47 protein-coding genes and 1 tRNA gene (2 of these 48 running past the window's edge) are annotated in these 57,671 nt (G+C 70.3%); 20 read left to right on the forward strand and 28 right to left on the reverse strand.

Features of this window, described 5'->3' with window-relative positions; genetic code table 11:
• From F603_RS0108610 to F603_RS0108630, 5 genes are all read left to right on the forward strand, one after another.
• Nucleotides 1-2,146, forward strand: the 3' portion of a protein-coding gene (locus F603_RS0108610) for a DUF6571 family protein (protein ID WP_019545605.1). The gene continues 104 nt to the left of window position 1, outside the view; the window shows 2,146 of its 2,250 coding nt (coding positions 105-2,250); its start codon lies off the left edge, out of view; the stop codon is at nt 2,144-2,146.
• Between the two features lie 4 nt (nt 2,147-2,150).
• Complete coding sequence (locus tag F603_RS0108615; RefSeq protein WP_245600728.1) at nt 2,151-3,206, forward strand: hypothetical protein; 1,056 nt, start codon at nt 2,151-2,153, stop codon at nt 3,204-3,206.
• Between the two features lie 612 nt (nt 3,207-3,818).
• Nucleotides 3,819-4,445 carry a hypothetical protein gene (locus F603_RS0108620; protein WP_019545607.1) on the forward strand — a complete coding sequence of 209 codons (627 nt, stop codon included), beginning with the start codon at nt 3,819-3,821 and terminating at the stop codon, nt 4,443-4,445.
• Nucleotides 4,446-4,617: 172 nt separating this feature from the next.
• Nucleotides 4,618-5,124 carry a MerR family transcriptional regulator gene (locus F603_RS0108625; RefSeq protein ID WP_019545608.1) on the forward strand — a complete coding sequence of 169 codons (507 nt, stop codon included), beginning with the start codon at nt 4,618-4,620 and terminating at the stop codon, nt 5,122-5,124.
• Nucleotides 5,084-6,121: an NAD(P)-dependent alcohol dehydrogenase gene (locus F603_RS0108630; RefSeq protein ID WP_019545609.1), complete on the forward strand. Its 1,038-nt coding sequence runs from the start codon at nt 5,084-5,086 to the stop codon at nt 6,119-6,121. The genes F603_RS0108625 and F603_RS0108630 overlap by 41 nt, the downstream gene beginning before the upstream one ends.
• Before the next feature lie 73 nt (nt 6,122-6,194).
• Here F603_RS0108630 and F603_RS0108635 read toward each other — a convergent pair whose 3' ends face one another.
• The 8 genes from F603_RS0108635 to F603_RS0108670 all read right to left on the reverse strand — a co-directional run bounded on the left by F603_RS0108635 (nt 6,195) and on the right by F603_RS0108670 (nt 13,125).
• On the reverse strand, nt 6,195-6,524 hold the full coding sequence (locus F603_RS0108635; protein ID WP_016907167.1) for a metal-sulfur cluster assembly factor: 330 nt from the start codon (nt 6,522-6,524) through the stop codon (nt 6,195-6,197).
• A gap of 73 nt (nt 6,525-6,597) precedes the next feature.
• Nucleotides 6,598-7,053, reverse strand: a complete 456-nt coding sequence (sufU, locus tag F603_RS0108640) for a Fe-S cluster assembly sulfur transfer protein SufU (protein WP_019545610.1) — start codon at nt 7,051-7,053, stop codon at nt 6,598-6,600.
• A 19-nt stretch (nt 7,054-7,072) separates the two neighbouring features.
• Nucleotides 7,073-8,329, reverse strand: a complete 1,257-nt coding sequence (locus F603_RS0108645; protein WP_019545611.1) for a cysteine desulfurase — start codon at nt 8,327-8,329, stop codon at nt 7,073-7,075.
• Nucleotides 8,330-8,405: 76 nt separating this feature from the next.
• Nucleotides 8,406-9,170 carry a Fe-S cluster assembly ATPase SufC gene (gene sufC, locus F603_RS0108650; RefSeq protein WP_019545612.1) on the reverse strand — a complete coding sequence of 255 codons (765 nt, stop codon included), beginning with the start codon at nt 9,168-9,170 and terminating at the stop codon, nt 8,406-8,408.
• Between the two features lie 6 nt (nt 9,171-9,176).
• Nucleotides 9,177-9,509, reverse strand: coding sequence for a non-heme iron oxygenase ferredoxin subunit (locus tag F603_RS0108655; protein WP_019545613.1), 333 nt, complete (start codon nt 9,507-9,509; stop codon nt 9,177-9,179).
• On the reverse strand, nt 9,506-10,684 hold the full coding sequence (gene sufD / locus F603_RS0108660) for a Fe-S cluster assembly protein SufD (protein ID WP_019545614.1): 1,179 nt from the start codon (nt 10,682-10,684) through the stop codon (nt 9,506-9,508). The genes F603_RS0108655 and sufD overlap by 4 nt, the downstream gene beginning before the upstream one ends.
• Before the next feature lie 108 nt (nt 10,685-10,792).
• Nucleotides 10,793-12,214 (reverse strand): Fe-S cluster assembly protein SufB, encoded by a 1,422-nt coding sequence (gene sufB, locus F603_RS0108665; protein ID WP_019545615.1) that lies wholly within the window; start codon nt 12,212-12,214, stop codon nt 10,793-10,795.
• Nucleotides 12,211-13,125 carry a helix-turn-helix transcriptional regulator gene (locus F603_RS0108670; RefSeq protein WP_019545616.1) on the reverse strand — a complete coding sequence of 305 codons (915 nt, stop codon included), beginning with the start codon at nt 13,123-13,125 and terminating at the stop codon, nt 12,211-12,213. The genes sufB and F603_RS0108670 overlap by 4 nt, the downstream gene beginning before the upstream one ends.
• A 183-nt stretch (nt 13,126-13,308) precedes the next feature.
• Here F603_RS0108670 and F603_RS0108675 point away from each other — a divergent pair, with 183 nt between their 5' ends.
• The 4 genes from F603_RS0108675 to F603_RS0108690 all read left to right on the forward strand — a co-directional run bounded on the left by F603_RS0108675 (nt 13,309) and on the right by F603_RS0108690 (nt 16,585).
• Nucleotides 13,309-14,247, forward strand: a complete 939-nt coding sequence (locus tag F603_RS0108675) for an ABC transporter ATP-binding protein (RefSeq protein ID WP_019545617.1) — start codon at nt 13,309-13,311, stop codon at nt 14,245-14,247.
• A complete protein-coding gene (locus F603_RS0108680) occupies nt 14,244-15,023 on the forward strand; it encodes an ABC transporter permease (RefSeq protein ID WP_019545618.1) in 780 nt (259 codons plus the stop codon). The genes F603_RS0108675 and F603_RS0108680 overlap by 4 nt, the downstream gene beginning before the upstream one ends.
• Before the next feature lie 115 nt (nt 15,024-15,138).
• On the forward strand, nt 15,139-16,152 hold the full coding sequence (locus tag F603_RS31875; RefSeq protein ID WP_019545619.1) for a COX15/CtaA family protein: 1,014 nt from the start codon (nt 15,139-15,141) through the stop codon (nt 16,150-16,152).
• A 118-nt stretch (nt 16,153-16,270) separates the two neighbouring features.
• On the forward strand, nt 16,271-16,585 hold the full coding sequence (locus F603_RS0108690; protein WP_019545620.1) for a hypothetical protein: 315 nt from the start codon (nt 16,271-16,273) through the stop codon (nt 16,583-16,585).
• Nucleotides 16,586-16,669: 84 nt separating this feature from the next.
• On the opposite strand, the gene F603_RS0108695 is transcribed toward F603_RS0108690, so the two are convergent.
• Nucleotides 16,670-17,611 (reverse strand): heme o synthase, encoded by a 942-nt coding sequence (locus F603_RS0108695; RefSeq protein ID WP_026328248.1) that lies wholly within the window; start codon nt 17,609-17,611, stop codon nt 16,670-16,672.
• Nucleotides 17,612-18,040: 429 nt separating this feature from the next.
• Here F603_RS0108695 and F603_RS0108700 point away from each other — a divergent pair.
• The 6 genes from F603_RS0108700 to pgl all read left to right on the forward strand — a co-directional run bounded on the left by F603_RS0108700 (nt 18,041) and on the right by pgl (nt 25,147).
• Nucleotides 18,041-18,114: transfer RNA gene (locus tag F603_RS0108700), tRNA-Met, on the forward strand.
• Between the two features lie 353 nt (nt 18,115-18,467).
• Nucleotides 18,468-20,558: a transketolase gene (gene tkt / locus F603_RS0108705; RefSeq protein WP_019545622.1), complete on the forward strand. Its 2,091-nt coding sequence runs from the start codon at nt 18,468-18,470 to the stop codon at nt 20,556-20,558.
• 86 nt (nt 20,559-20,644) lie between these two features.
• A complete protein-coding gene (tal, locus tag F603_RS0108710) occupies nt 20,645-21,763 on the forward strand; it encodes a transaldolase (RefSeq protein WP_019545623.1) in 1,119 nt (372 codons plus the stop codon).
• 5 nt (nt 21,764-21,768) lie between these two features.
• Nucleotides 21,769-23,295, forward strand: a complete 1,527-nt coding sequence (gene zwf, locus F603_RS0108715; protein WP_019545624.1) for a glucose-6-phosphate dehydrogenase — start codon at nt 21,769-21,771, stop codon at nt 23,293-23,295.
• On the forward strand, nt 23,292-24,398 hold the full coding sequence (gene opcA / locus F603_RS0108720) for a glucose-6-phosphate dehydrogenase assembly protein OpcA (RefSeq protein WP_019545625.1): 1,107 nt from the start codon (nt 23,292-23,294) through the stop codon (nt 24,396-24,398). The genes zwf and opcA overlap by 4 nt, the downstream gene beginning before the upstream one ends.
• The gene (pgl, locus tag F603_RS0108725; protein ID WP_019545626.1) at nt 24,395-25,147 is read left to right on the forward strand and encodes a 6-phosphogluconolactonase; all 753 of its coding nucleotides are present in this window, start codon (nt 24,395-24,397) and stop codon (nt 25,145-25,147) included. Before opcA ends, pgl begins: the two co-directional genes overlap by 4 nt.
• Nucleotides 25,148-25,212: 65 nt before the next feature.
• On the opposite strand, the gene F603_RS0108730 is transcribed toward pgl, so the two are convergent.
• The 13 genes from F603_RS0108730 to F603_RS0108790 form a co-directional block, all read right to left on the reverse strand.
• A complete protein-coding gene (locus F603_RS0108730) occupies nt 25,213-28,326 on the reverse strand; it encodes an NACHT domain-containing protein (protein WP_019545627.1) in 3,114 nt (1,037 codons plus the stop codon).
• 243 nt (nt 28,327-28,569) lie between these two features.
• Complete coding sequence (gene pgi, locus F603_RS0108735; protein WP_019545628.1) at nt 28,570-30,219, reverse strand: glucose-6-phosphate isomerase; 1,650 nt, start codon at nt 30,217-30,219, stop codon at nt 28,570-28,572.
• Nucleotides 30,220-30,418: 199 nt separating this feature from the next.
• Complete coding sequence (locus F603_RS0108740) at nt 30,419-30,754, reverse strand: RNA polymerase-binding protein RbpA (protein ID WP_078495632.1); 336 nt, start codon at nt 30,752-30,754, stop codon at nt 30,419-30,421.
• A gap of 166 nt (nt 30,755-30,920) precedes the next feature.
• Nucleotides 30,921-31,157, reverse strand: coding sequence for a preprotein translocase subunit SecG (secG, locus tag F603_RS0108745; protein WP_026328249.1), 237 nt, complete (start codon nt 31,155-31,157; stop codon nt 30,921-30,923).
• Nucleotides 31,158-31,308: 151 nt separating this feature from the next.
• Complete coding sequence (tpiA, locus tag F603_RS0108750; RefSeq protein ID WP_026328250.1) at nt 31,309-32,085, reverse strand: triose-phosphate isomerase; 777 nt, start codon at nt 32,083-32,085, stop codon at nt 31,309-31,311.
• Nucleotides 32,086-32,135: 50 nt separating this feature from the next.
• The gene (locus tag F603_RS0108755) at nt 32,136-33,344 is read right to left on the reverse strand and encodes a phosphoglycerate kinase (RefSeq protein WP_019545631.1); all 1,209 of its coding nucleotides are present in this window, start codon (nt 33,342-33,344) and stop codon (nt 32,136-32,138) included.
• Nucleotides 33,345-33,529: 185 nt separating this feature from the next.
• Nucleotides 33,530-34,534: a type I glyceraldehyde-3-phosphate dehydrogenase gene (gene gap / locus F603_RS0108760; protein ID WP_019545632.1), complete on the reverse strand. Its 1,005-nt coding sequence runs from the start codon at nt 34,532-34,534 to the stop codon at nt 33,530-33,532.
• Nucleotides 34,535-34,733: 199 nt separating this feature from the next.
• Nucleotides 34,734-35,711: a DNA-binding protein WhiA gene (gene whiA / locus F603_RS0108765; protein ID WP_016907142.1), complete on the reverse strand. Its 978-nt coding sequence runs from the start codon at nt 35,709-35,711 to the stop codon at nt 34,734-34,736.
• A complete protein-coding gene (locus tag F603_RS0108770) occupies nt 35,702-36,724 on the reverse strand; it encodes a gluconeogenesis factor YvcK family protein (RefSeq protein WP_019545633.1) in 1,023 nt (340 codons plus the stop codon). Before F603_RS0108770 ends, whiA begins: the two co-directional genes overlap by 10 nt.
• 35 nt (nt 36,725-36,759) lie before the next feature.
• Entirely contained in the window at nt 36,760-37,770 is a 1,011-nt protein-coding gene (gene rapZ, locus F603_RS0108775) for an RNase adapter RapZ (protein ID WP_425426959.1), read from the reverse strand.
• Nucleotides 37,767-40,022, reverse strand: coding sequence for an excinuclease ABC subunit UvrC (gene uvrC, locus F603_RS0108780; protein WP_019545635.1), 2,256 nt, complete (start codon nt 40,020-40,022; stop codon nt 37,767-37,769). The genes rapZ and uvrC overlap by 4 nt, the downstream gene beginning before the upstream one ends.
• A 100-nt stretch (nt 40,023-40,122) precedes the next feature.
• Nucleotides 40,123-40,779 carry an MBL fold metallo-hydrolase gene (locus F603_RS0108785; protein WP_019545636.1) on the reverse strand — a complete coding sequence of 219 codons (657 nt, stop codon included), beginning with the start codon at nt 40,777-40,779 and terminating at the stop codon, nt 40,123-40,125.
• 31 nt (nt 40,780-40,810) lie between these two features.
• Nucleotides 40,811-41,509, reverse strand: a complete 699-nt coding sequence (locus F603_RS0108790; protein WP_019545637.1) for a maleylpyruvate isomerase family mycothiol-dependent enzyme — start codon at nt 41,507-41,509, stop codon at nt 40,811-40,813.
• A gap of 216 nt (nt 41,510-41,725) precedes the next feature.
• On the opposite strand from F603_RS0108790, the gene uvrA reads away from it, so the two are divergent.
• Nucleotides 41,726-44,689, forward strand: coding sequence for an excinuclease ABC subunit UvrA (uvrA, locus tag F603_RS0108795; protein ID WP_019545638.1), 2,964 nt, complete (start codon nt 41,726-41,728; stop codon nt 44,687-44,689).
• Nucleotides 44,690-44,745: 56 nt separating this feature from the next.
• Nucleotides 44,746-45,210, forward strand: coding sequence for a Rieske (2Fe-2S) protein (locus F603_RS0108800; protein WP_469817368.1), 465 nt, complete (start codon nt 44,746-44,748; stop codon nt 45,208-45,210).
• 56 nt (nt 45,211-45,266) lie between these two features.
• Here F603_RS0108800 and F603_RS0108805 read toward each other — a convergent pair whose 3' ends face one another.
• Nucleotides 45,267-46,628 carry an MFS transporter gene (locus tag F603_RS0108805; protein ID WP_019545640.1) on the reverse strand — a complete coding sequence of 454 codons (1,362 nt, stop codon included), beginning with the start codon at nt 46,626-46,628 and terminating at the stop codon, nt 45,267-45,269.
• A 588-nt stretch (nt 46,629-47,216) separates the two neighbouring features.
• Here F603_RS0108805 and F603_RS0108810 point away from each other — a divergent pair.
• On the forward strand, nt 47,217-50,471 hold the full coding sequence (locus F603_RS0108810; RefSeq protein ID WP_019545641.1) for a phosphodiester glycosidase family protein: 3,255 nt from the start codon (nt 47,217-47,219) through the stop codon (nt 50,469-50,471).
• Nucleotides 50,472-50,539: 68 nt separating this feature from the next.
• Here F603_RS0108810 and F603_RS0108815 read toward each other — a convergent pair whose 3' ends face one another.
• From F603_RS0108815 to uvrB, 3 genes are all read right to left on the reverse strand, one after another.
• On the reverse strand, nt 50,540-51,520 hold the full coding sequence (locus F603_RS0108815) for a TerC family protein (RefSeq protein WP_019545642.1): 981 nt from the start codon (nt 51,518-51,520) through the stop codon (nt 50,540-50,542).
• Nucleotides 51,521-51,941: 421 nt separating this feature from the next.
• A complete protein-coding gene (locus tag F603_RS0108820; RefSeq protein WP_019545643.1) occupies nt 51,942-52,517 on the reverse strand; it encodes a TerD family protein in 576 nt (191 codons plus the stop codon).
• 211 nt (nt 52,518-52,728) lie between these two features.
• Entirely contained in the window at nt 52,729-54,879 is a 2,151-nt protein-coding gene (gene uvrB, locus F603_RS0108825) for an excinuclease ABC subunit UvrB (protein ID WP_026328254.1), read from the reverse strand.
• Nucleotides 54,880-55,082: 203 nt separating this feature from the next.
• On the opposite strand from uvrB, the gene F603_RS0108830 reads away from it, so the two are divergent.
• The gene (locus tag F603_RS0108830) at nt 55,083-55,952 is read left to right on the forward strand and encodes a glycerophosphodiester phosphodiesterase (protein ID WP_019545645.1); all 870 of its coding nucleotides are present in this window, start codon (nt 55,083-55,085) and stop codon (nt 55,950-55,952) included.
• 129 nt (nt 55,953-56,081) lie between these two features.
• Nucleotides 56,082-56,666: a methylated-DNA--[protein]-cysteine S-methyltransferase gene (locus F603_RS0108835; protein WP_245600729.1), complete on the forward strand. Its 585-nt coding sequence runs from the start codon at nt 56,082-56,084 to the stop codon at nt 56,664-56,666.
• 31 nt (nt 56,667-56,697) lie between these two features.
• On the opposite strand, the gene F603_RS0108840 is transcribed toward F603_RS0108835, so the two are convergent.
• Nucleotides 56,698-57,447: a PIG-L deacetylase family protein gene (locus F603_RS0108840; protein WP_019545647.1), complete on the reverse strand. Its 750-nt coding sequence runs from the start codon at nt 57,445-57,447 to the stop codon at nt 56,698-56,700.
• A gap of 35 nt (nt 57,448-57,482) precedes the next feature.
• Nucleotides 57,483-57,671, reverse strand: the end of a protein-coding gene (locus tag F603_RS0108845) for an MHYT domain-containing protein (protein WP_019545648.1). It continues 627 nt past the right edge of the window; 189 of the gene's 816 nt are visible here — the last part of the coding sequence; its start codon lies off the right edge, out of view; the stop codon is at nt 57,483-57,485.

Below are 57,671 nucleotides of genomic sequence, written 5' to 3' on the forward strand. Positions count from 1 at the left end.
CTACCGCAAGGACGTCCACGGGATCTCCGTCGGCCCCACGTGGACGGGCTTCAGCGCGCTGGCGGGGAACCAGCACTTCAACGACACACTCGAGCAGTTCCAGTTCGCGCAGACCGAGGCGAAGGCGATGGCCGAACTGCTGAGGAAGGCCGCCTCGCAGTTCCACGACCTGCGCGAGGAGCTCAAGGACGTCAAGGCGGAAGCGGAGAAGGACGACATGCTCGTCTCTGACCACGGCGTCGTCAGGTTCGACACCACGTCGCTCTCCGAGGGCGCGAAGATGGCGCTCCACCACGACCCCACCTACCAGGAGAGCGTCCGCGACAAGGAGCGCACCTGGCAGCGCCGCATCGACGCCGCGGTGAAGAAGGTGACCGACGCGGACGGGGGCGTCGAGACGGCCCTGGAAGAGGCCTCCAAAAGGGACCTGTTGGCAGGCGGCGGCTTCAACGGCGAGGCACAGGGCAACATCGAGAAGTACGAGGCGAAGAACACCGCGGAGATCGCCACGCGGATCAACAACGGCGAGGCCACCCCGGCGGACATCCGCGAGGCCCAGCGCGCCTTCCGCGACAACGCGGGCGACAAGGCGTTCAGCCAGACCCTCCTCAACTCCCTCGGCCCCGACGGCATGGTCAAGTTCACCAACAAACTCAGCGACCTCTCCCACTCCGGCGACAAGGGCGACCGCAAGGACTACGCGGGCCTCCAGAAAGGCCTCGCCAACACCCTCGCCACCGCCACGAAGAACACCGACTCGGACTTCTACAAGAACTGGCGCAAGAAGATGCGCAAGGCGGGGACGAAGCAGTTCGACCTCGACGTCGCAGGGGACAAGATCCAGGTCGGCACGGGGCACGGCCAGCAGGCGCGCGGCTACCAGAGCCTCGCGACGCTCATGAAGCAGGGCGACGGGTACTCGGAGGACTTCCTCCGAGACATGGCCGACGACATCCGCAAGGCGGAGGACAAGAGCCAGGGCGGCGACCCGGATATCTGGGACCTGCGCGGCGACTTCAGCGGCAAGGAGGACGGCTGGTTCGCCAACGACCCGCTCGACGGCGTGCTGGAGGTCATGTCCAAGGACCCCGACACCGCGACGCACTACCTCGACCCCGGAGCCGACCGCGGCAACGACAACCTGGAGTACCTGCTCAACGACCGCGACTGGAACCAGGTCGACAACTCCACGTGGACAGGCAACGTCGAGCACACCGCCTCCGACACCCACGACGGCGACGTACGCAAGGGGTTCGGCCTCGCTCTGGAGGCGGGGGCGACGGGGAACGAACCGGCCACTGCCAACCCGGAGATGGGCCGTCACACCGAAGCCCAGGCCCGCATCATGCACGACGCCATCAACGTGCTGGACTACGGGGATCCGGACGGTCGGCAGGGCGAGGACAGCAAGGCCGACGCGGACAACGTCCTCAAGAGCGAGGAGTACGCCAACCTCAGGGGCCCCCTCACGCGTGCGCTGTCGGACTACTCTCCCGACACGGTCGACATCCTCGCCGGAGACGGCCCGGGCGGTCGCACGGGTGAGGAGGGGGCGCTCGGAGACGGAAAGGACTCCCAGATCCAGAACAGCAGGAGCAGCGTGCTCCGCGTGATGCGAGGCCTGTCCGAGGACGATGAGAACTTCTTCCACCTGCACGAATCGCAGCAACGCTACATGGCCGAGCAGATGGGCGGCGTCGACCCCAACGACCACGAGGAGATGAAGAACCAGGCGGCCAAAATCGGCGAGGTGAACGGCGCGGTCAACGCGGTCGGCGGGGACGTCGACCTCGGCGAACGGGACGACAAAGTGGGCGACGCCACCGACAAGCGGGTCTACGGCTACCACGTGGTCGGCAGCGCGGTCACCGGCATACCCGTGGTGGGCGACATCGCTCAACGTACCGTCGATGCCACAGCCAACGAATGGCTGAAGGGGGTCACGGCTGAGGAGGGCCTGCTGGCGAGGGACCGGATCAGTTCGGGCAACGACGCCGCAATGGACCACCTGGACAAGTTCTTCAACAACTGGGTCGACAAGTCGGGCCATGACGACGTCTCCGCCTCCACGCTCCAGCGTGAGGCGGGCCAGAGCTACACCAGCGGGCGTGAGAGCGCTTACGACGCGTTGCGAGAACGAAAGTGATGACATGTCAGTGAGGACCAGAACTCGTCGCCCCGTTGTGATGATTCTCGGCGGCGTGGTCGCCCTCGCGTTGCTCGCCGGAGCGATCTGGGCCTGGGCGAACACCGACGTCTTCGGCAAGGAAACGTTCTGCGGAAAGGTGCTCGAGGCGGGCGAGGTCGACTCGATCCTCTCCGGATCCGGCAGACTCTCGGACAACTCCACGGAGCACGACGAGCCCTACGGCTTCACGTGCGAGGTGGAGCGCGCGCAGAAGATCGGCGGTGGACCACCCGCCGTGCTCAGCACGGAACTGGCCCTCCAGCCCGCCGACTTCGCCCTCAGCTCCCGCCGTGTCTGGGACGGGCACGCCTCCTACTCCTACTTCACAGGCGAGCGTGCGGGTGCGGTGTCGCACGAGCGTGGGTGGCTGCTCCTCCCCCAGGAGTGCCTCGGCACCGTTCCGAACTCCGTCCGCGGCGACCCGCTGTGGAGCGTCCAGGTGGAGGTCGAGAACGCGCGGCCCGGCAAGTCCGACCTGGCTGCCGTTCTCCTGCGGATCGCCAACCACGTGACCACGAAGATGGGTTGCGACACCACGGACCGATGGCGTTCCGCCCCGATCGATCTCCGGGAACCCACCGGAGCCGAAACCCGGCCGGACGACGCCCAGCTCTGCGGCAACAGCCTCACGGCACCCGGCGCCCTGCCGGAAGGCCGCCTCAGCTCTCCCGAGCGGGAGCGGTACACGGCGACCGGCTCCACCACGGGCGCCTGCGAACTCGCCTTCCCCGGCAGGGAAGACCGCCGCCTGACGTTCACCTGGAGCGCAGACTCGATGCTCGTCCACGGAGCCTCGTTGGAAGGTGTCGGCCGGAACACGTCCAAGGCGACCGATCGGGTCCTCGTCCCCTGCGGCGACGAGGAGATCTACGCCCACGTCCACTCCTCCGACGCGTACGGAGCGGCACTCGAAGACGCCACGTCCACGCAGAGCGAAGCCACCGTGATGCGCGGCTGGCTGCGCTCCTACGCCAAGGCGCTGGCCTCGGAGCATGGGTGCCCCTCGTCAGGGGAGTAGGAGCGGGCGGTTCGTGGCCTCGTCGCCCACCGCGCCGAGTCGTGGGGCAGGGAACTCGGGCAGGCGTGCACCCCGGCCCGCAATGCCTGCTCGTAGCAGCGCAGTTCGCAGAGCAACACGTCCATGGGAGCGAGGAGCACGGTGAGACCGCGTAGGCCCCGGAGTTGGAAGGCCCCCGGCATCCTGGCCGGCATCTGCGTCGCCCTCCTTACAGGAGGAGCACTCCACGTCTGGTGGAACACGAATCTCTTCGGCCCGGAGGAATACTGCGACGGCATCGTCTCCGCGGAGGCAGTCCATAGTGCGCTGGACGGACCAGGCCGGGTGGCCACCGAGCGCGTCAATGCGGACCGAGGAAAATATCCGGAATTCCGATGCGAGTTGAGCCGGACCAGTCGACTCACCGGGACGGACGACACGGAGGTCGTCTTCCGGACGAAGGCAGAACAGGGAGACTTCCCTTTCCAAAGTGCGAGATGGCCACAGCCCGCAACGATGTCCTCCCTGCCGGGCTCGACCACGGGCGCAGTTGGCACAGAGCGCCTCTGGGTGATGCTCCCCGAAGCCTGCTGGGGACGGATCGAACGAGACGGCAGGGCGTCAAACAGTCACGTGCCCACAGTCCAGGCGCAGGTCTTCGGCGGCTCCGTCGACCGTGCGGGCATGGCCCAAGTCCTCGTCGAAGCCACCCAGGAGGTCACCAAGACAGGTAATTGCTCCGGGGGTAGCACTGCCGAAGTTGAGGACATATCGGAAGCCCCTGCAACGCATCGATCGATCCCAGCAGAGCTGTGTCGCCTCGAGGACTTCTCGCTCCCCCAGCGCAATATCCGGCTCGCCGGCATGAAGACGGACACGGAAAGGACGATCCACAACAGTCAGTACTGGGCTTGCGACCTCCACCTCGCTCCCACGCGAGGCGACGGACGCTCTGGCAGCCACCTCACCTTCGCCGCCACGGACAACAGAACGATGACGCACGCGATCGCCACCAAACGTGAAGCGTTCACAAGACTCCCGCAGGGCAAGGGATACGACACGACAAGCGGCGTTCTGCTCCACTGCAAAAACGGCGACGTCTACCTGGGTCACACATGGGGGCCCACCATCGAGCGCACCCTCCACAACAAGCTGGGAATCCACCGTCTCCCAGCGGAGCGCGAGATGCTCCAACGCTTCATCGACGCCGCAGCCCCGAAGTACTCATGCCCGAGCGTCTCCCTGCCAAAGCTGTCCTGACGGACAGCACAGTCGCCGAGCATCCGTCGACAACGGCGGTGAGCCGAGACAGCCGCCGCAGTTACGGCGGAAAGCCATGCCGGATCCCTGCCGCGGCACGAGCACTTCCCCAACACCTCCCGCCCCGGCAGAAGTTGCCCTGGAGCCCACTCCACCTCCTACCGTCTCCGTCATGGCTGACTCCCCCGAGACCGGCACGGTAGGCATCGGAGCAGTGTCGGAGCAGACGGGTCTGAGCGTCGACACCCTGCGGTGGTACGAGCGCGAGGGCCTCCTCCCGCTCGTGGAGCGGGACCCGCGCGGGCGGCGCCGGTATCGGCCCGCGGCGGTCCGGTTCGTCCGTCTCGTGCAGGCGCTTCGGCGTACCGGAATGCCGGTGGACGACGTCCGGGCTTTTGTGCAGATGGGCCACGGGGCGGAGTGGCACGACAGGCGCACGGCGCTCCTGGAGGAGCACGCCGCGGCGATCGAGGCCCAGATAGCCCGGCTGCGCGGGGACTTGAGCGTGGTGCGGGAGAAGATCGCCCACCACCGCGACCTGTCGCGCAGGGGCCTCGACTGCGAGGACGAGATGGGCGCCCGGCGCACCCCGGCAGGGGACACCGCAGCGCCGAGGACCACGGAAGACAGGACGGAACATGCGCAGAGCCAGCGGATGGGCGACCCACTCCCCCGGTGAGGCCGTCGCCCGGTACGACTTCGAGCGGCGGGACCTGCGGAGCACGGACCTGGCGGTCGACGTCCGCTACTGCGGCGTCTGCGCGTCGGACCTCACCGCCGTCCGCACGCGTCACCCGGACTCCCCGCCGCTCGTACCGGGGCACGAGATCGTCGGCACGGTGCGCGCGGTCGGCGAGGGCGTTGCCCGGTTCGCGGTCGGCGACGAGGTGGCGGTGGGCAACATCGCCGACTCCTGCCGCGCCTGTCCCGCCTGCCGAGCAGGCCGGGAGAACTGGTGCCACGAAGGGGTGGTCCTCACCTACGGCGGCATCGACCCGGTCGACGGTTCACTCGGCCAGGGCGGCTTCTCCTCCGAGTACGTCGTCGACGAGCACTTCGCCTACCCGCTCCCCGCGGAGCTCGATCCCGCGGGCACGGCCCCGCTGATGTGCGCGGGGGTCACCACCTACGTGCCGCTGCGGCGCTGGGGCGCGGGCCCGGGGCGGAAGGTCGGCATCGTCGGCATGGGCGGCCTCGGGCACCTGGCACTCCAGCTCGCCCACACAATGGGCGCCGAGGTGGTGCAGTTCACGACCTCGCCCGGCAAGGCGGCCGAAGCGCGCCGCCTCGGCGCCGGGGAGGTGGTCCTCTCCGGGGACGAGCGGCAGATGGCTGCGCAGGCGGGTCGGTTCGACCTCGTCCTCGACACGGTCGGCGTACCGCACGCGCTGGAGCCCTACCTCCGCTCGCTGGCGGTCGACGGGACGCTCTGCCTCGTCGGCGTCCCGGAAGAGGACCTCCGCGTCCCGCCCCTCGGTCTGATCTCCGGCGCCAAGACCCTCGCGGGCGCGGGCAGCGGCGGGACGGGCGAGACGCAGGAGATGCTCGACTTCTGCGCCGCGCACGGCATCGCCGCCGAGACCGAGGTCCTGCCGTCCCACGAGGTGAACACCGCCCTGGACCGGCTGGAGCGCAACGACGTCCGCTACCGCTTCGTCCTCGACATGGCCGCCTGAACGCGGGGCGCACCGCAACGACGTCGGGCCCCGCCCCGCCGGTGACGGCAGGACGGGGCCCGGAGGCGCCGGCTCAGACGTTGAACCCGAGCGCCCTGAGCTGATCGCGGCCGTCGTCGGTGATCTTGTCGGGGCCCCACGGCGGCATCCAGACCCAGTTGATCCGGAACTCCTTGACGATGCCCTCGGTGGCGGCACGCGCCTGGTCCTCGATGACGTCGGTGAGCGGGCAGGCCGCCGAGGTGAGCGTCATGTCGATGGTGGCGACGTTGTCGTCGTCGATGTGGATGCCGTAGACCAGGCCGAGGTTGACGACGTCGATGCCGAGCTCGGGGTCGACGACGTCCATCATGGCCTCGCGGACCTCGTCCTCACTCGCTGGCTTGGTGGTGGTCTCGGTCATGCCGGGTGTCCTTCTCTCGGGTCCGGTTGCGTTGCGTCCGGGGCTGCTGCGCCCGACGGTACGGTGTCCGCGGTCACTTGGCCGGCTCCGTGCCCAGCGCCTGCGCCGTCGCGTCCTTCCACGCCATCCAGCTCAGCAAGGCGCACTTGACGCGCGCCGGGTACTTCGAGACGCCGGCGAACGCCACCGCGTCCTCCAGCACGTCCTCCATCGCGTCGTCGGGTTCGAGCTGGCCCTTGGACTGCATCAGTTCGAGGAAGGTCTCCTGAATCTGCTGCGCGTCCGCCAGCTCCTTGCCGACGAGGAGGTCGTTGAGGACCGAGGCGCTCGCCTGGCTGATCGAGCACCCCTGCCCCTCGTACGAGATGTCGGCGACCGTGCCGCCCTCGTACCTCACCCGCAGGGTGATCTCGTCACCGCAGGTCGGGTTGACATGATGCACCTCCGCGTCGCCTTCGCGGAGGCCGCGGCCGTGCGGGTTCTTGTAGTGGTCCAGGATGACTTCCTGGTACATCGAGTCGAGCTTCACGAGTCCGTCCCAGCGCCGCCTAGCCGAAGAAATTCCGTACGTGCACCAACCCGTCGGCGAGGGCGTCGACCTCCGCCGGCGTGGAGTACAGATAGAACGACGCACGCGTGGTCGCAGGAATTCCGTAGCGCAGGCAGACCGGCCGGGCGCAGTGGTGGCCGACGCGGACGGCGATGCCCTGCTCGTCGAGGACCTGCCCGACGTCGTGCGGGTGGATGTCACCGAGCGTGAACGAGATGGTGGCGCCCCGCTCCTCGGCCGTGGTGGGGCCGATGATCCGCAGCTCGGGGATCTCCTTCAGACGTGCCACCGCGTACTCGGTGAGCGCGTGCTCGTGGTCCTGGACGCGGTCCATCCCGATCGACGAGAGATAGTCCACGGCCGCACCGAGGCCGACCGCCTCCGCGATCGGGGGCGTGCCCGCCTCGAATTTGTGCGGTGCCGGCGCGTACGTCGACGCGTGCATGGTGACCGTCTCGATCATCTCGCCGCCGCCGAGGAACGGCGGCAGGTCGTCGAGGAGCTCCTGCCTGCCCCACAGGACGCCGATGCCGGTGGGACCGCACATCTTGTGCCCCGTGAAGGCGACGAAGTCGGCCTGGAGCGCCTGGACGTCGAGCGGCATGTGCGGTGCCGCCTGGGAGGCGTCGACCACCACGAGGGCGCCGACCTCCTGGGCACGCCGCACGATCGCCTCGATCGGGTTGAAGGTGCCCATGATGTTCGAGACGAGCGTGAAGGAGACCACCTTGGTGCGCTCCGTGATCACCTCGTCGACGGCGGAGAGGTCGAGGCGGCCGTCGTCCGTGAGCCCGAACCACTTCAGCTCCGCACCCGTGCGCTGGGCGAGCAACTGCCACGGGACGATGTTGGAGTGGTGCTCCATCTCCGTGATGACGATCTCGGTACCGGCCTCCACCCGGTAGGGCTCGTCGGCCCAACCGAGCATGTTCGCCACGAGGTTGAGGGACTCGGAGGCGTTCTTCGTGAAGACCACCTCGTCCCTGCACGGCGCGTTGACGAACGCGGCGACCTTGTCCCTGGCGCCCTCGTAGAGCGCCGTGGCCTCCTCGGCGAGCACGTGCACACCGCGGTGGACGTTGGCGTTGTGCCGCTCGTAGTACTCGTGCAGCGCGTCGAGGACCTGGCGCGGCTTCTGGGAGGTCGCCGCGTTGTCCAGGTAGACGAGGGCATCGCCGTCGTGGACCGTGCGGTCCAGGATGGGGAAGTCCTTACGGATCGCCTCGGTGTCGAGGAGCCCGGGGATCTGTGTCACGCGACTGCGCCTCCCTTCGTCGCGCGGTGCGACCGCGCTGCGGTGAGCGGGCCGCGCCGGCCCGCCGATGAGCCTCTCATGCGGCCGCGCCGCCCTTCACGTACTGCTCGTACCCCTCTTCCTCCAGCTTGTCCGCGAGCTCCGCGCCGCCGGACTCGGCGATGCGGCCCTTCGCGAAGACGTGGACGAAGTCGGGCTTGATGTAGCGGAGGATGCGCGTGTAGTGGGTGATCAGCAGGGTGCCGACGTCGCCGCCCTCGCGGACGCGGTTGACGCCCTCGGAGACGACCCGGAGCGCGTCGACGTCGAGGCCCGAGTCGGTCTCGTCGAGGATGGCGATCTGCGGCTTCAGCAGCTCCAGTTGGAGGATCTCGTGGCGCTTCTTCTCACCGCCGGAGAAACCCTCGTTCACCGACCGCTCGGCGAAGGCCGGGTCGATGGAGAGCCGCTCCATGGCCTCCTTGACCTCCTTCACCCAGGTACGGAGCTTCGGCGCCTCGCCGCGGATGGCCGTCGCCGAGGTGCGCAGGAAGTTGGAGACGGAGACGCCCGGCACCTCGACCGGGTACTGCATGGCGAGGAAGACGCCGGCGCGGGCGCGCTCGTCGACGGTCATCTCCAGCACGTCCTCCCCGTCGAGGGTGACGGTGCCGCCGGTGACGGTGTACTTCGGGTGGCCGGCGAGGGAGTAGGCGAGCGTCGACTTGCCGGAGCCGTTCGGCCCCATGATCGCGTGCGTCTCGCCCTGCCTCACGGTCAGGTCGACGCCGCGGAGGATCTCCTCCGGGCCACTCTCGGCCTCCACGGAGACGTGCAGGTCGTTGATCTCAAGCGTTGCCATGGGGTTTCAGGACTCCTGGGTGACGGAGACGAGCACAGCCGCTTCGGGGCCGTCTCCTTCGATCTTTACGGGGTATACGGGTACGGGGCGGGAAGCAGGCGGTCCGGACGGCTTGCCGGTGCGCAGGTCGAACCGGGAGCCGTGGAGCCAGCATTCGATCTGGCAGTCCTCCACCTCGCCCTCGGAGAGCGAGACGTTGGCGTGCGTGCAGATGTCGTTGACGGCGAAGACCTGGCCCTCGGTGCGCACGACGGAGACCTGCACACCGGAGACCTCCACCCGCTGCGGGATGTCCTCCTCCAGCTCGCCGAGGGCTGCGACGCGCACGAACCCGCTCATGCGACGGATTCCAGCTCTTCGTCGATCTTCGCGATGAGCCGCTCCTCGAGGTCGGGGAGGCCGATCTGCTGGACGAGTTCGGCGAAGAACCCGCGGACCACCAGGCGCCGGGCCTCGACCTGCGGGATGCCGCGGGCCATGAGGTAGAAGAGCTGCTCGTCGTCGAAGCGGCCGGTCGCCGAGGCGTGTCCGGCGCCGACGATCTCGCCCGTCTCGATCTCCAGGTTCGGGACCGAGTCGACCCGGGCACCGTCGGTGAGGACGAGGTTCCGGTTGAGCTCGTAGGTGTCGGTACCGGTGGCCTCCGCGCGGATCAGCACATCCCCGATCCAGACCGCGTGCGCCTCTTCGCCCTGGAGCGCGCCCTTGTAGACCACGTTGCTGCGGCAGTTGGGCTGGTTGTGGTCGACGAGGAGTCGGTGCTCCTGGTGCTGCGCGTTGTCGGTGAAGTAGAGCCCGTAGAACTCCGCCTCGCCGCCCGGGCCCGCGTACGTGACGCGGGGGTTGAGCCGCACGACGTCGCCGCCGAAGGTGACGACCACCGACTTGAAGGTGGCGTCGCGGCCGACGACCGCGTTGTGCTGCGAGGTGTGCACCGCGGTGTCGTCCCAGTCCTGGACGGAGACGAAGGTGACCTTCGCGCCGTCCCCGACGAGGAAGTCCACGTTGGCGGCGCGGACCGCGTCCCCCGCGTGGTCGATGACGACGACCACCTCGGCGAACTCGCCGATGTCGAAGACGGTGTGGCCGTAGGTGACGCCGCCTTCGCCGTGAAGGTTGATCCGCACCGGCTCGCCGAGCACGGCCTCCTTCGGCACGGTGACGACGGTCGCCTTCTCGAAGGCGGAGTACGCCTGCGCCGAGACCCGGTCCACCGGCTTGCCCGCACGGCCGACGCGCGAGTCCTCCCGCGGGACCGACTCGACCGTGACGCCCTCGGGCGCCTCGATCTCGCTCTTCAGCGTCCCGGTGGGGTCGGCCGAGCCGTCGTGCAGTCCCTTGAGCCGCTCCAGCGGCGTGAACCGCCACTCCTCCTCGCGGCCGTGCGGAACGGGGAACTCCGCCACGTCGAACGAGGGGGGTGCGCTCATCCTGGTGGCGGTGGTGGACTCAGCTGCCACCGCGATCGATCCGGTGGTGTTGGAACCGACCGGAATACTCTGAGCCTCAGCCATGGCTGTCGTCTTGCTCTCTCTCTGCCTGGGTGGTCGCCCGCGGCGCGCGGGACCGGAATCCGGTCTCCGCGCGCCCGCGTTCGGGGGTCTGCTGGGCGGCGTCGAACGTCAGCCGACGGCGCCCTCCATCTGCAGCTCGATCAGCCGGTTGAGCTCCAGCGCGTACTCCATGGGCAGCTCCTTGGCGATCGGCTCGACGAAGCCGCGCACGATCATCGCCATCGCCTCGTCCTCGGTGAGACCGCGGCTCATCAGGTAGAAGAGCTGGTCGTCGCTGACCTTGGAGACGGTCGCCTCGTGGCCCATCGTGACGTCGTCCTCGCGGACGTCGACGTACGGGTAGGTGTCGGAACGGGAGACCGTGTCGACCAGGAGGGCATCGCAGAGCACGTTCGACTTGGAGCCCTCGGCGCCCTCGGCGATCTCGATGAGGCCGCGGTAGGAGGTGCGGCCGCCGCTGCGCGCAACGGACTTGGAGACGATGTTCGACGAGGTGCGCGGCGCCATGTGGACCATCTTGGCCCCGGCGTCCTGGTGCTGGTCCTCGCCGGCGAAGGCGACCGAGAGCGTCTCGCCCTTGGCGTGCTCGCCCATGAGGTAGACGGCCGGGTACTTCATCGTCACCTTGGAGCCGAGGTTGCCGTCGACCCACTCCATCGTCGCGCCCTCGTAGGCGACCGCGCGCTTGGTGACGAGGTTGTAGACGTTGTTCGACCAGTTCTGGATCGTCGTGTAGCGGCAGCGGCCGCCCTTCTTGACGATGATCTCCACGACCGCCGAGTGCAGGGAGTCCGAGTTGTAGATCGGCGCGGTGCAGCCCTCGACGTAGTGCACGTATGCGTTCTCGTCGACGATGATGAGCGTCCGCTCGAACTGGCCCATGTTCTCGGTGTTGATCCGGAAGTACGCCTGGAGCGGGATGTCCACGTGGACGCCCGGCGGGACGTAGATGAAGGAACCACCGGACCAGACCGCGGTGTTGAGCGCGGCGAACTTGTTGTCGCCGGCCGGGATCACGGTGCCGAAGTGCTCCTTGAAGATCTCCGGGTGCTCGCGCAGCGCGGTGTCGGTGTCGAGGAAGAGGACGCCCTGCTTCTCCAGGTCCTCGCGGATCTGGTGGTACACGACCTCGGACTCGTACTGCGCGGCGACGCCCGCGACGAGGCGCTGCTTCTCCGCCTCGGGGATGCCGAGCCTGTCGTAGGTGTTCTTGATGTCCTCGGGAAGGTCTTCCCAGGTCTGCGCCTGCTGCTCGGTGGAGCGGACGAAGTACTTGATGTTGTCGAAGTCGATGCCGGAGAGGTCGGAGCCCCAGTTCGGCATGGGCTTCTTCTCGAAGAGCCGGTGGCCCTTGAGGCGCAGCTTCAGCATCCAGTCGGGCTCGTTCTTCTTGCCCGAGATGTCGCGGACGACCTCCTCGGAGAGTCCGCGCTTGGCGGCGGCGCCGGCCGCGTCGGAGTCGGCCCAGCCGTACTCGTAATTGCCCAGCCCTTCGAGTTCGGGGTGGGCAGTCTCCGTAGGAGAAGTCATGCGGGGTTCCTCCCGGCCGTGTTCACAGGTGCTGCTTCGGTGGACTTGCGGTTCTTGCGGGACGAGCCGGGGCGCCCCGGCTCTGCCGATTCTCCCGGTCTTCCGGGCTGTCGGCGGGGCGTCTGCCTCGGCGCGGTGGCTTCGGACGACGACGGATGCGACGCAGCGGAGCCCTCGCCCCGTACGCGCGGGACGAAGGTGGTGCACACCCCGTCGCCGTGCGCGATGGTGGCGAGCCGCTGCACGTGGGTGCCGAGCAGGCGGGAGAAGACCTCCGTCTCCGCCTCGCACAACTGCGGGTACTGCTCCGCCGCGTGCGCCACCGGGCAGTGGTGCTGGCAGAGCTGCTCGCCTGCGGAGGCCGGCGCCGCGCGCGCCGTTGCAGCGTACCCGTCCTCGGTGAGGGCCTCGGCGAGCGCCCGCGCCCGCTCCTCGGGCGCGGCCCGCTCGACCACGGGGCGGTACCGCTCGGCCTGCGCCTCGACGCGTGCCTTTGCGAACGAGGCGACGGCGGCCTCACCGAGCTCACCCTCGCCCGCGGTACGGGCGATCCATCGCAACGCGTCCAGCGCGAGCTGGTCGTACGCCTGGTGGAACTCGTCCCTGCCGCAGTCGGTGAGCGCGAAGACCTTCGCCGGACGGCCGCGACCGCGGGCGCCGTACACCCGCTGTTCGCGCGGCTCCACCACACCCTCACCCGCGAGGGCGTCCAGGTGTCGGCGGACGGCTGCCTGGGTGAGCCCGAGCCGCTCGGCGAGCTCGGCCGCGGTCGACGGACCGTGGTCGAGGATCGACCTGGCGACCCTGTTCCTCGTGCCCTGCTGCTCTTCGGAGGCGCCGGGCAGCGCCGAGCGCGCGGCGGCCTGCTCGGCCCGCGCGCCCTGCCTCTGTCCTTCGCCCGTCTTTTTCACAACGCCATTGTTGCTTAATTCGCGGGAGCCGAGCAAGCGCACTCCGTGACCAGCCACAATGGGCTGCATCACGTAAGGCGAACCTCAGTAACTCTCTGTCATTTCCGCTGCCTTGACGTCACCGCGCCGACTCGGCGCCGCCCGCCGGACGGGCTGTCGGTGTCCCTCCTTAGACTGCACCGCATGCAGAGTTCAGCGGCCCCGGAAGCGGCCGTCGACGTCGCGGGGCTGGTGAAGCGGTACGCCGGCAAGACGGCCGTCGACGGGCTCGACCTCAAGGTCGCACGCGGCAGCGTCACCGCCTTCCTCGGTCCCAACGGCGCCGGCAAGACCACCACGATCGAGACGTGCGAGGGCTACCGCGCCCCCGACGCCGGACGCGTACGCGTGCTCGGCCTCGACCCCCGGCAGGACGCGGCCGCGCTCCGCCCGCGTGTCGGCGTGATGCTGCAGAGCGGCGGCGTCTACCCGACGGCGCGCGCCGAGGAGTCGCTCCGCCACATGGCCTCGCTCCATGCGAACCCGCTCGATGTCGGCGAACTCGTCGCGCTGCTCGGTCTCGACACCTGCGGCCGCACGCCGTACCGCCGGCTCTCCGGCGGACAGCAGCAGCGGCTCGCGCTGGCGCTCGCGCTCGTCGGCCGCCCCGAGCTGGTCTTTCTCGACGAGCCCACCGCCGGCCTCGATCCGCAGGCGCGCAGGGCCACGTGGGACCTCGTGCGACGGCTGCGCACCGACGGGGTCACCGTCGTCCTCACCACGCACGCGATGGACGAGGCCGAGGAGCTCGCCGACCGCGTCTCCATCGTCGACGACGGCCGGGTCATCGCCGAGGGCACCCCGGAGGAGTTGTGCAGAGGCGGCGCGGAGAACACGCTGCGGTTCGCCGGGCGCCCCGGGCTCGATCTGGAGTCGCTCCTCAAGGCGCTCCCCGACGGCAGCGCCGCCGTCGAACTCTCCCCCGGCAGCTACCGGCTGACCGGCACCGTCGACCCGCAACTCCTCGCCACCGTCACCTCGTGGTGCGCGCAGAACGGCGTCCTCGCCGACCGGATCGCGGTGGAACGGCGCACCCTCGAAGACGTCTTCCTGGAGCTGACAGGTAAGGAGCTGCGCCCATGAGCTCCGGCACCTTCACCCCCGCCCCCGGTGCGGCACCGCTTCCGCGGATGGTCGCCGCCCACGCCGGCCTGGAGCTCCGCACCCTCCTGCGCAACGGCGAGCAACTGCTGCTCACCGTGGTCATCCCGACGCTGCTGCTCGTCCTCTTCAGCGCCGTCGACATCGTCGACACGGGCGCGGGCGCCCGTGTCGACTTCCTCGCGCCCGGCATCCTCGCGCTCGCCGTCCTCTCCACCGCGTTCACCGGCCAGGCGATCGGCACGGGGTTCGAGCGGAGGTACGGCGTCCTCAAGCGGCTCGGCGCCTCGCCGCTGCCGCGCTCGGGGCTGCTCGCCGCGAAGACCTGCGCCGTCCTCGTCGTCGAGCTCCTCCAAGTGGTGCTGCTGGCCGTCGTCGCGCTGGCGCTCGGCTGGTCGCCGGCGGGGCTGTCGGCCTCCGGTGTGGCGACGGCCGTCCTGCTGCTCCTCCTGGGGACGGCGGCCTTCTCCTCGCTCGGACTGCTGATGGCGGGGACGCTCCGCGCGGAGGCGACACTCGCCGGGGCCAACCTCGTCTTCCTGCTGCTGCTCGTCGGCGGCGGGGTCATCGTTCCGTTGGAGCGGTTCCCCGGCGGCGTCGGCGGCGTGCTGGAGCTGCTTCCCGTGTCGGCGCTCTCGGACGGGTTGCGGGACGTCCTGCAGTCCGGTGCCGGGAGCGCGTGGCCGCAACTGCTGGTGCTCGCCGTCTGGACGGTGGTCGGCTCGGCTGCGGCGGCGCGGTTCTTCAAGTGGGAGTGACGCCGGGCCGGCGAGGAACCCAACGCGCCCTCAGCGGGGCGCAGTTCGCCGTTCTGCGCGGAGCTCGGCGCCCCCTCGTGAAAGTTCGCACAAGCGGGTGCTTACGATAGGCCCCGTGCCGAATCTGCTCGAAGTCGTACGCAACCCGATCGCGTACATCGCCGCCCGCTGGACCCCGACCCAGCGGACCCTCCAGCGGGCCAGCTTCACCGCGCTCGCCGTCTCCGTACTGATCGTGGTGACGGGCGGCGCCGTGCGCCTCACCGGCTCCGGGCTGGGGTGCGAAACCTGGCCCAAGTGCAGCTCCGAAAGCCTCGTCGCCACCTCGGAGATGGGCATCCACGGAGCGATCGAGTTCGGCAACCGCATGCTCACCTGGGTGCTGAGCGCGGCCGTCGGCTGGACGATCGTCACCGCGAGGGCGGCGAAGCCGCGGCGCCGCGGGCTGACGAGGCTCGCATGGTCGCAGTTCTGGCTCGTGATGGCGAACGGCGTGATCGGCGGCGTCACCGTCCTCACCGAGCTGAACCCGTACACTGTCGCCGGCCATTTCCTCCTCGCCAGCGCCCTGTTGACGGTCACCACGCTCACCTGGCTCCGCGCCCGCGAGGGCGACGAAGGGCCGCGCCCGCTCGTCGGGACACCGATAAAGCGGCTGGCCTGGGTGCTTGCGGGGTTCACCGTCGCGCTCCTCGTCGTCGGCACCACCGTGACCGGCTCGGGGCCGCACGCCGGCGACAGCAGCGACGTCCCGCGGATGCCGATCGACTGGGAGTCCGTCGCCCAGCTCCACTCGGCGCTCGCCTGGGTGGTGGTGGCGCTCGGCCTCGTCGTCTGGCTGCTGCTGCGCCTCGTCGACGCACCCGCCGGGCCCCGCGCGCGTACCCGCGAACTGCTGCTCGTCTTCGTGGCGCAGGGCGTCATCGGGTACGTGCAGTACTTCACCGACCTCCCCGAAGTCCTCGTCGCGCTCCACCTGCTGGGCTCGACGCTGGCATGGGTGGCCGTGCTCCGGCTGCTCCTCTCGGTGCGCGAGCGCGGGCTGCCGCCCGTACGGGAGGCGGGCGCGCGTCCGGCCGTCCCCGGACCGGCGGAGCCCGAGTCCGAGGCGGTCGCCGCAGGCCGCTGAGCGTCCCGCCGCTCCCCCTGCCCGACTCCGGTCGGTGCAGGGGGAGTTGTGTGTGGCCTGCGTCTCGGGCCGCTCGCGGCTGTCGCACGGGGTTGTACCCGCCGGTAGCATCGGCGCCATGGCAGACAGCAGCAAGCAGGCGGCCCGGCTCGCCAAGCAGATCACCGCGTTCTCCTCGGCCCACGGCGGGGCCGAAGGCCAGATCGCCTATGTCGGCGAGGTCGGCTCCCGCATCGTCCTCGTCGGCTCCGACGGCACCTGGGGGGACCTGATGGCGCCCTCGCAGCAGATCGCCCAGGAGGCGGCCGAGCAGGCGGGGATCACCGTCAACGAGCAGTACGACGGCGAGATGGCAGCGAAGACGCGGACCGGCCCGTACGAGTGGAGCCGGATGGCCGGCATCCAGCTCGGCGGCGGCAAGGCCGCAGCCTGAACTCCCGTACGCACGGCGGGAGATGACGCAACGCCTCGGGCGCGTGACCGGTCGGCGGTCACTCGCCCGAGGCGTTGACGGCGCTCAGTGCAGGAACGGGTCGATGGCGACGGCGAGGAAGAGCACGGAGACGTACGTGATCGACCAGTGGAAGAGGCGCATCTCCTTGAGCTTCGCTCCGGTGAGCCCGGCCCGGGCGCGCGAGCGAAGAGCGTGCGCCTCCCAGAGCCACAACCCGCCGGCGACGACGGCCACGGCGGGGTAGAACCACCCGACGTAGCCGAGCGGCCAGAGCAGCAGCGAGACGGCGACCATGATCCAGCTATAGATGACGATCTGCTTCGCCACCACGACGTTCCCCGCGACGACGGGCAGCATCGGAACACCGACGCGCTCGTAGTCCTCCTTCACCCGCATCGAGAGCGGCCAGTAGTGCGGAGGCGTCCAGAAGAACATGACGAGGAAGAGGACGACGGCGGCCCAACTCACCTCGTCCCGCACGGCGGACCAGCCGATGAAGACCGGCAGACAGCCCGCGATCCCGCCCCAGACGATGTTCTGCGAGGTGCGCCGCTTCAGCAGCATCGTGTACACGACGACGTAGAAGAGGAGCGCGCTCAGCGAGAGCGCAGCAGAGAGCCAGTTGACGAGGAGGCCGAACCAGAGGGTGGAGACGACCGCGAGCGCGAGCCCGAAGACGAGCCCTTCCCAGGGCTTGACGACACCGGTGACGAGGGGACGGTTCTCGGTCCTGTGCATCAGGGCGTCGATGTCCCGATCGATGTACATGTTCAGCGCGTTGGCGCCGCCGGCCGAGAGGTAGCCACCGACACAGGTGATCAGCACGAGCCAGAGGTCGGGGACGCCTTGTGCCGCGAGGAACATCACCGGAACCGTCGTCATCAACAGCAGTTCGATGATGCGCGGCTTGGTGAGGGCGAGGAACGCCTTGGGTCGGGTTCCGCGCGGCCGGTGCGCCGCTTCGCCCTCGCGCACCCCCGCAGTTCGGGATTGGACGGCCGTCACGTACACCCCTGATCGCCTCATGAATCCGCGAGCCCGGGACAGTCGAGGTGAACCCCCGTGAGAGCTCGCGCGTACCACGCCACTTTAGACGTTGGCCAGATGTCGCCGGCCGCGGGGGTCGCCCGTGTTGACGCCCGCAACGGCCCGGCGCACAGGGGCCCGCGAGCGGTGCGCCGACCTCCGCTTCCCGGCCCTTCGTCGCCGCGCTGCCGGCCGGCCCGCGGGAGGCTCCGCACCGCTTGCTGCCGTGCGGTCCGGAGCACGACGGCGGACGGCAGGACGTGCGAACCCCCGTGCGTGCAGCGCGAGATGCCCCGGCACGTCGACGGGGTAAGAGTGCCGCACGTCCCGCCCTCCCACTGCCATGGGGCGAGCACGACCGCCGGTTCGCTTCCACCAAGGACCATGCCGTAGGGTGGGTTTCACCGACGCGGGGTGGAGCAGCTCGGTAGCTCGCTGGGCTCATAACCCAGAGGTCGCAGGTTCAAATCCTGTCCCCGCTACTCGCAGGAAGGTCCCTCGGTCACAGGCCGGGGGACCTTCTTTGTCGTCACCACGGCGCCGCGCAGGTCCGGCCGTACGGACAAGGCCGTCGACGCGACGACATACGGGCTCTCCGCTGCGCCCGTTCAAAGAATGAGCAAACCATGGGGATCATGGGCTCGCTCGGCCTCCGCACCGCGTGACGCAGCGCGCACCGGGGAATACGGAGTGTCCGCACCGCTGTTGGCCAGGTGTCGGGTCGCGATTGTGCGAACGCTCGAAAACACGCACGTCCCGGCGGAGGTACGCTCGACACCGCCCGGTGAGCACTGGCACCGGCCTACGATCATGTGGAGAGGAGCCCTGACGCAGGGTGAGCAACAAGCCGACCACCACAGACCTTGAGTGGACCGAACTGGACCAGCGGGCAGTCGACACTGTAAGGGTCCTGGCGATGGACTCCGTGCAGAAGGTCGGCAACGGCCATCCGGGCACGGCGATGAGCCTGGCGCCTGCCGCGTACCTCCTGTTCCAGAAGGTGATGCGTCACGACCCCGCCGACCCCGACTGGACGGGGCGCGACCGCTTCGTCCTCTCCGTCGGTCACACCAGCCTGACCCTCTACATCCAGCTCTTCATGGCCGGTTACGGCCTCGAGCTCGACGACCTCAAGGCGTTCCGCACCTGGGGCAGCCGGACGCCCGGGCACCCGGAGCACGGCCACACCGTCGGCGTGGAGACGACGACCGGCCCGCTCGGCCAGGGCGTCGCCAACGCGGTGGGCATGGCGATGGCCGCCCGCTACGAGCGCGGCCTCTTCGACCCGGAGACCCCGCAGGGCGAGTCGCCCTTCGACCACACCGTCTTCGTCGTCGCAGGGGACGGCTGCCTGGAGGAGGGCGTCTCGGCCGAGGCGTCCTCGCTCGCCGGGCACCAGAAGCTCGGCAACCTCGTGATGCTCTGGGACGACAACCACATCTCCATCGAGGGCGACACCGAGACCGCGATCTCGGAGGACACCCTCAAGCGGTACGAGGCGTACGGCTGGCACGTTCAGCGCGTCGAGCAGCTTGCCAACGGCGACCTCGACCCGCAGGGCCTCCACGCCGCGCTGCGCGCCGCGCAGGCGGAGACGGAGCGTCCCTCGCTCATCGCGGCCCGCTCGATCATCGCCTGGCCGGCGCCGACCGCGCAGAACACCGGGGCAGCGCACGGCTCCGCACTCGGCGACGACGAGGTCGCAGCGACCAAGCGCGTCCTCGGCTTCGACACCGACAAGACCTTCCAGGTCCCGGACGAGGTCCTGTCCCACGTCCGCGAGGCGCGCGAGCGCGGCGGCGAGGCGCACGCGCTGTGGAACAAGCGCTTCGCCGAGTGGCGCTCCGCCAACCCGGAGCGCGCCGCCGAGTTCGACCGGATCGCGCGCGGCGAGCTCCCCGAGGGATGGGAGGAGGCGCTCCCGACCTTCGAGCCGGGCGAGTCCGTCGCGACCCGCAAGGCGTCGGGCAACGTCCTCAAGGCGCTCGGCCCCGTCATCCCCGAGCTGTGGGGCGGCTCTGCCGACCTCGCCGGCTCCAACAACACGACCTTCGCGAAGACTTCGTTCCTCCCCGAGGGCAACTCGCTGCCGAACGCGGACAAGTACGGCCGCACCCTCCACTTCGGCATCCGCGAGCACGCCATGGGCTCGACGATGAACGGCATCGCGCTCCACGGCAACACCCGCATCTACGGCGGAACCTTCCTCGTCTTCTCGGACTACATGCGGCCGGCCGTCCGCCTCGCGGCGCTGATGAAGCAGCCCGTCACCTACGTCTGGACGCACGACTCCATCGGCGTCGGCGAGGACGGCCCGACGCACCAGCCGATCGAGCACCTCGCCGCGCTGCGCGCCATCCCCGGCCTCAACATGGTGCGCCCGGCCGACGCCAACGAGACGGCGATCGCCTGGGGCGAGATCCTCAAGCGGCACTCGACGGCCCCCGCACCGCACGGCCTCGCACTCACCCGCCAGGGCGTGCCGACGTACCCGGCCAACGCCGAGGCGGCGAAGGGCGGTTACGTCCTCTTCGAGGCCGAGGACGCCGAGGGCCGCAGCACCATGCCGCGCGCCGTGCTCATCGGTACCGGCTCCGAGGTGCAGCTCGCCGTGGCCGCGCGGGAGGCGCTCCAGTCCGAGGGCGTGCCGACGCGCGTCGTCTCGATGCCGTCGGTCGAGTGGTTCGAGGAGCAGGACCAGGCGTACCGGGACAGCGTTCTGCCGCCCTCGGTCCGCGCCCGTGTCGCGGTGGAGGCCGCGACGGCGCTGACCTGGCACCGTTTCGTCGGTGAGGCGGGCCGGGTGGTCTCGATCGAGCACTACGGCGCCTCGGCCGACGGCAAGCTGCTCTTCAAGGAGTTCGGCTTCACGCCCGAGGCCGTCGCGCAGGCGGCACGCGAGTCGCTCACCGCGGCCGAACGCTGACCGCGGTCGGGGCGGCGCCTGGAGCCGCCCCGACCGACCGTCCCCGACAGCTTTTGAACAGCTCCGACAAGCACAGGAGACCTCCCATGACAGACGCACTCAAGCGCCTGACCGACGAGGGCGTCGCGATCTGGCTGGACGACCTCTCGCGTCAGCGCATCAACACCGGCAACCTCGGTGAACTCATCGACGAGCAGCACGTGGTGGGCGTGACCACCAACCCGTCGATCTTCCAGAAGGCCATCTCCTCGGGCGACGGCTACGAGCAGCAGGTCCGCGACCTCGCCGTCCGCGGCGTCACCGTCGAGGAGGCGCTGCGGATGATCACCACCTGCGACGTCCGCGACGCCGCCGACGTGCTGCGCCCCGTCTTCGACGCCACCGGTGGCAAAGACGGCCGCGTCTCGATCGAGGTCGACCCGCGCCTCGCTCACAACACGGAGGCGACCGTCGCCGAGGCGAAGCAGCTCGCCTGGCTCGTCGACCGCCCGAACACCTTCATCAAGATCCCGGCGACGAAGGCGGGCCTCCCCGCGATCACCGAGACGATCGGCAAGGGCATCAGCGTCAACGTCACGCTGATCTTCTCGCTGGAGCGGTACCGCGAGGTGATGGACGCCTTCCTCAAGGGTCTGGAGAAGGCGAAGTCGCTGGGGCTCGACCTCTCGCAGATCCACTCGGTGGCCTCGTTCTTCGTCTCCCGCGTCGACACCGAGATCGACAAGCGGCTCGACGCGGTCGGCACAGCCGAGGCGAAGGAGCTGAAGTCCAAGGCCGCGGTCGCCAACGCGCGCCTCGCCTACCAGGCGTACGAGGAGGTCTTCTCCTCCGACCGCTGGGAGACGCTGGAGCGGGCCGGCGCCAACGCACAGCGTCCGCTGTGGGCGTCGACCGGTGTGAAGGACCCGGAGCTGCCCGACACCCTCTACGTCACCGAACTCGTCGCGCCGAACACGGTCAACACGATGCCCGAGGCGACCCTCCAGGCGACGGGCGACCACGGCGAGATCACCGGCGGCACCGTCACGCCGCACTACGCCGACGCCAAGGCCGTGCTCGACGCCGTGGCCGCGCAAGGCATCTCGTACGACGACGTCGTGCAGGTCCTCGAGGACGAGGGCGTCGAGAAGTTCGAGGCGTCCTGGAACGACCTGCTCACCTCGACCGAGGCGGAGCTCCAGCGCCTCGCCCCGAAGGAGGCGTAAGCCAGTTGGGCAGCGCAGCCAATCCGCTGCGTGACGCCCAGGACCGGCGGCTCCCGCGTATCGCGGGACCGTCGGGCCTGGTGATCTTCGGCGTCACAGGGGATTTGTCACGCAAAAAGCTGATGCCCGCGATCTACGATCTCGCCAACCGCGGCCTGCTGCCACCGGGCTTCTCACTCGTGGGCTTCGCCCGCCGCGACTGGGCCGACGAGGACTTCGCGCAGGTCGTCCACGACGCGGTCAAGGAGCACGCGCGCACCCCCTTCCGCGAGGAGGTGTGGCAGCAGTTGGCGGAGGGCATGCGCTTCGTCTCCGGCACCTTCGACGACGACGAGGCCTTCGACCGGCTGAAGTCGACCATCGACGAACTCGACAAGTCCCGTGGTACGGGTGGCAACTTCGCCTTCTACCTCTCCGTCCCGCCGAAGTTCTTCCCGACCGTCGTCTCGCAGCTCAAGACGCACGGCCTCTCCGACCCGGGACCCGGCTCCTGGCGCCGCGCCGTCATCGAGAAGCCGTTCGGCCACGACCTCAAGAGCGCCCAAGAGCTGAACTCCGTGGTGCACGAGGTCTTCCGGCCCTCGGACGTCTTCCGGATCGACCACTACCTCGGCAAGGAGACGGTCCAGAACATCATGGCGCTGCGCTTCGCCAACACGATGTTCGAGCCGCTGTGGAACCGCAGTTACGTCGACCACGTGCAGATCACCATGGCCGAGGACATCGGCATCGGCGGCCGGGCCGGCTACTACGACGGCATCGGCTCCGCGCGCGACGTCATCCAGAACCACCTCCTCCAACTCCTCGCGCTCACCGCCATGGAGGAGCCCGCGTCCTTCGGCGCCAAGGCGCTCGTCACGGAGAAGCTGAAGGTGCTCAACGCGGTGCGGCTCCCGGAGGACCTCGGCCGGCACACGGTGCGCGGTCAGTACGCGGCAGGCTGGCAGGGCGGCGAGAAGGTCCCCGGCTACCTCGACGAGGAGGGCATCGACGCGGCGTCGAAGACCGACACCTACGCCGCGCTGAAGCTGGAGATCAACAACCGCCGTTGGGCGGGCGTCCCCTTCTACCTGCGCACGGGGAAGCGGCTGGGCCGGCGCGTCACCGAGATCGCGGTCGTCTTCCAGCGCGCGCCGCACTCGCCGTTCGACGCCACCGACACCCAGGAGCTCGGCCAGAACGCGCTCGTGATCCGCGTCCAGCCGGACGAGGGCGTCACGATCCGCTTCGGCTCCAAGGTGCCGGGGACGCAGATGGAGATCCGGGACGTCACGATGGACTTCGCCTACGGCGAGTCCTTCACCGAGTCCAGCCCGGAGGCGTACGAGCGCCTCATCCTCGACGTCCTCCTCGGGGACGCCAACCTCTTCCCACGCCACCAGGAGGTCGAGCGCTCCTGGGAGATCCTCGACCCGGTCGAGGAGTACTGGGAGACCCACGGCAGGCCGGAGCAGTACGCCGCAGGGACCTGGGGCCCGAAGGCGGCAGACGAGATGCTCGCACGCGACGGCAGGAGCTGGAGGCGGCCGTGAAGATCGACCTCACCGACACCACATCCAGCCGGATCAACTCCGAACTGGTCACCACCCGCAGGGCGATCGGCTCCCCGGCGACCGGCATGGTCCTCACGCTCGTCATCGTCACCGACGAGGGGAACCACTACGACGCACTGAAGGCGGCGAGGGGCGCCTCCAAGGAGCACCCCTCCCGCATCCTCGTCGTCGTCCGCCGCCCGGGCCGCTCCCCGCGGGACCGGGCGCAGCACCGGCTCGACGCGGAGATCCAGATGGGCGGCGACGCCGGCTCCGGCGAGACGATCGTCCTGCGGCTCCACGGCGAACTCGCCTCGCACGCCTACAGCGTGGTCCTGCCGCTGCTGCTGCCGGACGCGCCCGTCGTCGTCTGGTGGCCCGAGGACGCACCGCGCCATCCCGCGGACGACAAGCTCGGCACCCTCGCCCAGCGCCGTATCACCGACGCGGCAGCGGCCGAGGACCCGGTGGCCGAACTCGCCCGCCGCGCAGCCGCGTACACGCCGGGCGACACCGACCTCTCCTGGACGCGCATCACGCCCTGGCGGAGCATGCTCGCCGCCTCGCTCGACCAGAAGGATGTCGGCGTCACCTCGGCGACCGTCGAGGGCGAGGAGTACAACCCGTCGACGGAGCTGCTCGCCCTGTGGCTCGCCGAGCGGCTGGACGTGCCGGTGGGGCGCGACGTCTCCGAAGGCCCGGGCCTCACGGCGGTGCGCATGGCGACCGCCGAAGGCGAGGTCTCCCTCACCCGCACCGACGGCGCCCTCGCCGTCCTCAAGGTCCCCGGCCAGCCCGACCGCCACGTGGCACTCCACCGCCGCGCCACGGCCGAGCTCCTCTCCGAGGAGCTGCGCAGGCTCGACCCCGACGAGGCGTACGCGGGCACCGTGCGGTACGGGGTGGACAGGCTGGGGCAGAGTGTGGTGACGGTCGAGGAGGGCAAGGAGAACGCCCCTTCGGCCTCGCCGCCGTCGGCCGCCTCCCCTTCCCCGGAGTCCGGGGCCGCTGCGAGGTCCGCCGCCAAGAAGAGCGGGGCGAAGCGGACGCGGACGGCGCGAAAGACGAAACCATCCGACGAGACGGAGAGCGATCACTCGTGACGGAGAACCCCGAGGTAGTCGTACACCGCGACCAGCAGGAGATGGCGGAGGCGGCCGCGGCCCGGCTCGTCGAGCTACTCATCGACGCGCAGCGCGAACGCGGCACCGCGTCCGTCGCCCTCACCGGCGGCCGGAACGGCAACGCCGTCCTCGCCGCCCTCGCCCGTACACCCGGCCATGAGGGCGTCGACTGGGAGAGCGTCGACATCTGGTGGAGCGACGAGCGCTTCCTCCCCGAGGGCGACCCGGAGCGCAACGCCACCCAGGCGCACGCCGCTTTCCTCGACGTGCTGCGCATCAACCCCGCCCGCGTCTACGAGATGCCGGCCGAGGACAGCACGTCGGACCGCGACGTCGACAAGGCGGCGGAGGCGTACGCCATCGAACTCGCCGCCGCCTCGGGCCCGTCGGCGTCGACCAACGTGCCCGACTTCGACGTCCTCCTCCTCGGGGTCGGTCCCGACGGGCACGTCGCCTCGCTCTTTCCCGGTCGCACGGAGGTCGAGGAGATCGAGCGCACCGTCGTCGCCGTGCGTGACGCGCCGAAGCCGCCGCCGACGCGGATCTCGCTGACGCTCTCGGCGATCCGAGGGGCGCGCGAGGTGTGGCTGCTGGCGGCCGGGAGCGACAAGGCCGACGCCACTGCTGCGGCGCTTTCCGGGACCGTGGAGACGCCGGCTGCCCTGGTGCGGGGGCGGGAGCGGACGGTGTGGCTGGTGGATGCGGAGGCGGGGTCAGGGGTGCGCTGAGGATCGGTTCGTCTGGTCAACTGCCGTTGTGCTGCGCTCGGTCGGCCCTGCCGTTCGGGGCGGGGTCAGTCGCTTCCGTCGAGTGCGTACCGCCCGAAGCGCCGGGACGGCAGGTGTTCGCCGCCGGTCAGGTACGTCTCGCCGTGAACGGAGATACGCACCTTCGAGTGGAGGAGCGGGGTGATGTCCACGGGCGCTTCCTCGGTGCCGCAGTCGGCGAGCGTCAACGCCCGCATACCCGGCAGTTCCCGGAGTGCGGAGAGATCCACCGCTCCGCAGCCGTGCAGCAGCAGGGAGGTCAGGCCCCGGCACGTGGTCAGCCAATCGGGAGCAAGCGTGTGCGCCCCGAGGACTTGGAGCGCCCCGACGCCGGCCAGCGAAGGGTGTTCGCGCAGTTGGTTCGCCTGCATCTCGCCGCCGACGGTGAGGCGGCTGAGCCGCGGCCATCGCTCGATGCCGTCGAGGCTCACATAGCGTGTGCGGACGGCGAAGTGAAGGTGCCTGAGCTGCGGGCCCACGGGTAGGTCCCGCAGGCTTTCCATGAGCAGCGGCCCATCGAGTTCGAGCGTCTCCAGGTTCGGCATCTCCGCGAGCGGCCGCAGCGAGGCGCCGTGGTGCACGTCCAGGGACAGGTAGCGGATGCCCGTGCCGGCAAGACCACCGAGGTCGGAGAGGCCCGAACACGCCGAGATATGAAGGCTGTCCAGACTCCGAAGGCTCGCGACATCGGCGACGTCTCGCAACAGCCGGTTGTCGTCGATCGTGAGCCGACGGCATCCGCCGAGGGACCGCACCGAACGGAGAGATCCGTGGTCGCCCCTCACCTGCAAGCCGTCCACCGGGCCGATGAGAGGGAGCGCGGCCAAGTGGCTCTCGCTCTGCACGGTCATTTCCCGTTCATCGCCGGGGAGAACGGAGAGAACCTCTTCGGCGTAGCGAGTCGCGTCGAAGGATTCCCAGGCGTACGTAAGCTCCTCCCGCACGCTCCGCCGCTCGTCGGAAACGAACTCCTTGATCCGCTCGAACGCCCGCTCAGTGCCGACGAAGCGGATGGTCAGCACGACGCCGAGGGCCTCCTCCTCGCGCAGCCCCCCAGGCCCCGGCAGGTGCTCCAGCACCAACTCCCCCACCTCGGCGAGTGCTTCGGCCTCGTGCACCGTCACAGGCGGCACCAGCTCCGCCGCTCTGTCCTCCACCTCCTCACGCAACCCGGCCTCGAGCGTGGCCACTTGTTCGAGGCTCGACGCCGCCAGCAGCACCAGTCGCTTCGACTGCCCCGGCTCCACGTCGGCCCGGGCGAGCAACCTCCGCAGCAGCGTGCCCCGTTCGTCCTCCCGGGCGTGACCCATCGCCATCCGCACGACGTCGTGCCACGCGTCCTCGTGCGCGTGCGCGGCGAGCACCCCGAAATCACGGGCCTCTACGGCGGCCCGCGCGCCCAGGTAGTCCTGGAACGTCCGGTGCACGAAGTCCACCGTGCCCGGGGCGGGTTCGCGCAGCAGGCCGGTGCGGATGAGGAGGTGCGCGAAAACCTGCTCGGGCGTACCGTCCACCTGGGGCATGGCGCCGAGCCACTCCGCGACCATCGCGACGGCCTCCGAACGGTCCACCTCCACCTGCCCGTTGCGGATCAGCCAGTAGGCGAGGCGCTGGAGCAGCACGGCGAGTTCGTCCCGCGTCAGCTCGACGCCCTCGACGCCCTCGATCTCCCGTTCGGTGTCGCGCCGGACGAGGAGCATGTCCAACGCAGCGTCGTACAACTCCTTGCGGGCGCGCGGAAGTTGCATGCGGCGGTCGCGGTTCAGGGCGCAGAGGAGAGCGCACATCAACGGGTTGGTGGCGAGAAGGCCGAGGTCGCGGCGGGAGCCGACGGCGCGCTTCAGCGACGTCTCGTAGCCGTCGAGGCGCTGCCGTTCACGCGCGTCGTCGCACTCGGAGCGGGCGGCCTCGTGCCAGTGGCGGACGAACTCCGTGATCTCCTCCCGCTGCATCGGCAGCAGGGTGTGCGGCACGAACTGCTGGGCTTCGAGCCAGCGTTCGGGGATCGCGGAGGAGCGGGAGGTGACGAGGTACCGCGCCTCCGGGTACGCGGTGACGAGCCGCTTCAGCCAGCTCTCCGTCCGCGCGCGCAGCCGTTCGGGCACCTCGTCTACGCCGTCCACGAGCACCAGCGCGCGCCCGCCGTCGAGCAACCGGTCGACCCAGCCGCGCGGTTCGGCGCCGTGGAAGGGAACGCCCGTGGCGCGCAGGAAGTCGTCCGCGTCCGGCAACCGGCCGGTGGTGACGAAGGAGCGGAGCCGCAGCACGAAGGGAACGCAGCGGTTCCAGTCCCTCAGGTCCCCTTCGAAGGAGCGACGCGCGGCGTTGACGGCGGCCCACTGCACCAGGGTGCTCTTGCCCGAGCCCGCCGGACCGCGCAGCAGCATCCGGTCCGTACCGTCGAGTGCCTGCTCGACCCGCAGCACCGCCTGTCCGCCGAGCCCGCCGGCTCCCATGCCTTCCCGCTCGGGTCGGTTCCGCTCGGTGCTCACCGCCAGGCTCAAGTACGCCGTCTCCAACGGCCATTCGCCCGCCGCGCGGCCGAGCGTGACGCCGAAGAGGTCGATCCGCGCGTACGTCTCCGCCACGTACTCGGCGTACCGCTGCTCGAACGCCACGTCCTCCGCGTCCTGCCGCGGCCCGAGCCGGTCGCGCAGCGCGTGCAGCGACTCCCGCGTCCGCCTGCTCTCCCTGCGCTCCTCGACGGCGGCGCGGGCGGCGAACCCCGGGTGCGCGGTGAGCTGTTCGACGAGGTGCGCACAGCACGTCCGCTGTAGCTCGGCGCGGAGTTGGGCGGCCCTCGGGGCGAGCCCGTCGTCGTACGCGGGCAGCGTCCGGGCGAGCGCCTCCGCGTCGAGGTCGCAGGCGAAGAGGCGGTCCGCGTCGAGCGGCCCGGCCGCGACGAAGGCACGTCGTACCGCGTCCACGGCTGCGAGGCGCTCGTGCTGCGCGAGCCCCGCGTACGCCCCGTCGAGCCGGCGCGCCAGCACCGTGACGAGCCGCTCCGGAGCAACGGCGCGAGGGCGGCGCACCGGCCCGTCGACGAGCCCCGCGGCCCCGGGCTTCGGCAGCAAGGAGTTGGCCACCGCGCCGCCCACCGCCCCCGCGAGCTTCCCGAGGGCAACCTCCAACCCCTGCACGCGACTTCCCTCCGCAGACGCCTTCGGGAACCGGCATCCTACGGCGCTCGGCCGCCCCGTCGGGCGGCTTCGGACGCAGTCAGGCGCCACGCGCCGTTCGGGGGCCGCCCCTCACTTCACCGCGTCGGGGCACCGGTTGGTCGACAGCACCGAGCCGGGCCCTCCCACTCGCGCCGGACGCCGCATGGAGCCACGCCGCGGACGGGCACGGCCCGCACCCGTCCGCGGCCCCGGCACTACCCCTCAACGCCCCCGCATCTCCCGGTACTTCGCGACGAGCCCGCGTGTCGAGGCGTCGAGCCCCGGGACCTCGGCGCCCTCGGTGAGCGCCGGCTCCAGCCGCTTCGCGAGCACCTTGCCGAGTTCGACGCCCCACTGGTCGAAGGAGTCGATGTTCCAGACCGCACCCTGCACGAAGACCTTGTGCTCGTAGAGGGCGATCAACTGACCCAGTACGGAGGGCGTCAGGCCGTCGGCGAGGATCGTCGTCGTCGGGCGGTTGCCGTGGAAGGTGCGGTGCGGCACCTGCTCCTCGGGGACGCCTTCGGCGCGTACCTCCTCGGCGGTCTTGCCGAACGCGAGCGCCTGGCCCTGTGCGAAGAGGTTCGCCATCAGCAGGTCGTGCTGCCCGGCGAGCGGGCCCAACTCCGGTACGGGCTCGGCGAAGCCGAGGAGGTCGGCCGGGACGAGCTTGGTGCCCTGGTGGAGGAGCTGGTAGTAGGCGTGCTGCCCGTTGGTCCCCGGCGTCCCCCAGACGACGGGTCCCGTCTGCCAGTCGACGGGCGTGCCGTCGCGGTCGACCGACTTGCCGTTGGACTCCATGTCGAGTTGCTGGAGGTAGGCGGTGAACCGCGAGAGGTAGTGGCTGTAGGGGAGCACCGCGTGGGCCTGCGCGTCGTGGAAGTTGTCGTACCAGATCCCCAACAGGCCCATGAGCAGAGGGGCGTTCGCCTCGGGCGGCGCCGTCCGGAAGTGTTCGTCCACCAGATGGAACCCGGCGAGCATGTCGTGGAAGCACTCGGGGCCGATCGCCACCATCAGGGAGAGGCCGATCGCCGAGTCGTACGAGTAGCGGCCGCCGACCCAGTCCCAGAACTCGAACATGTTGTCCGTGTTGATGCCGAACTCGGCGACCTTCTCGACGTTGGTGGAGACCGCGACGAAGTGGCGGGCCACGGCTGAGGAGTCGGCACCGAGCCCCTCGAGCAGCCAGGTGCGCGCCGCCTCGGCATTGGTGATGGTCTCGATCGTCGTGAAGGTCTTGGAGGCGACGACGAAGAGCGTCTCGGCCGGGTCGAGATCCCTGAGCGTCTCGTGGAGATCGGCGCCGTCGACGTTGGAGACGAAACGGAACTCCAACGCGCGTGCCGTGTACGGGCGGAGCGCCTCGTACGCCATCGCGGGACCGAGGTCGGAACCGCCGATCCCGATGTTGACGACGGTGCGGATCTGCCGCCCGGTGTGCCCGAGCCAGTGCCCCCCGCGGATACGCCCGGCGAGCACGCCCATACGCGTCAGGACCGAGTGCACCTTCGGCATGACGTTCTCGCCGTCGACCTTGACGGTCGCCGACTCGGGCGTGCGCAGCGCCGTGTGGAGGACCGCGCGGTCCTCCGTCGTGTTGATCCGCTCCCCCGCGAACATCGCGTCGCGCAGCTCGGCCACGCCCGTGGCGGCGGCCAGTTCGCGGAGCAGGCGGAGAGTCTCGTCGGTGACGAGGTGCTTGGAGTAGTCGAGGTGGAGATCACCGACTTGAAGGGTGTAGCGCTCCGCCCGCCCGGGGTCGTCGGCGAAGAGGCGGCGGAGGTGCGTCTCCCCCAACTCCTCCCGGTGCGCTGCGAGTGCGCGCCACTCGGGCAGTCGGTCGAGGCGGGTGCGGCGTGCTGCGGACATCGACGGAATCAGCCCAATCTTCTCTTCACGAACCCCGGGAGTCCAACCTAGACGACGCGACGAGAACGCCGCGCACCGCCGCGGGAGAGCGTGGCTGCACGGTGTCCGGCTCGTCCGGGAAGAGAGCGGGCGGCGTCCTGCGGCCGCACGGCACCGCGGGACGGCCGAAGGGCGGCCGGCCCGTGCGGAAGCGCCTCGTTCAGATCTCGCCGCGCAGCTTTGCCAGCGCTTCGGCGAGGATCGCCTCGCCGTCGGCGTCGGAGCGGCGCTCGCGTACGTAGGCGAGGTGGGTCTTGTACGGCTCGGTGCGGGGTGGGTCCGGCGGGTTTTCGCGCTCCTTGCCGGCGGGGAAGCCGCATCGCTGGCAGTCCCAGGTGTCGGGGATCTGCGCGTCGCTGGCGAAGCTCGGCTGGGTCTCGTGCCCGTTGGAACACCAGAAGGAGATGCGGAGGCGGGGGGCGGACTCGCCGCGCTCGGCCTCCCCCATCGGCCCCGCTCCAACCCGGCTGCCCCGGATCGCGTTGCCACTTGCCACGGTCGTAACTCCCTGCCTCACGGTGCTGCGAAGCGGCAGCTTCGCTGCGGGCGCCCTAGTGTACGTAGGGCCCAACGCGCGTCCAGTGACCGGAGTTACTGCATCGGCGCCGGACGCGAGGCTTCATGATAGGCCGCACGCCCGACACCGCGTCAGGTCTCTTCGCTCAGCCCTGGAACTTCACCAGCAGACCGAGCGCCACGATGATCCCGAACCACATCAGCGCGACGACGACCGTGATCCGGTCGAGGTTGCGCTCCGCGACGGAGGAACCGCCGACCGAGGACTGCATGCCGCCGCCGAACATGTCGGAGAGACCGCCGCCCTTCCCCTTGTGCATCAGCACCAGCAGCAGAAGCAGCAGACTGACGACGATGAGGGCGATTGAGAACCCCATGACCACGGCTGGACCAACTCTCTCGGACTCTTGGCGGGACTGATGCGGACGGCACGGGGCGTGAGCCGCCCCTCACCTGCGGTGGTGCGCGGGGCCGGGCCGTGCTCGACGGTCCGGCCCCGACAGCGTACGACGAGCTCCGGCCCGCCGTCACACCCTACTGATCGCGGAAGCGCACGATCTTGACGAACTCGTCGACGTCCAACGAGGCCCCGCCCACCAGGGCGCCGTCGATGTCGGGCTGCGCCATGATCCCCGCGACGTTCGAAGACTTGACGGAACCGCCGTACTGGATACGCACCTTGTCGGCGACGTCCTGGCTGTACAGCTCGGCGAGACGGGCGCGGATCGCGCCGCACACCTCCTGGGCGTCCTCGGGGCTGCAGACCTTGCCCGTGCCGATCGCCCAGACCGGCTCGTAGGCGATGACGAGGGTCTCGGCCGCCGAGGCGGACACGTCCTCGAGCGCGCCGTCGACCTGCGCGAGTGTGTGCGCGACCTGGTTTCCGGCCTCGCGGACGGGGAGCTCCTCGCCCACGCAGAGGATCGGCGTGAGTTCGTGCTGGAACGCCGCCTTCACCTTGGCGTTGACGAGCGGCTCGTCCTCGCGGTGGTACTGCCGCCGCTCGGAGTGGCCGATCGTCACGAAGGTGCAGTTGAGCTTGGCGAGCATCGGCCCGGAGACCTCGCCCGTGTACGCCCCGGAGTCGTGCGCCGAGACGTCCTGGGCGCCGTACTTGATCTTCAGCTTGTCGCCGTCGACCAGGGTCTGCACGGAGCGCAGGTCGGTGAAGGGCGGCAGGACCGCGACCTCCACGCTGTCGTAGTCCTTCTCCGTGAGGGCGAAGGCGAGCTTCTGGACATGGGCGATGGCCTCGAGGTGGTTGAGGTTCATCTTCCAGTTGCCCGCCATCAGCGGGGTGCGGGTAGTCATACCCTTCCTTTCATACAGGTGTCACGGGGCCGGGGCGCGAGTGCGGCCACTCACTGCTCCAGCGCCGCGAGGCCGGGGAGCGTCTTGCCCTCCAGGTACTCCAGGCTGGCGCCGCCCCCGGTGGAGATGTGCCCGAAGGCGTTCTCGTCGAAGCCGAGCAGCCGCACTGCCGCTGCGCTGTCCCCGCCGCCGACGACGGTGAAGGCCGGGCTGTCCAGCAGGCCCTGCGCGACGGCCCGGGTCCCCTCGGCGTACGCCGGGTGCTCGAAGACGCCCATCGGGCCGTTCCAGAAGACCGTGGCCGCGTCGGCGAGCTTCGCGGCGTAGAGCTTACGGCTCTCCGGACCGATGTCCAGCCCCATCAGGTCGTCCGGGATCACGCTCGCGCCCACCTCCTGCGGGTGCGTCGGCGTCTCGGCCGTCGCGGGGAAATGCGTGCCCGCGACCACGTCGACGGGGAGCACGAACTCGACGCCGAGCTGCTGGGCGCGGTCCAAGTACCCTCGCACGGTGTCGAGTTGGTCCTCCTGAAGCATGGAGGAGCCGATCGGGTACCCCTGCGCCTTGAGGAAGGTGAACGCCATCCCGCCGCCGATGAGGATGCGGTCGGCCTTCTGCATCAGGTGCTCGATGACGCCGAGCTTGTCGGAGACCTTCGCGCCGCCGAGGACCACCACGTAGGGGCGGCTGACGTCCTCAGTGAGCCTGCGGAGGACGTCGACCTCGTCTGCGATGAGGTACCCGGCGCAGCACGGCAGGCGTGCCGGAAGGTCGTAGACCGAGGCGTGCTTGCGGTGCACGGCGCCGAAGCCGTCCCCCACGTAAGCGTCGGCGAGGCCCTGCAACTCGTCGGCGAAGGCGCCGCGTTCGGCATCGTCCTTGCTGGTCTCGCCGGGGTTGAAGCGCAGGTTCTCGAGCAGCGTGACCTCGCCGTCGGCCATGGAGCCGACGGTGGCCTTCGCGCTCTCCCCCACGGTGTCCTCGGCGAACGACACGCCGCCGCCGAGGAGTTCGCCGAGCCGGCGGGCGACAGGTGCGAGCGAGTACTTCGGCTCGGGGGCGCCCTTGGGACGGCCCAGGTGTGAGGCCACGACCACGCGTGCGCCGCTCTCGGCGAGCTTGGCGATCGTGGGGACGGCCGCGCGGATGCGGCCGTCGTCGGTGATCCGCTCCCCGTCGAGAGGGACGTTGAGGTCGGAGCGGACGAAGACGCGCTTGCCTGCGACGCCCTCCGCGATGAGCTGGTCGATCGTCTTCATGGGTTCAGGTCTCCTTGGTGCCAACTGCTGTGGACCCGCCCGCCTTTCGCGGCCTCGGGAGCACAGACGGGCAGGGCCCGCAGGACGCGGCGACGCGCCCTGCGGGCCCTGCTGTCGTCGGTGCCTTCATCGCCCGGTGCGATCCGATACGGCCGGTGCGGGCCGTGCTCGCTCGGTCGCTCCGGTCAGAGCCGGGAGCCGACGTAGGTGGTGAGGTCGACGAGGCGGTTGGAGTAGCCCCACTCGTTGTCGTACCAGCCGAGGATCTTGACCTGGTTGCCCTCGGCCATCGTCAGCGAGGCGTCGAAGGTGCAGGAGACGGGCGAGTTGACGATGTCCGCGGAGACGATCTCGTCCTCCGTGTACTCGACGATGCCCTTGAGCTGCCCCTCGGCGGCCTTCTTGAAGGCCGCGTTGACCTCGTCCCTCGTGACCTCGCGGCCCACCTCGACGACGAGGTCGGTGATGGAGCCGGTCGGCACGGGGACGCGCATCGCGATGCCGTCGAGCTTGCCCTTGAGCTGCGGGAGGACCAGCGCGGTCGCCTTGGCGGCGCCCGTGGTGGTCGGGATGATGTTCTCCGCTGCGGCGCGGGCACGGCGCAGGTCCTTGTGCGGGAAATCCAGGATGCGCTGGTCGTTGGTGTAGGCGTGGACCGTCGTCATCATGCCGCGGGTCACGCCGAAGCTCTCGTCCAGGACCTTCGCCATCGGCGCCACGCAGTTGGTGGTGCAGGACGCGTTGGAGATGACGTGCTGGGTCGCCGGGTCGTACTTGTCCTCGTTGACGCCCATGACGACGGTGATGTCCTCCTCCTTGGCCGGAGCCGAGATGAGGACCTTCTTCGCACCGGCGGTGAGGTGCTTCGCCGCGTCGGCGCGCTTGGTGAAGATGCCGGTGGACTCGACGACGACGTCGGCACCCAGCTCGCCCCAGGGGAGCTGCTCCGGGTCCTTCTCGGCGAGGACCTTGAAGGACTGGCTGCCCACGGTGACCCTGTCGCCGTCGACGCTGAGGGGCTGCTTCAGCCGGCCCAGGGTCGTGTCGTACTTCAGCAGGTGGACAAGGGTGGCCACGTCGGTCAGGTCGTTGACACCGACGATCTCGATGTCCGCACCCTGGTCCAGCAGAGCGCGGAAGTAGTTACGTCCGATGCGGCCGAAGCCGTTGATGCCTACGCGGATCGTCACGAACCGATCTCCTCGTTAGGGACGCCGGTGAGGACACCGGCGAATGCTGTTTGGGATGTCCCCGACCGCTTCCGACCCTACCGCGCCGGTGCGGCCGGGGTGACATCGGCCGGGCGGCCCCGACGACGGCGGCCTGGCGCCACCGAGCGGGTTCTGCGGGGCGGGCCCTGCCGGAGGGACGGCTCCGCGGACGGGCGGATCAGCCCACCATCTCCTCGGTGAGGCTCGCCTCCGTGCCCGGGATTCCCAGGTCCGAGGCGCGCTTGTCAGCCATCGCCAGCAGCCTGCGGATGCGGCCGGCGACCGCGTCCTTGGTGAGGGGCGGGTCGGCGAGTGCGCCCAGCTCCTCCAGTGAAGCCTGCTTGTGCTCCATGCGCAGCTTGCCTGCGGCCGCGAGGTGTTCGGGGACCTCCTCGCCGAGGATCTCCAGGGCACGCTGCACCCGGGCGCCCGCGGCGACGGCCGCTCTCGCGGAGCGGCGGAGGTTGGCGTCGTCGAAGTTGGCGAGGCGGTTGGCGGTCGCCCGGACCTCGCGGCGCACGCGGCGCTCCTCCCAGGCGAGCACCGATTCGTGGGCGCCGAGACGCGTCAACAGTGCGCCGATAGCATCACCGTCACGGACGACGACTCGGTCAACTCCGCGTACCTCGCGTGCCTTTGCCGGGATTTGGAGCCGGCGTGCCGCACCGACGAGTGCGAGCGCCGCCTCCGGGCCCGGGCACGTCACCTCCAGCGAGGAGCTGCGGCCGGGCTCGGTGAGGGAACCGTGCGCGAGGAAGGCGCCGCGCCATGCCGCCTCGGCGTCACAGGTGGCGCCCGAGACGACCTGCGGTGGCAGCCCCCGGATCGGTCGGCCTCTGCCGTCGACGAGACCGGTCTGCCGCGCGAGTTGGTCCCCTCCCGCGACGACCCGCACCACGTACCTGCTGCCGCGGCGCAGCCCGCTTGGGGCCATCACCACCAGGTCCGAGGCGTGGCCGAAGATCTCCAGGACGTCCTTGCGCAGCCTGCGCGCTGCGATTCCCGTATCGAGCTCCGCCTCGATCACGATCCGGCCGCTCACGAGGTGGAGGCCGCCCGCGAAGCGCAGGATCGACGAGACCTCGGACTTCCGGCAGCAGGTCCGGGTGACGGGGAGTCGTGAGATCTCGTCCTTCACCGCAGCCGTCATCGCCATGGGCCGATCCTTCCATGCATCCGAAAAATACGGTCGTACGCGGCGGCGAGCAGTTCCGGATCATGCCGCGCCGACGACCCCTCGACCGCCCGGGGAGCGTCCCGGGCTGCCACGGGCGCCAGTTCGACCGTCCCGCCGAGCAGCTCGGCGGCCGTACGCAGAGATGCCGTGTCGGGCACCGCGTCCTGGTCCGCCAGCACCACGTCGAAGGCGAGTTTAGGTGCGTGTCGGGCCAAAACCTCCACATGACGCTGCGGGGAAAAACCGTCTGTTTCTCCCGGTTGGGGAGCGAGGTTGAGCGAGAGGACCTTTCGGGCCTTCGTCTCGGTGAGCGCCTGGAGCACCCCGGGCACCAGCAGGTGCGGGATGACGGAGGAGAACCAGGAGCCCGGGCCGAGCACGACCCAGTCCGCCTCCCTTATCGCCTGGACCGCCTCCGGGACGGCGGGCGGGTCCTGCGGCACCAGCTTGACCTTGTGCACCTCACCGCGGGTGAGCGCCACGGTGGCCTGCCCGCGGACGGTGGTCAACTCCTCGGGGTGCTGCGGGTCGTGGCCGCGGACGAGCGCCTGCAACTCCAGCGGAACCGCGGACATCGGCAGCACCCTGCCGTGCGCGCCGAGGAGCTTGCCGACGAGGTCGAGCGCCTGGACGTGGTCACCGAGCTGCTCCCAGAGCGCGACGATGAGCAGGTTGCCCACGGCGTGCTGGTGGAGTTCGCCCTTGGACTCGAAGCGGTGCTGGATCACTTCGGCCCAGGTGCGGCCCCAGTCGTCGTCCCCGCAGAGCGCGGCGAGAGCCTTGCGCAGGTCCCCCGGCGGGAGGACGCCGAGCTCGTCCCGCAGACGGCCGCTCGAACCGCCGTCGTCGGCGACGGTGACGACGGCAGTGAGGTCGCCGGTGATACGGCGCAGCGCCGTGAGCGAGGCGGAGAGACCCATGCCGCCACCGAGCGCGACGACCTTCGGCTGCTTGCCCGCACTCCGGTTGCGGGGAGTGCCGTTACCGACCATCCGCCTCAAGCGGGCCGACCTCCGCGGCAGCCGGCTCACTCGCGCCCCATGTCCCGGTGGACGACCACCGTCTCCACTCCGCCGTCGGTGAGCCGCTTGGCGAGCTTCTCCGACATCGCGACGCTGCGGTGCTTGCCGCCCGTGCATCCGACCGCGACGGTGACGTACCTCTTGCCCTCTCTGCGGTAGCCGGCGGAGATCAGCTCCAGAAGCTCCGTGTAGCGGTCGAGGAACTCCTTGGCGCCCGGCTGGTTGAAGACGTAGGAGGAGACCTCCTCGCTGGTGCCGGTGTAAGGACGCAGCTCGGGGACCCAGTGCGGGTTGGGGAGGAAGCGGCAGTCGACGACGAGGTCGGCGTCGACCGGGAGGCCGTACTTGTAGCCGAACGACATGACGGTCGCGCGGAGTTCGGGCTCCTCCTCGCCGGCGAACTGGGCGTCGAGCTTGGCGCGGAGCTCGTGGACGTTGAGGCTGGAGGTGTCGATGACCAGGTCGGCGTCGCCGCGCAGCTCGCGCAGCAGATCGCGCTCGGCCGCGATGCCGTCGACGATGCGGCCTTCGCCCTGGAGCGGGTGCGGCCTGCGGACCGACTCGAAGCGGCGCACGAGCGACTCGTCCGACGCCTCCAGGAAGACGATCCGCCGTGCGACGAGGCCCGCCTCGAGCGTGGCGAGGGACTCCTTGAGGTCGTCGAAGAAGTTCCGGCCCCGGACGTCGACGACGACCGCGATCCGGGCGACGTTCCCCTGGGAGCGCGCGCCCAGGTCGACCATGGTGGGGATGAGGCCGGGCGGCAGGTTGTCGACGACGAACCAGCCGAGGTCCTCCAGGCACTTCGCCGCCGTGCTGCGGCCCGCGCCCGACATCCCGGAGATGATCACCAGCTCCGGGATCGCCGCGTCCTCGGCCTCGGCTGCCGCCGTCGACGCCTGTGTCCCCTCCGCCTCGAACTGCCTCCGCACCCGCGCACCCCCGGCACCGCTCTGACTACTCACGGCTTCGACCCCCGTCACTAGGCTCGCCACCGCTGTTGCGGAGGCTGTCATTCCTCTTCAACGATCTCACCCGTCGCGGTATTCACCGCCGGGCCGGCGGGCTCCGCGCCCGCGAGGGAGGCGACGACCGTCTCCGCCGTCTTCCTGCCGACCCCGGGTACCTCGGTGATCTCCTCGACCGTCGCCCCACGCAGCCGCTTCACAGAGCCGAAGTGCTTCAGGAGCGCCTTCTTCCGCGTCTCGCCGAGCCCCGGCACCTCGTCGAGCGGACTGGAGCGCACCCGCTTCGTGCGCTTGCTGCGCTGGTACCGGATGGCGAAGCGGTGGGCCTCGTCCCGGACGCGCTGGAGGAGGTAGAGGCCCTCGCTGGAGCGCGGGAGGACGACGGGGTCCTGTTCGCCCGGCACCCACACCTCCTCCAGGCGCTTCGCGAGGCCGCAGACCGCGACGTCGTCTATCCCGAGCTCGTCGAGCGCGGCACGGGCCGCTGCGACCTGCGGCTGCCCGCCGTCGACGACGAGGAGCTGCGGCGGGTAGGCGAACTTCTTGGGGCGGCCGTCCTCGTCGAGCGGTCCGGCGCCGGACGAGCGGGGCTGCTCGATCTCCTCCGCGCTCGGCCCCGGCTCGGAGCTCGGGGCCGAGCCCTCCTCCAGCGCCTCCTCGGCCGCCTGCTCTGTCGCCTCCTCGTGGACCGCCCGCTGCTCGCCGGGGCCGCGGCCCTCCGCATCCTCGCCGGCCTCGGCGCCCTCCGGCCACTCGCCGGTCCGCTGCCGCTCCTGGAGGTAACGCCGGAAGCGCCGGCCGACGACCTCGTGCATCGCGCGGACATCATCCTGACCTGCGAAGCCCCTGATCTGGAACCTGCGGTACTCGCTCTTGCGCGCCAGGCCGTCCTCGAAGACGACCATCGACGCGACGACGTCGTCGCCCTGGAAGTGGGAGATGTCGAAGCACTCGACCCGGAGCGGGGCCGAGTCGAGGCCGAGCGCCTCCGCGATCTCCTCGAGCGCCCGCGACCTCGTCGTCAGGTCCGAGGCGCGCTTGGTCTTGTGGAGGGCGAGGGCCTGCTCCGCGTTGCGCCTGACCGTCTCCATCAGGGTCCGCTTGTCCCCGCGCTGCGGGACCCGCAGGCTGACGTGGGACCCGCGGCGGTCGGAGAGCCACTGGGCGACGGGACGCGCACCCTTCGGCTCCGCTGCCTCGCGCTGCTCGGGTACGCCCACGCTGACACCGGTCGCCGGGCGGTTCCCCGCGACCCCGACGCTGCCGGCCGCGTCGTCCTCCGCCTCGGTCAGGGCCTCGGAGGTCGGTGCGTCCGAGCGCGGCAGCACGGGGACGAGGACCTCCTTGGGCACGCCCTCCCCGCTCTCCTCGCCGTAGAGCTGCTGGAGCGCGTGCTCGACGAGTTCGGCGGTGCCGACCTCCTCGACCTTGTCGGTGACCCAGCCGCGCTGGCCCCGCACTCGTCCGCCGCGTACGTGGAAGATCTGGACGGCGGCCTCGAGTTCGTCCTCGGCGACGGCGACGAGGTCGGCGTCGGTGGCGTCCGTGAGGACCACCGCGCTCTTCTCCATGGCGCGCTTGAGCGCGTCGAGGTCGTCCCGCAGGCGGGCCGCCTTCTCGTACTCCATCTCCTCGGCGGCCTCGCCCATGCGGCGCTCCAGCCGGCGGAGGTAGGTGCCCGTGCGCCCGGCCATGAAGTCGCAGAATTCCTCGGCGAGTTCACGGTGCTCCTCGGGGGAGATCCGCCCGACGCAGGGGGCCGAGCACTTGCCGATGTACCCCAGCAGGCAGGGGCGCCCGATCTGTGCCGAGCGCTTGAAGACGCCCGCCGAGCAGGTGCGTACGGGGAAGACGCGCAGCATCAGGTCGACCGTCTCGCGGATCGCCCAGGCGTGCGCGTACGGGCCGAAGTAGCGGACGCCCTTCTTCTTCGGGCCGCGCATCACCTGGACCCGTGGGAACTCCTCGTTGAGCGTGACGGCGAGGGAGGGGTAGCTCTTGTCGTCCCGGTACTTGACGTTGAACCGGGGGTCGAACTCCTTGATCCAGGAATACTCCAGCTGGAGCGCCTCGACCTCGTTGCCGACGACGGTCCACTCGACCGAGGCGGCCGTCGTGACCATGGTGGCGGTCCTGGGGTGCAGGCCCGCGAGGTCCTGGAAATAGTTGGCGAGGCGCTGGCGCAGGCTGTTGGCCTTCCCGACGTAGATCACCCTGCGGTGCTCGTCGCGGAAGCGGTAGACCCCCGGGGAGTCGGGGATCTCACCCGGCTTGGGCCGGTAGCTGGAAGGGTCTGCCATGACCGCCACCCTACGACGAGCCACCGACGGCCAACCGGGCCTGTGGACAACCCTCGGCACACCCCGGGGAGCACCTCGCGCACGCCCGGAGGCGCACGCGCTACCACCCGCGCCGGCGCCACTCCTCGACGTTCGGCCGCTCCGCTCCGAGCGTGGTGTCGTTCCCGTGACCGGGGTAGACCCAGGTCTCGTCGGGGAGTTGCTCGAAGAGCTTCACCTCGACGTCGTTGAGGAGCTGCACGAACGCGTCCGCGTCACCGAAGGTGTTGCCGACGCCGCCGGGGAAGAGGCAGTCGCCGGTGAAGAGGTGGGGATGGCCGTGCGGGTCGTCGTAGACGAGGGCGATCGAGCCCGGCGTATGGCCGACGAGGTGGCGGGCCGTCAGTTGGATTCCGCCGATCTGGACGACGTCGCCGTCGTCGAGGAGGACGTCGGTGTGGACGGGGATGCCTTCGGCGTCGTAGCGGCCCGCGTAGGTGCGTGCGCCGGTCGCCTGCACGACCGGTTCCAGGGCCTGCCAGTGGTCGCCGTGACGGTGCGTGGTGAGGACCGCGCGGATGCCGTCGTCGCCGATGAGGCTCAGCAGGGTCTCCGGTTCGTTGGCCGCGTCGATCAGCACCTGCTCGCCGGTGGTGCGGCAGCGCAGGAGGTAGGCGTTGTTCTCCATCGGGCCGACCGCGACCTTGGAGATCATCAACTGCTGCAACTCGTGTACGTCGGCCGGGCCGCCGACCTTGACCGTTCCGGTGTATGGCATGGCCTCAGGGTAGGCGGCCCGGCACGTGTACTCAGAGCCCGGGAAGCACGGGGAGCGCGGTGTTGGCGCTCAGTCCGGAGCCATCGGTGCGGCCCGTGACCCAGCCGAGGAGCGCCGTCGCCGTGCCCGTCACGACGACTGCCGGTTCGCCGGGGGCTCCCGTGTGGTGGATGCCGCCGGCCTCGGCGCGCAGCTCGACGGAGTCGGCGAGCTGCGGATGCCCCTCGAACCGCTCGGCGACGGCGGCGAGTTCGCGCTCGACGAAGTCGGCGGGGAGGTCGTCGAGGGTGTAGCCGATGGCGAGGTCGACGTGGTGCAGCTCGACCTCGGCACGCCGCCTGAAGGGCAGCGAGCCCGCGCGGTCGACGACGCCGTTCCGGAGCTCGACGGTCCGCTCCCAGCTCGCGTCGTCCTCGGCGGCGAAGGCGGCCGCGAGCCGGGAGGCGGACTCGCGCAGGTCCTTCAACTGCTCCGCGTGCACGCGGGGCGCGTCCCGCTCGATGTCGGCCTCGCGCACGGCCTCGTCGGCGTACATCGGGCCGCCCCGCAGGACGTTGAGGAGGGCATCCGCGTTCCTGGCGAGGTGGGCGACGACGTGGCCGCGGGTCCAGCCGGGCAGGTGCGAGGCGGCGCCGAGGGAGGCGTCGTCGAGGGAGGAGACGGCGGCGAGGAGGCGGTCGCTGGAGGCCTGGAGGAGGGCGTTGTCAGTGGCGGGTGGGATGTTGGACATGAGCAGAACCTAGCCGTGGTCCGGCGAACCCGAAATCCCGCCTCTCGGGACGTCGGGGCCGCGCAGAACGTCAGCAATTCGAATGTCCGTGCTATAGAGTCGACAGGTGGCACCGCTCGAAAGCCAGGCACGCACGAGCGGCGCCGCCATACCCTTGGACGGGGTCCCCGATCCGTCGCGGGGAGCCCTCCACACACACGAAAGGTGCCAACCGGCGTGGCCGACCGTCTTCTCGTCCGTGGCGCGCGCGAGCACAACCTGCAGAACGTCTCGCTCGACCTCCCGCGCGACTCCCTCATCGTCTTCACCGGCTTGTCGGGCTCCGGCAAGTCCTCGCTCGCGTTCGACACGATCTTCGCCGAGGGGCAGCGCCGCTACGTCGAGTCGCTCTCCGCCTACGCGCGCCAGTTCCTCGGGCAGATGGACAAGCCCGACGTCGACTTCATCGAGGGCCTCTCCCCCGCGGTCTCGATCGACCAGAAGTCGACGTCGCGGAACCCGCGCTCGACGGTCGGCACCATCACCGAGGTCTACGACTACCTCCGCCTCCTCTACGCGAGGATCGGCAAGCCGCACTGTCCCGAGTGCGGCCGCCCGATCGCGCGGCAGTCCCCGCAGGCGATCGTCGACAAGGTGCTCTCGCTGGAGCCCGGCAGCCGCTTCCAGGTGCTCTCCCCGCTCGTCCGCGAACGCAAGGGCGAGTTCGTCGACCTCTTCAACGACCTGCAGACCAAGGGCTACAGCCGCGCCCGCGTCGACGGAACAACGGTCCAGCTCTCCGACCCGCCGAAGCTCAAGAAGCAGGAGAAGCACACGATCGAGGTGGTCGTCGACCGCCTCACCGTCAAGGAGAGCGCCAAGCGCCGACTGACCGACTCCGTCGAGACGGCCCTCGGTCTCTCGGGCGGCATGCTCGTCCTCGACTTCGTCGACCTGGAGGAGGACGACCCGCAACGCGAGCGGATGTTCTCCGAGCACCTCTACTGCCCGTACGACGACCTCTCGTTCGAGGAGCTGGAGCCCCGCTCCTTCTCCTTCAACTCCCCCTTCGGCGCCTGCCCCGTCTGCACCGGGATCGGCACGCGGATGGAGGTCGACCCGGAGCTGATCGTCCCCGACGAGGAGAAGTCGCTCGACGAGGGAGCGCTCCACCCCTGGTCGCACGGGCACACGAAGGAGTACTTCGGCCGCATCATCGAGGCACTCGCCGACGCGCTGGGTTTCCGCACCGACATCCCGTGGGCCGGCCTGCCGGCGCGCGCGAAGAAGGCGCTGCTCCACGGCCACAAGACGCAGATCGAGGTGCGCTACCGCAACCGCTTCGGGCGCGAGCGCGCCTACACGACCGCGTTCGAGGGTGTCGTGCCGTTCGTCAAGCGGCGGTACCAGGAGGCCGAGACGGACGCGAGCCGCGAGCGGTTCGAGGGGTACATGCGCGAGGTGCCCTGTCCCACCTGCGAGGGAACCCGGCTCAAGCCGCTCGTCCTCGCCGTGACGGTGCAGGGCAAGTCGATCGCCGAGGTCTCGGCGATGTCGATCGTGGAGTGCGCCGGGTTCCTCGGCGAGATGACGCTCGACCGCCGGGAGCGGAAGATCGCCGAGCGGGTCCTCAAGGAGGTCAACGAGCGGCTCCAGTTCCTCGTCGACGTCGGCCTCGACTACCTCACGCTCAACCGCGCCGCCGGCACCCTCTCCGGCGGCGAGGCGCAGCGCATCCGGCTCGCGACGCAGATCGGCTCCGGGCTCGTCGGCGTCCTCTACGTCCTCGACGAACCGTCCATCGGCCTCCACCAGCGGGACAACCACCGGCTGATCGAGACGCTCGTCAGGCTGCGGGACCTCGGCAACACCCTGATCGTGGTCGAGCACGACGAGGACACCATCAACGCCGCCGACTGGGTCGTCGACATCGGCCCGGGCGCCGGCGAGCACGGCGGCAAGGTCGTGCACTCGGGCCCGCGCGAGGAGCTGCTCCGGGCGAAGGGTTCGATCACCGGCGACTACCTCACGGGGCGCCGCGAGATCCCGATCCCCGAGGAGAGGCGCCCGGTCGATCCGGACCGCCAGCTCGTGGTGCGGGGCGCCAAGCAGAACAACCTCCAGGACGTCGACGCCGCCTTCCCGCTCGGCGTGCTCACGGCAGTCACGGGGGTCTCCGGCTCCGGCAAGTCCACCCTCGTCAACGACATCCTCTACACGCACCTCGCACGCGAGCTCAACGGCGCCAAGCTCGTGCCGGGCCGGCACGTCCGCGTGGACGGCATCGAGGAGGTCGACAAGGTCGTCCACGTCGACCAGTCGCCGATCGGGCGCACCCCGCGCTCCAACCCGGCCACCTACACCGGCGTCTTCGACCACGTGCGGAAGCTTTTCGCGGAGACCACGGAGGCGAAGGTCCGCGGCTACCAGCAGGGGCGGTTCTCCTTCAACGTCAAGGGCGGTCGCTGCGAGAACTGCCAGGGCGACGGCACCATCAAGATCGAGATGAACTTCCTGCCCGACGTGTACGTCCCGTGCGAGGTCTGCCACGGCGCGCGGTACAACCGCGAGACGCTGGAGGTGCACTACAAGGGCAAGAACATCGCCGAGGTGCTCGACATGCCGATCGAGCAGGCGGTGGAGTTCTTCGGCGCCGTCCCGAGGATCGCCCGCCACCTTCGGACGCTTAACGACGTCGGGCTCGGCTACGTCCGCCTCGGGCAGCCGGCGCCGACGCTCTCCGGAGGCGAGGCGCAGCGCGTGAAGCTCGCCAGCGAGCTCCAGAAGCGGTCGACGGGACGCACCGTCTACGTCCTCGACGAGCCCACGACCGGCCTTCACTTCCAGGACATCAGCAAGCTGATCTCGGTGCTGGAGGGCCTCGTCGACAAGGGGAACACGGTGATCGTCATCGAGCACAACCTCGACGTCGTCAAGACCGCCGACTGGCTCCTCGACCTCGGCCCCGAGGGAGGCGGAGGCGGCGGCCTCGTCGTGGCGCAGGGCACCCCCGAGGAGGTCGCGGCGGTACCGGCGAGCCACACGGGCAAGTTCCTCCGGGACGTCCTCGGCGACAGGTTCAGCGACGCCTCACCGCAGCTCGGCAGCGCGGCGTCTGGAGCGAAGGCGAAGCGCGCTCCGGCGAAGAAGGCGGCTGCCAAGAAGAGCGCGGCCAAGAAGGCGGCGCCGAAGGGGAAGTGAGCAGCCGGGCAGGGTCCGAGCGCCCTGCCCGGTGACCGGGGCGTAGGGTGCGCCGTGTGACAGAGAGCGCCAGGAGACCCGAGGTTCTCCCCGACCGACCGCAGGCAGCACGGCGTACGGTGCTCTGCGGCGCCGCACTCGCGGCGCTCGGGCTGGGGACGGCGGGCTGCGCGGGAGCCGAGTCGCAGAGCTCGGGCGACGCCGCTCCCTCCACCCCCATCGACCTCGGCTCGGCCGACGCGGTCCCCGTCGGCGGCGCGAAGCTGTACGCGGAGGAGCAGATACTCGTCTCGCAGAAGGGCAAGGGCGAGTTCAAGGCGTTCAGCGCCGTCTGCACCCACCAGGGGGCGAAGCTCTCGAAGGTCGAAAACGGCACGGCCGAGTGCCCGCTCCACGGCAGCCGGTTCAGCGTCGAGACGGGCGAGGTCGAACACGGCCCCGCGACGGCGCCGCTGCCGGAGATCCCCGTCGACGTCACCGAGGACGGGAAGCTCGTCACCGATCCCGGCAAGGCCGGGTGACCAACGGGACCGGGCCGGCGTGCGGCAGCGCCAACCGCCGCGCGCCGGCCGTGCGTTCAGATGCGGTAGCGGCGCAGCGACGGCAGCGCGAACGCCAGCGCCAGCATGAAGACCACCACCAGTACGCCCCCGACGGCCGCAGCCGTGCCGGGCCCGACCGCGGCGCCCGCCGTCCCGTGCACCAGGTCCGCCACCCGCGGTCCACCGGCGACCACGACCGTGAACGCGCCCTGCATCCGCCCGCGCATCGCGTCCGTCGCCACTGACTGAAGTATCGACTGCCGGAAGACCATCGACACCATGTCGGCGACCCCCGCAGCCGCCAGAAAGCCCACGGCCCACCAGAGGTTGGGGCTCCACCCGAACCCGGCCACCGCGGCGCCGAACCCGACCACCGCGAGGATCACCATCCACCCGTGGGAACGCGCCCGCGAGAACGTCCCGGAGAAGAGCCCGCCGGCGACGGCGCCGATCGGGATCGCGGCGTAGAGGAGTCCCAGCGCGAGCCCTTCGCCCCACGGCGCGTACGTCGTGGCGGCGAGCTGCGGGAAGAGCGCGCGGGGCATACCGAAGACCATCGCGATGATGTCGGCGACGAAGGAGAGCAGCAGCACCTGTCGCGCCCCGATGTACCGGAACCCCTCGGAGAGTTCGCGCCAGCCGGCGCGTCTGCGCCGTGGTCTGCTCTCTTCCGGTGCTGCGTCCTCGTCGGCGTCTAGCGGCGGGAGCGGCGGAAGCCGCCAGACCGCCCACAGAGCGAGGCACAGCGCGAGCGCGTCGATCAGGTAGAGCTCGGCGAGGCCGATGAGGGGTATCAGCGCACCGGCGAGGAGCGGCCCGACGATCATGCCCGTCTGCGCGACCGTCGAGCCGAGTGCGTTGGCCGCGGGGAGTTCGTCGCGTGGGACGAGGCGTGCGATGGCTGCGCTGCGTGTCGGGGAGTTGATGCCGAAGAACGCCTGCTGGAGAGCGAGCAGGACCATCAGCACCCACACGGAGTCCAGGCCGACGAACGCCTGGACCCAGAAGAACGCCGAGGTGACGGCGATGCCTGCGTTGGTCACCAGCATCAGCTTCCGCCGGTCGACGGCGTCCGCGATGGCGCCGCCCCAGAGGCCGAAGACGACGAGCGGCACCAGCCCCGCGATGCTGGAGTACCCGACGGCCGCGGAGGAGCCGGTGATGTCGTAGACCTGCTTCGGGACGGCGACGGCGGTCAGTTGGCTCCCCACCGCGGTCACCGCCGTCGACGACCACAGCCGGCGGAAGGCAGGACGCCGCAGCGGACGCGTGTCCGCGACGAAGCGCCGCCACCCCCTCGGCTTCGCCGGTACCGGCTCCGCCTCCGCCGGTTCGGCGGTCTGCTCCTCCGGTCTCTCGTCTCGGCCGGATCGTCCTCCGGCCCGGACGCCGCCCACCGCGGCTCCCTTCACTCGCGTCCGGCCGCCCGCAAGCACGGCGGACGGGCACACGGTCGGGTGCGACGGTGTGCCTCAGCACTGTAGTGCGGTTTGGGAGCTGACAGGACGGGTGTCCGCTGGTCGGGCAGCCGTGCTCCGTTCCCCTGCGGCCCGATGCGGCCCTCGACGTGTCCCGGACCGCACCGGCCGGCGCGTCATGCCACCGGGTTCGCCGTCCGTGGCGCAAACCTTGTCCCGCCGTGGCGAGCACGCGAAGCATGCGGCGCTCTCCCGGTCGCTCGGCAACGGCACGCATGTGGCGGATGGTTGGGCAGGTGTTCTTGTCGACTTCTCTCCTTTGTCTGGTGCAGATCTCGCCTCCTTGGGACCCTGTGCCGCGTTGTCCGTGGAAATACGGATGTAGCTCACGTTCTAGGAGGGACGTTGAGGCGAACAGGCACATACAGACGACGCGCTGTACGGCCGCTGCTCTCGGCAGCGGCCGTTTGCGCGTTGGGGGCGGGGTTGACGCCGCCCGCGTCGGCGGAGTCGCCGGCGGCTCCTGCGGCCGCCACCGAGAAGGCCCCTGCCGGCTCCGACCGCGGGATGGAGCTGGCGCGGCAGACCCGACCGGTCGCTCCGGGCGCCGAGTTGACGTCGTTCGAACGGTTGGAGCCCGACAAGTGGCTGCGAGCCGACGCCCTCAGCGTCGACCTCGGCGGCGGCACGCAGGCCGACTACCTCTCCTCGGGGAAGGTCTCCGAGCGCCGGCCGGTGAGCGAACTCGCCGAAGCCCACGACCCGGGCCCGGACCGCAGGACCGTCGCCGCCTTCAACGCGGACTTCTTCGACATCGACGAGACGGGCGCCCCGCTCGGCCCGGGCACCGAGAACGGCGAGCCGACGCACTCCCCCGATCCCGGCAACTCGGAGGCCGTCGCCATCGGCCCGGACGCCGCAGGCAAGGTGCTCGACCTCTATTTCGAGGGGAAGCTGACGCTCCCCTCCGGCGAGGAGAAGCTCGACGGCTACAACGCGGCGAACGTCCCGGCGGACGGCGTCGCGCTCTACAACTCCCGTTGGGGCAAGGCCGATCGCGCCCTCACCGTGGAGGCGCGCGACGAGGTCGCCGAGGTCGAGGTGCGGGGCGGCCGGGTCGTCGCCGTCCGGGACGCCCCGGGGGACGCGCCGGTCCCCCGGGGCGCGACGGTGCTGCTCGGGCGGGGTGTCGGCGCCAAGAAGCTCGCCGGACTGAGCCGGGGTGACCGCGTCGCGACCGAGTACCACGTGCGCACGGCGGGAGGAGGCCCGGTGCCCAGGACCGCCGTCGGCGGGCGCGGGGTGCTCGTCGCCGACGGTGTGGCGCAGGACTGGGACGGCAAGCCCAACAACGCCGCGGCGCCGCGGACGGCGGTGGGCTTCTCCAGGGACGGTCAGACGATGCACGTTCTGACGGTCGACGGACGGCAGGCCGCATCCGGCGGAACCACGCTCACCGAGCTGGCGCGGATGATGAAGAAGCTCGGCGCCTACAACGCGCTCAACCTCGACGGCGGCGGCTCTTCGACGCTTCTCGCCCGCCAACCCGGCCAGGAGCACCCGCAATTGGAGAACTCCCCCTCGGACGGCGAAGAACGCGAGGTGCCGAACGGCCTCGCGCTCACCGCCCCGGCGGGCAGCGGGCACCTCAAGGGCTTCTGGGTGGACACGGCGACCGACCCGGACAAGGCGCCGACCGCCGACCCGATGCCGTCCGGCCATCCGGAGCGCGTCTTCCCCGGCCTCACGCGGCAGTTGCGCGCGGACGGCTACGACGAGACCTACGGCCCCGCTGACGGCCGCCCGAGCTGGCGCAGCTCGAAGCCGGGCGTCGGGGAGGTTTCCGGGGCCGGGGTGTTCACGGCGGCCAGAAGCGGAACAGCGGAGGTGAGCGCGCGCAGAGGGAGCGCCGACGGTGCCCGGGACCTCACCGTGATAGGCGACCTCGACCGGGTGGCGCCGACCCGGGAGCGAGTGGGGCTCGCGGACGCGGAGGCCGAGGCCGAGTTCGGCGTCGTCGGCTTCGACGCGCAGGGGACGAGCGCACCCGTCGAGCCCGCCGACGTCGCACTCTCCTACGACACCTCGCTCTTCGAGATCACCGAGGGCGAGGGTGAGGAGCACGGCGTCTTCACCGTGCGGGCGAAGCCGGGCCACGAGGACGCGTCCGACACGGTCACCGTCGAAGTACAGGGCGTCACAGCAGAGTTGGCGGTCACGGTCGGCCTCCGCGACCAGGACGTCGCCGACTTCGAGGACGCCGACGACTGGACCTTCGACGCCGCCCGCGCCTCCGGCGCGGCGAAGGCGACCCCCGACGGGCACACCGGCCAAGGGCTCCGACTGACGTACGACTTCACCCAGTCGACGGCCACGCGCGCCGCGTACCTCTCCCCGCCCCAGCCCGTGCGCGTCGGGGGGCAGCCCCAGTCCTTCGGGGTCTGGATCAAGGGCGACGGCCACGGTGCCTGGCCCTCACTGGAGTTGACGGACGCGGCAGGCGCGAGCCAAGTGCTGCGCGGCGACCACGTCGACTGGGAGGGCTGGCGGCACCTCACCCTGCCGGTCCCCGAGGGCGCCGCCTATCCGTTGACGGTGAAGCGGTTCTACCTCGCGGAGACACGGCCGGGCGAACAGTACAAGGGCGATGTCGTCGTCGACGGCCTGACGGCGCAGACCCCGCCGGACGTCGAACTCCCGTCGGCGGCGCGGCCGCAGGACCCGCTCATCTCCACTGCGGCGGACGTCGAAGGGCGCGACTGGCGGTTCGCCGTCCTCTCCGACGCACAGTTCGTGGCGCGGGAGCCCGACGGAGAGAACGCCGAGCAGGCCCGGCGGACGCTGCGTGAAGTGAAGGCGGCCGCGCCCGACTTCGTCGTCGTCAACGGGGACTTCGTCGACGAGGGGTCTCCCGAGGACCTGGCCTACGCGCACCGGATGCTCGACGAGGAGCTGGGCAACGAGGTGAAGTGGTACTACGTGCCGGGCAACCACGAGGTGATGGGCGGCGAGATCGACAACTTCGTGGAGGAGTTCGGCCCGGCGAGACGCACCTTCGATCACAAGGGCACCCGGTTCGTCACGCTCGACACCTCCTCGCTGACGCTGCGCGGCGGCGGGTACAGCCAATTCACCGAGCTGAGGCGGCAGTTGGACGCGGCAGCAAAAGACCCTTCCGTCCGGTCGGTCGCCGTGATCCAGCACGTGCCGCCGCGCGATCCGATGCCGCAGGCGGCGAGTCAACTCACCGACCGGAGGGAGGCGCAGCTCCTGGAGGACTGGCTCTCCGAGTTCCGCGAGCGCAGCGGGAAGGGTGCCGCGTTCGTCGGCGGCCATGTGGGCGCGTTCGACGCCTCGCGCGTCGACGGGGTGCCGTACCTGGTCAACGGCAATTCGGGGAAGGGACCCGCTGCCCGTCCTGAGCAGGGCGGCTTCACCGGGTGGTCGCTGCTGGGTGTCGACCGCCGTGCGCCGGGCGGCGACTGGATCTCCGTGCAGACGCGGGCGCACGTCGACGACCTCCGGTTGCGTGCACCGGAGCGGCTAGCCGTCGGCGATGCGGGCGAGGCGTCGGCGACCGTCGTGCAGGGCGAGGGCGGCTCCGCGCGGAAGGTGCCGGTGGACTGGCCGGTCAGCGCCGACTGGCGGGGCTCGCGCGGGGTCTGCGTCGACAAGGACGCGCGACCCGGCGGCCCCCCGGCGCGCTGCACGGTGGGGCTCGACTCCGCGACCGGGGAGCTGCGGGGCCTGCGTCCGGGGACGGTGACGCTCTCCGTCACGGTCAACGGCGAACGTGCCGCGCAGCGGCTGAAGGTGGGGTGAACACCGTCGTCGTGTGACCGGCCGAGGACCGGGGTGCCGGACGGAGGTCCGGCACCCCGGGAGCGCCGTCAGCGGTCGGCCTTCTTTTGCTCCTGCGCCTCCCGGGAAGCCCTGCGGGACGCGTGGAGGGAGGTGATCGTCGTGACCACGAGGACGCCGCAGATCACCGAGAGCGACACGGGGATGCTGATCTCCGGGACGTGGACGCCGTACTCGTGGAGGGCGTGCAGCAGGAGCTTGACGCCGATGAAGCCCAGGATCACCGAGAGCCCGTAGGAGAGGTGGACCAGCTTCCGCAGCAGGCCGCCCAGGAGGAAGTAGAGCTGGCGCAGGCCCATGAGCGCGAAGGCGTTGGCGGTGAAGACGATGTACGGGTCCTGGGTGAGGCCGAAGATGGCGGGGATCGAGTCGAAGGCGAAGAGGATGTCGGTCGAGCCGATCGCGAGCATCACGAGGAGCATCGGCGTCATGAGGCGGCGGCCGTTCTCCACCACGAAGAGCTTGGTGCCGTGGTACTGGTCCGTGGAGGGGAAACGCCGCTCCACCAGCTTCATGAAGCGGCTCTCCTCGTACTCCTCTTCCTGCTCGTCCTGCGCGGCCTCGCGGATCAGCTTGACGGCCGTCCAGATCAGGAAGGCGCCGAAGAGGAAGAAGACCCAGGAGAAGGTCGAGATCACCGCTGCGCCCGCGGCGATGAAGGCGGCGCGGAGGACGAGGGCGATGAGCACGCCCACCATCAGCACGCGCTGCTGGTAGATGGAGGGCACCGAGAACTTCGCCATGATCAGGATGAAGACGAAGAGGTTGTCGACGCTGAGCGACTTCTCCGTGATGAAACCGGCGAAGAACTCGCCCGAGGGCGTCGGCCCCGCGAAGAACCACAGCCCGAGGCCGAAGAGCCCGGCGAGGGCGACCCAGACGACCGTCCAGGTGCCGGCTTCCTTGAGGGAGACCTCGTGCGGTTTTCGGCCTCCGACGAAGAAGTCGACGGCGATCAGGGCGCAGAGACCTGCGATGGTCAGCGCCCATGTGGCGATGGAGATGTCCATCCGTACACCTTCCGGCTTGCGAACACGCATCGACCGGAGGTCTCTTCCGCCCGCGGCTCGCGCCGGGACCGGCGCTCCGGGTCCGGGCTCTGGCCGGCCGTACTGACGGAGTCACCGCGTCCGGGAATACTCCCCTCCGCTCAAGGGAGAGTAAAGCAACCCCAAATGAAGTTAAAGTGAACTGGTCAGCGGCGCGCCCTGAGAGCGACGAGCGGTGACCGCAGCGGCTCTGCGCTGCGGTGAGCGGCCCGACGAGGAGCGCGCAGGCGAGGGCAGGGACGCCCGTGCGTGCGGCGGCAGTTCACCTGGAATTCACCCTGTGGGCCGACCGCGTACGGACGCCGGGGGCGGCCGGCCCTTCCATTCCCGACCGGCACGCGCCCCGCGCCCCTGGCTGCGGAACGCGGGGGCGCGAGCGAGGTTACAGGTAAGGCTGGATCGCGGGCATCAGGTCCTGGAAGGTGCGGCCGTTGCTGTGGGCGCCGAGCGCCGTCATCTGCCAACCCCCGTCCTGGCGGTGGACCTTGGCCATGATCTGCGCGGTGTAGTCGCCGCCGCCCGTGAGGGTGTAGCGGGCCAGCTCCTGGCCGTTGGTCTCGTCGACGAGGCGGCAGAACGCGTTCTCGACCTCGGCGAAAGTCTGGCCCGTGAAGGAGTTCACGGTGAAGACGATCTGGTCGATGTGCGCCGGCACCCGCGAGAGATCGACCAGGATCGACTCGTCGTCCTCGTCGTCCCCCGCGCCGCCGACGAGATTGTCGCCCGTGTGCTTCACCGAGCCGTCGTCGCTGACCAGGTGGCGGAAGAAGACGACGTCCTTGGGCTCGCCCGAGGCGAAGAGCACCGCCGAGGCGTCGAGATCGATCTCCTTGGGCTTGCGGAAGAGCCCGCGCCGCGGCGCCGCCTTCCAACCGAGGCCCATACGCACCGACGTCAGGGTGCCCCCGCCCCGCTTCTCCAGGCTCACGGCCTGACCCTTGGACAAGTTGACCGACACGTGCGTCCCCTCTCGACATAGCTGGCTGCCGCCGGGCTTCCGGCGACGGTCATGTCCCGCACCCTACGGGCGTGTGCACGCGCACCCAACGGGCTGTCGGTGCTCCGTGGCCTTCCCGCAACACTCGCACCGCCCGTCCGCGCTCCGGCAGTCGGACGCGGCGATGCTCCAATACGCAAGCACACAGAACGACTTGAGCGCGCCGTGCTCCCTACTTCAGGCCGACCTCCTGCATCTGCCGGAGCTCCTTCTTCATCTCGGAGACCTCGTCCCGCAGCCTCGCCGCCACCTCGAACTGAAGCTCTGCGGCCGCGGCCCGCATCTGCTCGGTGAGCTGCTCGATCGACTCCGCGAGTTCGGCTGCGGGGCGGTCGGTGAGCTCCTCGGCCCCCTTGCCCCTTTTCTTCGCCGGTGCCGGCGCCTTCCCCTTCTTCGCCTTGCCGCCCGCCTGTTCGGCCTGCTGGCCGCCCTTGGCCGGCTTGCCCGTCGTCTGGCGGTACCCGCTGCCGAGGAGTTCGGTGGTGTCGACGTCCTCGCGTGCGATGTCCGCGACGATGTCGCCGATCTTCTTGCGGAGCGGCTCCGGGTCGATGCCGTGCTCCTCGTTGTAGGCGATCTGCTTCTCTCGGCGGCGGTTGGTCTCCTCGATCGCCTGCTGCATCGACGGCGTGACGCGGTCCGCGTACATGTGGACCTGACCCGAGACGTTCCGGGCCGCGCGGCCGATCGTCTGGATCAGGGTGGTACCGGAGCGCAGGAAGCCCTCCTTGTCCGCGTCGAGGATCGCGACGAGCGAGACCTCCGGGAGGTCGAGGCCCTCACGGAGGAGGTTGATGCCCACGAGGACGTCGAAGTCCCCCGAGCGCAGCTCTCTCAGCAGTTCGACGCGGCGGAGCGTGTCGACGTCGCTGTGGAGATAGCGGACCTGGATGCCGAGTTCGATGAAGTAGTCGGTGAGGTCCTCGGCCATCTTCTTGGTGAGGGTGGTGACGAGGATGCGCTCGTCCTGCTCGACGCGGGTGCGGATCTCGTGGACCAGGTCGTCGATCTGGCCCTCGGTCGGCTTGACGACGACCTGCGGGTCGACGAGGCCGGTGGGGCGGATGACCTGCTCGACGTAGCCGTCGGAGCGGGAGAGCTCATATTCCCCCGGGGTGGCCGAGAGGTAGACGGTCTGACCGATCCGCTCGGTGAACTCCTCCCATTTCAAGGGGCGGTTGTCCATCGCCGAGGGGAGGCGGAAGCCGTGGTCGATCAGCGTGCGCTTGCGGGCGGCGTCGCCCTCGAACATCGCGCCGATCTGGGGGACGGTCTGGTGGGACTCGTCGATGACGAGGAGGAAGTCCTCGGGGAAGTAGTCGAGGAGGGTGTGCGGGGCGGAGCCCGGGTCGCGGCCGTCGATGTGGCGGGAGTAGTTCTCGATGCCCGAGCAGGTGCCGACCTGGCGCATCATCTCGATGTCGTAGCTTGTGCGCATCCGCAGGCGCTGCGCCTCCAGCAGCTTGTTCTGCTTCTCCAGCCCCGTGAGGTGCTCCTCCAGCTCGGCCTCGATGCCGGTGATCGCCCGCTCCATGCGCTCGGGGCCCGCGACGTAGTGCGAGGCGGGGAAGATGTAGAGCTCGTCGTCGTCCGAGATGACCTCTCCGGTGATGGGGTGGAGGGTCGAGAGCGCCTCGATCTCGTCCCCGAAGAGCTCGATGCGGACGGCGAGCTCCTCGTAGACGGGGAAGACCTCGACGGTGTCGCCCCTGACCCGGAAGGTGCCGCGGGTGAAGGAGACGTCGTTGCGGGCGTACTGGATCTCGACGAGGCGGCGGAGGAGGCCGTCGCGGTCGATCTCCTCGCCCACCTTCAGCGGGACCATGCGATCGACGTACTCCTGCGGGGTGCCCAGACCGTAGATGCAGGAGACGGAGGAGACCACGACGACGTCCCGCCGGGTGAGGAGCGAGTTGGTCGCACTGTGGCGGAGGCGCTCCACCTCCTCGTTGATCGAGGAGTCCTTCTCGATGTAGGTGTCCGTCTGCGGGACGTACGCCTCCGGCTGGTAGTAGTCGTAATAGGAGACGAAGTACTCGACGGCGTTGTTCGGCAGAAGCTCGCGGAACTCGTTGGCGAGCTGGGCCGCGAGGGTCTTGTTCGGCGCCATGACGAGGGTCGGACGCTGGAGCTGCTCGATCATCCAGGCCGTGGTGGCGGACTTGCCCGTGCCGGTGGCCCCGAGCAGCACGACGTCCTTCTCACCGCCGTTGACCCGCTGCGACAGCTCGGCGATGGCCGTGGGCTGGTCGCCGCTGGGCTGATAGGGGCTGACGACCTCGAAGGGCGCCACCTTGCGTTCGATCTCTGTCTTGGGCCGCATGTCCCCCACGGTACGGCTCCGCACTGACAACCGGGCGTGCGCGAGTCAGGGCCCGACCGGCGAGAAGGTGTCGGGGGTGCATAAACTGATCTGTACCGATACGGCGACTTCACCTCACCTTTGCCTCATTCACGCTTTCTTGTACTGATCATCGGGAACGCTGCCTGCGCAATCCGTGACAGCACAGATGCGAGGAGTCCCGAATGTCGATACGCGCCGTCGCCCCCGCAGCAGGTGGTGTCCTCCTGAGCGGGGTGCTCCTCCTCTCCACCGCCCCGTCGGCCCAGGCCGCAGCGAAGGCCGCACCGCTGCCCGTGGCACACCGCGGTGCCTCCGCCTACGCTCCGGAGAACACCCTCGCCGCCGTGGACAGAGCCCACGAGCTGGACATCGACTGGGTGGAGAACGATGTCCAGCGCACCAAGGACGGCGAGCTGGTCGTCATCCACGACACCACGCTCGACCGCACCACCGACGCCGAGGAGGTCTTCCCCGACCGCGCCCCCTGGAACGTCGGCGACTTCACCCTGAAGGAGATCGGCCGGCTCGACGCCGGTAGCTGGTTCGACAAGGGCTTCAAGGGCGAGCGCGTGCCCACCCTCGAGCAGTACCTGAACCGGCTCGACGACACCGGGCAGAACCTGCTGCTCGAACTGAAGTCGCCGGAGCTCTATCCGGGCGTGGAGGCCGAGATCCTCAAGGAGCTCGACGAGAAGGGCTGGCTCGACCGGGGCCACGTCCGGGACAAGCTGATCCTCCAGAGCTTCGACGCGGATGCCGTCAAGACGGTCCATCTCACCGAACCCACGGTGAAGACGGGCTTCCTCGGCAACCCGAAGGTCGACGAGCTCGCCGACTACGCGAAGTTCGCGGACCAGATCAACCCGCAGTACACGGCTGTCACCAAGGAGTACGTCGACGCCGTACACGAGCACGACGGACCGCACGGGCGGCCGCTGGAGACCTTCACCTGGACCGTCAACGACGCGAAGACGGCACGTTCCATGGCCGACGCCGGCGTCGACGGGCTGATCTCCAACAAGCCGGATGTGGTGCGGGACGCGGTGAGCTGATCCGCGCCCGCTCACGCCCGGGGCTCCACGCACCAGCCCCCGGCACGCACGCCGTGCCGGGGGCGCTGTGCGTCCCGCCCCCGGCTGCGGGCGCGCAGGATGTCAGTGCCCGGACGTAGAGTCCTCGGCATGGCTGAAGCGCGGAACGGAGAGAAGACGGCAGGCGCCGGTTGCGTGTGGGCGGTGCACCGCGCGCCGATCGGCCCGCTCCTCCTCGCGGCGACGGAGCGCGGGCTCGTCCTCGTCGCCTTCCACGCCGACGCGCGCTCGGTCGACCGCCGGCTGGAAGAGCTGCGCGCAGGGCTCGACGGCCCGCCCGTCGCGCGGGCCGAGGCAGCGGCGGGCCGGGCCGCGGACCATCTGGACGCGGCGGCAGCGGAGTTGGCCGCGTACTTCGCCGGCCGGCTGCGCTCCTTCAGCGTCCCGCTCGACTGGTCGCTCGTCGGCGGCTACCAGCGGCGCGCGCTCCAGGAGCTCGCCGCCTCCGTCCCCTACGGCTGCACGGCGGAGTACGGCGAGCTGGCCCGCCGCACGGGCGAGCCCGACGCCGCACGCGCCGTGGGGGCGGCGATGGGGGCCAACCCGCTGCCCGTCGTGGTGCCGTGCCACCGGGTGGTGGCCAGCGCCGGCGGGATCGGCGGCTTCGGCGGTGGGCTGGAGACGAAGCGGGAGCTACTGGCCCTGGAGGGGGTGCTGCCGGAGCCGCTCTTCTGAACCGGAGGACGGCCCTCGGCGCGGTCGGACCTCAGCGGGAGTAGACCTCGAAGGCGACCGCGCGGCTGCCGCCGTGGCGCTCGGCCGCCGGGACCAGGCCGCCGTGCACCACCGCACGCGCGTGCCTCTCGGGGTCCGAGCTGCCCAGGCCGGTCAGGTAGGTGCGGTGGGCGAGGAGCGACTCGACGGCCCGGTCGACCGACCGCTCCTGCACCGCCGCTGCATGCGTGGGCTGCGGCGATCCGGCGACGGCGACCCAGCGGACGCCGCCCCACGGCTGGAGGTCGCCGGAGTCGAGCTGGTCGGCGAAGATCCACCGGTTTCCCGCGTCGCCGACTGCATCGAGGACGCTGCGGCCGACAGCGCGGTGGTCGGGGGTGTTCCAGCTCCCCGGCGCCCAGGTGTCGTGGTGGTTGATGGTGAGGATCAGCTCGGGGCGGAAGGCGCGCAGCACCGCCGTGATGTCGGCGCGCAGTCGTGGCCCCTCCTCCAGGACGCCGTCCCGGTGGTCGAGGAAGTGCACCTCCTCGACGCCGACGGCGTGCGCCGCCTCGCACTGCTCGGTCTCGCGCAGGGCCGCGCATTCGACCGGCTCCAGTCCGTCGATCCCCGCCTCACCGCGGGTCACGAGGAGGTAGGCGACCTCCTTGCCCGCGGCCGTCCACTCCGCCACGGCCGCGGAGCCGCCGTACTCCATGTCGTCCGGGTGCGCGACGACGGCGAGTGCGCGCCGCCAGTCGTCCGGCATCGGCTCCAGCTCCGGCGTCTCTTCGGCAGCCATGCCCTTCCGCCTCTCGTTCCGGGTCCATGCGGTCGTCAACGGTGCTCGAACGGGGTGCGCTCCAGTCTCCCGCCCGCCGTCCCACCCGGCCGGGAGCCCGCGCTGCGCTTCGCGCCGCGCTCCGTCGTCGGGTCGAGGGTGACGAAGAGCCCCACGAAGAGCAGCAGGAGGACGGGACCGACGAGGATCAGCGCGAGCGTGCCGACCGTCGAGGTGGCCTCGCT

This window comes from Streptomyces sulphureus DSM 40104 (assembly GCF_000381025.1).
Classification (GTDB): Bacteria; Actinomycetota; Actinomycetes; order Streptomycetales; family Streptomycetaceae; genus Streptomyces; species Streptomyces sulphureus.

Bases quoted from the DNA above. Each gene is read 5' to 3' on its own strand.
- F603_RS0108770 (WP_019545633.1), bottom strand. From the start codon at position 36,724: ATGGTCGGTAACGGCACTCCCCGCAACCGGAGTGCGGGCAAGCAGCCG.
- F603_RS0108675 (WP_019545617.1), top strand. From the start codon at position 13,309: ATGCAGAGTTCAGCGGCCCCGGAAGCGGCCGTCGACGTCGCGGGGCTG.
- F603_RS0108690 (WP_019545620.1), top strand. From the start codon at position 16,271: ATGGCAGACAGCAGCAAGCAGGCGGCCCGGCTCGCCAAGCAGATCACC.
- sufC (WP_019545612.1), bottom strand. From the start codon at position 9,170: ATGGCAACGCTTGAGATCAACGACCTGCACGTCTCCGTGGAGGCCGAG.
- F603_RS0108635 (WP_016907167.1), bottom strand. From the start codon at position 6,524: ATGACCGAGACCACCACCAAGCCAGCGAGTGAGGACGAGGTCCGCGAG.
- F603_RS0108655 (WP_019545613.1), bottom strand. From the start codon at position 9,509: ATGAGCGGGTTCGTGCGCGTCGCAGCCCTCGGCGAGCTGGAGGAGGAC.
- F603_RS0108830 (WP_019545645.1), top strand. From the start codon at position 55,083: ATGTCGATACGCGCCGTCGCCCCCGCAGCAGGTGGTGTCCTCCTGAGC.
- sufB (WP_019545615.1), bottom strand. From the start codon at position 12,214: ATGACTTCTCCTACGGAGACTGCCCACCCCGAACTCGAAGGGCTGGGC.
- F603_RS0108785 (WP_019545636.1), bottom strand. From the start codon at position 40,779: ATGCCATACACCGGAACGGTCAAGGTCGGCGGCCCGGCCGACGTACAC.
- F603_RS0108615 (WP_245600728.1), top strand. From the start codon at position 2,151: ATGTCAGTGAGGACCAGAACTCGTCGCCCCGTTGTGATGATTCTCGGC.
- F603_RS0108790 (WP_019545637.1), bottom strand. From the start codon at position 41,509: ATGTCCAACATCCCACCCGCCACTGACAACGCCCTCCTCCAGGCCTCC.
- F603_RS0108815 (WP_019545642.1), bottom strand. From the start codon at position 51,520: ATGGACATCTCCATCGCCACATGGGCGCTGACCATCGCAGGTCTCTGC.
- tal (WP_019545623.1), top strand. From the start codon at position 20,645: ATGACAGACGCACTCAAGCGCCTGACCGACGAGGGCGTCGCGATCTGG.
- F603_RS0108625 (WP_019545608.1), top strand. From the start codon at position 4,618: ATGGCTGACTCCCCCGAGACCGGCACGGTAGGCATCGGAGCAGTGTCG.
- F603_RS0108835 (WP_245600729.1), top strand. From the start codon at position 56,082: ATGGCTGAAGCGCGGAACGGAGAGAAGACGGCAGGCGCCGGTTGCGTG.
- F603_RS0108630 (WP_019545609.1), top strand. From the start codon at position 5,084: ATGCGCAGAGCCAGCGGATGGGCGACCCACTCCCCCGGTGAGGCCGTC.
- F603_RS0108810 (WP_019545641.1), top strand. From the start codon at position 47,217: ATGGAGCTGGCGCGGCAGACCCGACCGGTCGCTCCGGGCGCCGAGTTG.
- F603_RS0108680 (WP_019545618.1), top strand. From the start codon at position 14,244: ATGAGCTCCGGCACCTTCACCCCCGCCCCCGGTGCGGCACCGCTTCCG.
- whiA (WP_016907142.1), bottom strand. From the start codon at position 35,711: ATGGCGATGACGGCTGCGGTGAAGGACGAGATCTCACGACTCCCCGTC.
- uvrC (WP_019545635.1), bottom strand. From the start codon at position 40,022: ATGGCAGACCCTTCCAGCTACCGGCCCAAGCCGGGTGAGATCCCCGAC.
- rapZ (WP_425426959.1), bottom strand. From the start codon at position 37,770: ATGACAGCCTCCGCAACAGCGGTGGCGAGCCTAGTGACGGGGGTCGAA.
- pgi (WP_019545628.1), bottom strand. From the start codon at position 30,219: ATGTCCGCAGCACGCCGCACCCGCCTCGACCGACTGCCCGAGTGGCGC.
- tpiA (WP_026328250.1), bottom strand. From the start codon at position 32,085: ATGACTACCCGCACCCCGCTGATGGCGGGCAACTGGAAGATGAACCTC.
- F603_RS0108840 (WP_019545647.1), bottom strand. From the start codon at position 57,447: ATGGCTGCCGAAGAGACGCCGGAGCTGGAGCCGATGCCGGACGACTGG.
- sufD (WP_019545614.1), bottom strand. From the start codon at position 10,684: ATGGCTGAGGCTCAGAGTATTCCGGTCGGTTCCAACACCACCGGATCG.
- uvrB (WP_026328254.1), bottom strand. From the start codon at position 54,879: ATGCGGCCCAAGACAGAGATCGAACGCAAGGTGGCGCCCTTCGAGGTC.
- F603_RS0108755 (WP_019545631.1), bottom strand. From the start codon at position 33,344: ATGAAGACGATCGACCAGCTCATCGCGGAGGGCGTCGCAGGCAAGCGC.